Source organism: Bacillus sp. V3B (assembly GCF_024494465.1).
In the GTDB taxonomy this organism is placed as follows: Bacteria; Bacillota; Bacilli; order Bacillales; family Cytobacillaceae; genus Bacillus_BD.
On sequence record NZ_JAETXM010000006.1, the window covers coordinates 115,343 to 166,973 of the forward strand.

Genomic DNA, 51,631 nt, shown 5'->3' on the forward strand with positions numbered 1-51,631 from the left:
ATCAAATGAATTCAATCCAGGAATCTGTCATGGAATCAAATAACACAATCGAATCCTTATATAAGCATTCAAAAGAAGTGAGTTCCATATTGAATGTGATTACCGGAATAGCAGATCAAACCAATCTTCTAGCTTTAAACGCAGCCATTGAAGCAGCAAGGGCTGGTGAGCATGGCAAAGGGTTTGCTGTTGTAGCCGATGAAGTACGAAAGCTTGCTGAGCAATCTCAGCATTCAGTAAAAGAGGTTCATGAGATTGTTTATAAAATTCAACATGGTACAGAAAGTACCGTTGAAACGATGGTTCGTGTAACGGATGTTGTACAAGATGGTGTAAAAGTATCACAAGAAGCGATCGAAAAGTTTAGTAGAATTCTTCAAAGTACGAAAGAGATCACTCCGCAAATGGAGGAAATTTCAGCAACGGCACAACAGATGTCAGCAGCAATTCAAGAAATAACAGGTACTGCAAATGAAATCGTTTCTATTGCACAAGGAACTGCAGCATCTTCAGAAGAAGTAGCAGCATCTGCAGAGGAGCAGTTAGCTTCAATGGAGGAAATTTCGTCGTCTGCACAAACTCTTACCGCAATGGCAGAGGAGCTGAAAGTGTTAATTTCTAAGTTTCGATATTAGACTCAATGAACAGTTAAAGCAACGAAAATAAATAAAAATGGAGCTGTCCCATAAGGTGTCTGACACCTTATGGGACAGCTCCATTTTTATTACCTCTATTAGTTCTTTTTATAAGTGTTCTTGTAGGCTCTCTAATGAAAACGTTTTATAAATGTTAAGAAAATGTTCACAGGAAAAAGGGCGAAAATGAGTTAAAATGGACATATTGAAATAATTTGTGAAAAGGTGCACAAAAAATCCTATTAGGATAATGATAGAAATCGTTCATCTAGATCTATTTTGTGTTTCATTTCATATTCTTATTTTGAAAATATACTAGGATGGGGGAAGGTGATGTAGAGTGGCTGAACTTTCCATTAGTGCACTACTTATAAGATTCGTTTTAGGAGGATCAGCAGTAGTAGCTTCAACACTTGTAGCCAGAAAGTTAGGAGAAAAAGCTGGGGGGATATTTGCTGCTTTTCCTGCTGTTTATTTAGCGGCATTACTAACAGCTAGTCTTGATTTTAGAGGCGATGAACTCATTTCCTATTCAATACTATTATCAAAAGGAGCCATCGTTGGGATGGTAATCAATACTGTAGTTGCTATTATTGCGGGATACCTATTGCTAAGAAAGGGATGGAAACGCGGGTTAACTCAAGCTGTTGGATGTTGGTTTATTATTTCAATGGTTGTAGTTATGTTTACATCTTAATGAAGAAGAAAGGGTGTGTGCGATGAATACTAAAGATTTGATCATTCGTTTTTTATTAGGTGGAGCAGCTGTTATGATCAGCTACCTTGTAACAGTTATTTCTCCTTGGAAAATCCTTGCAGGAATATTTGCAGCCTTTCCAGCCGTCATGATAACAGCTGTGTTAATGATGGGAATTGTAGCAGGTTCAAAAAATGCAGCAAAGGTCGCCAATGGGTCTGTTTTCGGAATGATTGGTGGCGTTTTTTGTGTAGCTACCGTATGGTTTGTCTTAAATGTTAGCGGTAATTGGTTGTTAAGTATAGCTTTAGGAATCGTTTTGTGGTTGGTTAGTTCAATTGTGGTCTCTGTATTAAGGGATCGAATTAAAAGTTTAAGAGTCCAACCTATTAAAAATCTTTGGGGAGCTTTTCATGAGCCTCAGGTTAAGAATAATAAATAAAAAGAGGATACTTCAAAGCAAAGGTGTCGGTCCTCCTATTATAATATCTAGTATCAATATTTGAACAAACGATTGTTACTGGATATTATAGGGGAGGAAAACGGCCTTTTTTTATTGTTTTACTAGAGATAATGCATGGCTATAGTTAATCGCAAACTGACGAAATTCTTCTATAGAAGGAAAGTGAAGGAAGCACGATAAGGTTTAGATCAGGAACTTTATTTTTTTATATTAGAATAATATAAAGGGGTTTAGACAAATATTATAGTTAAATGATAAGTTGGATAGGGCAATGGGAGATTCTTCATGAAAAAAACAAAAGAAAGAATAGGAATATTCACACGTTTTTGTACAGTAGGGGTGGGAAATACGCTCATTGATTTTGCTGTTTTTTTTCTTCTAGTTGGTATAGGTATTTCCTATGTATTTGCACAAATTCTTTCTTATATAGCTGGAATGACGAACAGTTATATATGGAATCGGTTGTGGACCTTTCAAATGAGACAAAGGGGAAGTATTCAAGAAATTACTCGTTTTGTGATCATGAATTTAGCTAGTTTGGCTATCTCTTTTCTTACACTGTCTTACATGCATGAAGAGAGTGGAATGTCCCTCTTTTTGAGTAAAGGGATCGCAACGGCTGTTGGAATGTTGGTTACCTTTATTGGCAGTCAATACTGGGTCTTTAAAGTAATCACTAGAAAGAGAAATTATCAAGAAAGTTGAAAAAACTCCTTACTCATGCTAAAATTATAATACATAATTTGGTATATACATAGAGGGAGTAACTACCTGCCACACTAGGATTCAAAGTCATCAACCGGATCATATCCCGGCTTTGAGAACTTTAATTAGTTAAGTGAGACTCTATAGCTAGGAAGGTTTCTAGCTATAGAGTCTTTTTGTTTTGATCATTAACTTTTTCTAAAGGAGTGATAAGGTTGCTACTTACAAAATCGATTGAATAATAGTAGTAATAGGATAGATGGAAATTTCCTTTATAAAGTTCGTTATAATGCGTGATACTAAGATAAATGAGCAGAGCTATCTATAGTTTTTGTTAGGAAGGAGAAAATATATGAGTGAATTTTACCGGAAATCAGCAGAAGAAGTAATGAAATCATTAGAGGTTACAGATAAAGGTTTAAGTAGCGAGGAAGTACAGAAAAAGCGTGAACAATACGGTTTTAATGAATTAGCAGAAGGGAAAAGAAAGAGCACCATACAAGTATTCTTTGAACAGTTTAAAGATTTTCTCGTTATCATCTTAATTGTAGCTGCCTTAATATCAGCCTTTTTAGGAGAAATTGAAAGTACTTTTGTCATTATAGTTGTCGTCATCTTGAACGCTATTCTGGGAACCGTCCAGCATGTAAAAGCGGAGCAGTCACTCAATAGTTTGAAAGCACTCTCTTCACCCAATGCGAAAGTACTTCGAGATGGAAAGGTCATTGAAGTGCCATCAAGAGAAGTCGTGGTGGGTGATATTCTCAGTCTAGATGCAGGGGATTATGTGCCGGCAGACGGTAGACTCATTAAAAACCACAGTTTGCAAATTAATGAGAGCTCTTTAACAGGTGAGTCGCTGGCCGTAATTAAGTCTACTGAACCAATCAGTGAAAAAGATGTTTCAATTGGTGACCAAAAGAATATGGTCTTTTCCGGAAGCTTTGTTACTTATGGAAGAGGCGTTGTTTTAGTTACTGGCACTGGAATGGAAACTGAGATTGGTAAAATTGCAAATCTATTGGAGTCAGCAAAAGAGAAGAGAACACCTCTACAAGTAAGTTTAGACAACTTTGGGAAAAGGTTAGCGGTTATTATTATCGTTATTGCTATCCTTATTTTCACACTTGATGTATTCAGAGGCCGAGAAATCGTTGATTCTTTTATGTTTGCTGTGTCACTTGCTGTTGCAGCTATTCCTGAGGCTTTAAGCTCCATTGTAACGATCGTATTGGCGTTCGGTACGCAAAAAATGGCGAAGGAAAATGCCATTGTTCGAAAGATTCATGCGGTTGAAAGTCTAGGCGGTATTTCCGTTATTTGTTCGGACAAAACGGGGACGCTAACACAAAATAAAATGACCGTGCAACAAGTATATGTCGATCAAAAGGTCATCCTGCACGATCAGTTAACTCGTGGAAATGCATTAGAAAAAAAATTCGTGTCAATGGCTTTATTGTGTAATGACTCTGTTACAAGAGATAGTAAAGAAATCGGTGATCCGACTGAAATCGCGCTTGTCAATTTAGGAGAAGAGTATCAATTAGACGAGTTAGCAGTGAGAGATGATTATCCTCGTGTTGGCGAAGTCCCGTTTGATTCTGATCGAAAATTAATGAGCACCGTCAATAAAGTGGGCGATAAATTTTTCATGATCACAAAGGGAGCACTTGATGTTCTCCTTTCACGAATGATTAAGGTAGACACAACAGCAGGGATTATTGATTTTACGGAAGAACATAAAAAGGAAATTGAAAAAGTAAACCAGGATTTTTCAGAAAAAGGATTACGTGTTCTTGCTTTTGCTTACAAAGAGGTTTCGAAAGGGCAAGTTATTGATGTTAAGGATGAAAATAATTTAACCTTTGTCGGATTGACCGCTATGATGGATCCGCCGAGACCTGAATCAAAAGCGGCAGTTGAAAATTGTATGAAAGCAGGAATTAAGCCTGTTATGATTACAGGTGATCATAAAATAACAGCTGCAGCCATTGCCAAGCAAATCGGCATATTAAAGGATGAATCTGAAGCCGTTGAAGGGGTTGAAATTGAAAAATTAACAGATGAACAATTAAAAGAAAAGGTCGAGGATTTATCCGTCTATGCACGCGTGTCACCCGAGCACAAAATTCGGATTGTCAAAGCGTGGCAAGAAAAAGGAAATATTGTAGCGATGACAGGTGATGGTGTCAATGACGCTCCTGCATTAAAACAAGCGGATATTGGGATTGCAATGGGGATCACGGGTACAGAGGTGGCAAAGGATGCTTCGTCTATGGTGTTAACCGACGATAATTTCTCAACGATTGTTAAAGCGATTTCGAATGGAAGAAGCATTTACGCTAATATAAAAAATGCCATTAAGTTTTTGTTAGCTGGAAATACAGGTGGAGTTCTAGCCGTTTTATACGCTTCATTGTTGGCATTACCTGTACCTTTTGCTCCTGTTCATCTTTTGTTTATCAACTTGCTAACAGATAGTTTACCAGCAATTGCGATTGGGCTTGAACCACATAACAAAAAGATTATGAATGAACAACCACGGGATATAAACACTCCGTTATTAAATAAAGCTTTTGCAACAAGAGTTATAATTGAAGGTTTCTTAATTGCTGTCGTCACAATAATGGCTTTCCATCTTGGTTTGTCAACAGGAGATACCATGATCGCTAGTACGATGGCGTTTGCCACGTTATGTTTAGCAAGACTATTTCATGGTTTTAATGCAAGATCGAAAGAATCCATTTTTAAAATAGGTGTATTTACAAATAAATATAGTTGGTTTGCTTTCATCCTTGGTGTGGTTTTATTGCATCTTGTGTTGCTAATTCCAGGTTTGATGGGAATATTTGAAGTGGTCCAATTAACAGGAGCACAGTTTGGTTCAATTTATGGATTAGCGGTTATACCATTAATTATGATCCAGCTTTACAAATTGCTTTTTGTAAAAAGTTAAACAGATGTGAGAACAAATATAATACAAAGGTGGGTGTCCCATAAGGTGTCTGACACCTTTGCTTTTGGGACACCCCCCTATTTTAGTTAGTGGATTCTTGAATCTGTGTAGAGAAGTTTGTTAAGACAAAGTTTTTTAATTTTTCAACCGGTGGTAATATATATTTATCGTGGGTTAGATAAATAGACCGTTCATACAACGATCTTTTAAGTTTGATCACTTTGATCGCAAAATGATCAAGTCCAAAGATATGAGGAACAATCGCAAGGCCTAAATAGGAAGAGATTTAGATTATATTACATTTCGCTATTTTTATTTTTTGCTTATTTGCGTTATGATATTCAAAGCAATAAGAAGAACTCGAGGTGTAACGGTGAAGGAAACGACGATTAAAATAAAAGAAAAATACATAAATAAAATGAAGAATGGTAATCCGATTATTTTAAAGGAAGCGATTATGAATGTGAAAGACCTTCAAATAGAAGGAACGGTATTAAGAATTGTTGATGAAAAAAATCATTTTCTTGGAAAAGGGTATTATGGAAAGCAGAATAAAGGATATGGCTGGGTTTTAACAAGAAGTAAAAACGATCAAGTTGATGAGAAATTTTTTCAACAAAAAATCATGACCGCTATAGAGAAGAGAAAGTCTTTTTTTCAGAATGAAGAAACAACAGCTTTTCGCGTCTTCAATGGGGAAGGCGACGGGGTTGGTGGCCTAATTATTGATTATTTTGCAGGCTATTATGTTATCAATTGGTATAGCAAAGGCATCTATCATTTTAAAGATATGATTATTGGTGTGCTAACAGACCATGTATCATTTAAAGGGATCTATCAGAAAAAACGTTTTGCTGAGGATGGGAAATACGTCGAAGAGGATGATTTTGTTACAGGAGAGCGCGGCCAGTTTCCTCTCATTGTAAAAGAAAATGGTGTTAACTTCGCTGTTTATTTAAATGAAGGTGCGATGGTGGGTGTCTTTTTAGATCAGAGAGAAGTAAGGAAGGCAATTCGCGATCGTTATGCAAATGGGAAGACGGTTTTGAATACTTTTTCCTATACGGGTGCTTTTTCGGTTTTTGCTGCATTAGGTGGTGCAACGAAAACAACGAGTGTGGATTTGGCCAATCGTAGCAAAAGCAAAACAATCGAACAGTTTAGTTTGAACGGAATCGATTATGAAGCACAGGATATTATTGTCGAAGATGTGTTCCATTATTTTAAATATGCTGTCAAAAAGAATCTAAAATTTGATTTGGTTATACTAGATCCTCCTAGCTTTGCCCGATCGAAAAAAGTGACGTTTAGTGCTGCAAAGGATTATACAAACTTGTTGAAACAAACGATTGCGATTACGGAGGATAATGGGGTGATTGTTGCCTCGACTAATTGCGCTACCTTTGATATGAAGAAGTTTAAAGGGTTTATTCGTACAGCCTTTGATGAAAGTAATGAAAAATATGAGCTTTTAGAGGAGTACACTCTTCCAGAAGATTTTAAAACGATTAAGGAATTTGCAGAAGGAAATTACCTGAAAGTAGTATTTGTGAAGAAACTGAAATAAAGGATTTCAATATAAGCGAGAGGCCTCCAACATCAAGTAGGAGGTCTTATTTTTCGTGATGCTTCTGTAGAGGATTACATAATAAGTATACTATATACCTTAATTACTAGTTAAAAAAGTATAGAGCTATTTTAAAAATTGAAGATATATCATTGACAGCAGGTAATAGAGATGTTATTTTAAATATGCAAATAAGTTCTTTATATAGAACGAATAGTTCTTTATCAAATGGACGTCGTCTAGTTATTATTTTATTTCAACTTAAAAAGTTTAAACGGAATTTGTGCATATTTAAAATGAGATTCATAGATAAAGATAGAGTCAGTCATAATTTGGGAGGAACCGATGAGCGCCATAGCAGGGATCGTAAACTTTAATAAAGAGCCAATACATATAGAGGAAATTCAGAATGTTATGAAATCATTAGAGAAGTTTCCAGCAAATGATATTCAAGTTTGGCAGAACGAAAATGTCTTCCTTGGATGTCATGCTCAATGGATCACACCTGAGTCCATCGGAGAACCCCTTCCCTTTTATGACTCTGAAAGACAATGCACGATTACAGCTGACGCGATCATTGATAATCGTGAAGAATTGTTTGAACGGTTGCAAGTGGATCGTGGCAAAAGAAAGATAATGCCAGATAGCCAGTTGATCCTTCTTGCCTATTATAAATGGGGTGAAGATACCCCTAAATATTTAGTTGGAGACTTTGCGTTTATGATTTGGGATGAGCGGGAGAAGAAGTTGTTTGGGGCTAGGGATTTTTCCGGGAGCCGGACGCTTTATTATTATCACGATCAGAACCACTTCGCCTTTTGTACTGTCATGATGCCACTGTTTAAGTTGCCTTATATAAAAAAGGAATTAAACGAGGAGTGGTTGGCAGAGTTTTTGGCCATATCCTCAGTCATTGATACAGTGGATACTTCAACAACTGTTTATCAAAGGGTTTTACAGGTACCTCCTTCTCACTCTATTACAATTAAAGAAGGTAGAATCTCACTCTCAAGATATTGCACAATCATTCAAGGAGAAAAACTACAGCTTAAATCCGATCAAGAATATATAGAAGCATTTCAGGATGTATTTCAAGTGGCTGTCACTTCGAGGATACGTACACATCGCAATGTAGGAGCACACTTGAGCGGGGGATTAGATTCAGGCTCAATTGTTGGCTTTGCTGCTAAAGCTTTGAAAAAGGAACATAAACAATTACAAACATATAGTTATGTGCCTCCAAATGATTTTGATGATTTTACACCCAAATCGAGAATTGCCAATGAAAAAGAATATATTCATGCTACAGCCGAATATGTAGGAGATATAAAAGAAAACCTTTTTGATTTTGCAGGAAGTAATCCATATTTGGAGATAAATAATTTTTTAGAAACAATGGAGATGCCATATAAATTCTTTGAAAATTCCGTATGGTTAAAAGGAATCTATGAAACTGCTCATAAGGATGATTTGGGGATTTTGCTTAATGGAGGGAGGGGGAATTTAACGATATCTTGGGGACCAGCACTAGAATATTATGCCACTCTCTTAAAAAAAATTAAAATCCATCGTCTTTTTTATGAGATCGGTCCTTATAGTAAAAATACTGGAATGAAGAAATCACAAATTCTTTCCTATATAGGAAAAATTGCCTTTCCACTTGTAAATCGGATTTCCCCGTTATTTGAACCGATTAATTCAACTATACTCGTTAATCCAGAGTTAGCCAAAAGGACGAATGTATTTGAAAAACTTAAAAATCATGGCATTGATGTAGATCGATCTTCTTTGCCAGATTTATATGAAGAAAGAAAACGGCATTTTGGAGAGTTATTCCATTGGAGTGCTACCAATACATTAGGAACAAAACTATCCTTACAGTATTCATTATGGAAGAGAGATCCCACAAATGATTTACGGGTTGTTCGCTTTTGTTTATCGGTTCCGGAAGAACAATATGTTCAAAATGGAATAGATCGAGCACTTATTCGAAGGTCAACTAAAGATATTTTACCTGATAAGGTTCGATTAAACCAACGGGTTAGAGGAGTACAAGGAGTAGATTGGGTTCATCGTATGACACCAACTTGGGATTTGTTTATAGATGAACTTCAAAAACTAAAAGAGGACAAATCTATTTTTAATTATCTAAATTCACAGGTAGTTAAGAACGCCATATCAAAGGTGGAGGAAGGACCACGTGCAGGGTATGCTATCAATGGGGATTATCGGATAGCGATACGCAGTTTAATCGTTTACCGATTTATTAAGAGTATGACTTGAAGGGAGGTGACAAATATGAAAGAGTGGAAAAAACCACAATTAGAGATACTTAACATTGAAATGACAATGGCTGCAGGTTATGAAGGCTATCATGATGAAGCTTACAATGGCGAACCAGCATATGGTCCGCATCACGAATCGTAATTATTTTAGAATACTGTTTTAATGTTTTGCAGCCCTTATACCGAACATAAAGTATGAGGGCTTTTGCATTAATATTTTTTTGATTAGCCATTTGGAGTGATTAGAATGCTAGAAATTATAAAAAAAAACATTTACAAAGCCTTTGGATTAAATATATTAAGTGAAATTCCTTTACCAGAATTAATGACCATTGGTAATCAAATAGAGGATCCGGATATCCTAATCAAAATTGAAGATTTATCCCATCTATGGTCAAAATTAGCGGATCATCCATATAGTTTTGTAGTAAAAGAAGATTTTGTTATGTTTCAACTCCCTGAGGTTGCTATTTTTTCAATACAAAAGGGAAATAAAATTACTGTTACACCTTTGAAAGAAGCAAATGAGGATCAAATTAGGCTTTATATCCTTGGAACATGTATGGGTGCCTTATTAATGCAAAAGAACATTCTACCATTACATGGAAGTGCTATTGCTATTGATGGAAAGGCATATGCCATTGTTGGAGAATCTGGTGCTGGAAAGTCTACGTTAGCGTCGGCTTTTTTGAGCCAAGGATATCAGCTATTAAGTGATGATGTAATTGCTGTAACGGTTTCAGAAAAAGGTCATACTCCCTATGTTATCCCATCATACCCTCAGCAAAAGCTCTGGCAAGAGAGTTTGAACCAGTTTGGAATAGAAAATAATCATTTCCGTCCCATATTCCAAAGAGAAACAAAATTTGCCGTTCCAGTTGCTGATAAGTTTTCCCATGACTCATTGCCCTTAGGAGGTATATTTGAATTAGTAAAGGGAGAGAGAGAAAAAATTGGGCTTTACCGAATTGAAAAATTACAACGATTAAATACATTATTTCGTCATACATATCGTAATTTTTTAATTCCAGGATTAAATTTAGTTGAGTGGCATTTCAATTACTCTACAAAAATTATTAATAAAATTGATGCTTTTACATTACATCGACCAACTAAAGGTTTTACTGCCTATGATTTGGCATTTCTGATACTAACTTCAGTAAACAAGGAGGAATTAATAAATGCTAAATACTAAGAAAATCACTTTGAATTATACAGTTTCACAAAGGGAAGGAAATATTGTTAGTGATATGGATGGAGAAAAAGTGATGATGAGCATTCAAAATGGTAAATATTATAATCTTGGAGAAATAGGTGGAGTCATTTGGGATTTGATAAAAGCTCCAATCACTGTTAATCAAGTAATCATGGAATTAATATCACAATATGATGTCAAAGAAAATGAATGTGAAGTAGAAGTTGTATCTTTCTTGGAACATTTAAGTAAGGAAGGTTTAATCAATATTGAAAACAAATCATAATTCCTTTGCTATAAATTAACTAGAAATAGATAGAAAGGATTAATGAGTATTGTGAAGAAAATCAGTATGTTTTTATCTCTAAATACAAATAAAAAGCTATTATTCTTAGAGGCTTTTCTTCTTTTAGGATGGGCTCGAATTCTTAAAGGTATTTCATTTTCTAAAGTTGCACCGTCTTTAGGGGAACATATGAATGAAACCTCTATTAAACACTTAGAGTCGAACACAAAGATATTGAAACAAGTATCCGAAGCCATTCATATCATGAGTCGTCATACTTTTTGGGAAAGTGAATGCCTTGTAAAGGCAATTGCAGCAATGAAAATGTTAGAAAGAAGAAAGATAGAAAGTACACTTTATTTAGGGACTGCAAAGGATGAGGCTGGAAAGTTTATCGCCCACGCATGGTTACGCAGTGGATCTTTCTATATTACAGGATCAGAAGGAATGGAGAAATTTACTGTAGTAGGAAAGTTTGCAAAGAAAATAAGTTGAAATATTGAGGGAGAAGCAATGGATAACAATTACAGTCTTAATCTAGAACTCTTGCCTAAGGAATTAAAATTATTACTTGAAATCATAAATATGGAAGAAAATAACAGGGGGATAGAACCAACTTTTTTCAATAAATACAATGATATAAATTGGAATTTTTTTATCCAATTAGCTATGCATCATCGAGTATATCCATTGTTATATTCTAAAGTTAAAAAAATATCGAGCAAATTTATTCCAAAATGGGTTGTCCAAATACTTTATCAAGAATATAAAAGAAATACATTTAAGATGCTGCATCTGTGCTCGGAAATGGAAAAATTAAATAAAAAATGTCAAGAGAATCGGATACCACTTATTAACTTGAAAGGTCCTATCCTTGCCGCTGAACTATATGGAGATATTTCTCTCAGAACATCCAATGATTTAGATATATTAATTCCGTTTAAACACCTTGAAAAAATAGAGGGGATTTTAACAGGTACTGGCTATGTGAAAGATGACTATATTGAAACTATTTTGAACGACTGGAAATGGCGACATCACCATATAACATATATAAATCCTAAAAAAGATGTAAAGATTGAAGTGCATTGGAGGTTAAATCCTGGGCCAGGTAAAGAACCGAATTTTGATGAGTTATGGGAGAGGAGGAGAATAAGTACGCTCACAAATAACCCCATCTATTTTCTGAGTGAAGAGGATTTATTTTTATTTCTTGTCTCTCATGGTGCACGCCATGGATGGTCACGGCTCCGATGGTTGATAGATATCCAGCAAATTGTAAGGCAGGATCTTGATTGGTTAAAGATTCAAAGGAAATTAAAAAAATATAATTTCTTAGATATAGGTGGGCAAGCTCTTATATTATCTTCTTATTTATTAACTACTGAAATTAGCGAGAAAATGAGTCTTTTATTAAAAGGAAATAAACCACAAAGATTAGCTCAAGAGACGACTTTTTATTTGGAGGAAATGGTGAACTTACATACAGATCCTGTTCCTGATCATGTAGCTAAATATCATAAGCATCACTTATTTTCCTTAATGTCAAAGCAACAAAAGTTTTTGTTCATCCTTAGTTTTTTATATCCGTACCCTGATGATGCAAAGACATTGCCACTACCGAAAACACTTCATTTTTTATACTTTCCTTTGCGGCCTTTTCTATGGGCTTGGAGGAAAACAAGGATCCATGCTTTACCTAGGAGGACATAGTAATGAAGCATGTACTGTATTTTGCCAAGCGAATACATTCCTATTCCGGGAAAATTCTTTATTTTAATCTTATAGCCATGATTCTTATTAGTTTGCTTGAGGGATTTGGGATTTTTTTATTAGTGCCTTTAATTAGCCTTGCAGGATTCTTAGATGTTACTTCACAAGACAATACTATTATAAACTGGATATTTGGTTTCTTTCAAGGAATGCCAGAAACGCTAAGTTTAACCATTATCTTATGTATATATGTTTTCATTATGATTAGCCAAAGCTTTTTTCAGAGAAACCAAACTATCTTAAATACAAAAATACAACAAAGTTTTACCCGCCATTTAAGGGAAGAAACATACAAAGCTTTACTACAGGCGAATTGGGGATTTTTTCTAAAAAAAAGAAAGTCTGACATTATAAATTCTATGATTAATGAAATAGCTCGTGTTAGCGGCGGGACCCAATTGTTTCTCCAGTTTGCTGCGTCCTTTATTTTTACCTTTATACAAATTGGCATTGCGTTTTGGCTTTCTGCTAAAATGACGATGTTCGTTATATTTTTTGGTGTAGTTCTTATCTTTTTTTCTCGAAGCTTTATAAAAAAATCAAAAGCTATGGGTGGTAATACAGTAGAGTTAGGCAAAACTTTTCTAGGCGGTGTAACAGATCATTTTAATGGAATTAAAGAAATTAAGAGTAATAATCTAGAGGGATCTCATATTAATTGGTTTCATTCTTTAAATCAAAGAATGGAAGATAATATGATCGAGATATCTAAATTGAAGACAACATCTCAGTTTATTTACAAAATAGTTTCTGCGTTTTTAATTGCCATATTTGTATTTACTTCTATAAAAATGTTTCATTCACAATCAGCACAGTTAATGCTGATTATTGTTATATTTTCGAGACTTTGGCCTAGATTTACCGGTATTCAGTCAAATCTGGAACAGTTGAGTTCCATTGTACCATCCTTTAAAGAACTAATAGATTTGCAAAAAGAATGTTTAGAGTCGAAGGAGTTAACAGATAGAGATTATAAGAACGTAAAATCGATCAACATTAAACAAGGAATGGAATGTAGGAATGTATACTTTCGCTATAATCAAAATCAGCATCCTTACGCCCTACAAAATATTAATTTAAAAATTACATGCAACCAGATGACAGCTATTGTTGGTCCGTCAGGGGCAGGAAAGAGTACACTAATCGATCTACTGATGGGATTGAATCGGCCTGAAAAGGGAGACGTGGTTATTGATGGCCATATTCTTAGAAATGATGAATTACTTTCATTAAGGAAAATCATTAGTTATGTTCCACAAGATCCTTTTCTTTTTAATACAAGTATAAGAGAAAATCTTTTGTTAATTGAACCAAATGCTACTAAAAAGGAAATCTGGGAAGCACTTGAATTCTCCTCTGCAGCTGAATTTGTAAAAAAACTCCCACAAGGACTTGATACACTCATTGGTGACCGAGGTATTAGACTTTCGGGCGGAGAAAGGCAAAGAATTGTACTTGCCCGTGCGATCTTACGTAAACCATCTATTCTTGTATTAGATGAAGCAACAAGTGCACTTGATACGGAGAACGAAAGGAAAATCCAAGAAGCGATTGAACAACTTAAAGGGAAGATGACCATTATTGTCATTGCCCATCGGTTATCGACTATTAGTAATGCAGACCAAGTAATTGTTCTGGATAATGGGAAAATCATTCAAAAGGGTGAATTCAACCAACTTGCTAAAGAGAAAAAAGGGATGTTTAGCCATCTATTACAGAACCAGACGCACGTTTCCCTCTTAAGTAAATAAAACATAAAGGATCTATTAAAATATGAAAATGATATTGACATGTTCTATATAAAGAACTAAACTAATACTATAGATGAATTAGTTCATAAGTAACGCATTTAATCTAGTCCGTTTTATATAAAATAATAGAGGTACTATTATTTTTTACCCTAATCGTTCTTTATGGAGAACCTCAAATTTTAAGAACTTATTAAATCAAAAATATAGGTGGTTTAATGAATAGGTTAACAGAAACTAACCAAACAATGGAGAAATCGATGGCTAAAGAAATTAATTTAAAGGAAATCTTCGCGATTATTAAAAAGAGGCTTTGGATGGTTGCTGCACTAACTATTTTATTTGCTGTCATTGGATATACTTATAATCAATTTTCTACTACCCTACTATATCAATCTTCATCAAGAATTATCATTAAAGCAGGTGCTGAAGAACGAACAACACTTCAAGTTATTATGAGGGATTCAACAATTATGGAAAAAGTAGCAAAGGAACTGCAACTAGAACGATCATCAGGGGCGCTAGCTGGGCAAATTACGGTGCAAAGCATTGACACTTCTCAAGTAGTAAGTATTAGTGTGGTTGATACAGATCCTGAGATGGCAGCCAATATCGCCAATACGACAGCAAAAATTTTTAAAGCAGAAATTCCTAACATTGTTGGTTTTAAAGATGTTCAATTACTATCTGATGCACAAGTCAATCCTTATCCAATAAATGATAATGGCAATCGCACGATGATCATTAGTATTGTGCTTGGCCTAGTCGCTGGAATTGGGTTAGTATTTTTTCTAGATTCTTTAGATGACAGCATTCAATCAGGTCGTGATGTCGAGGATTATTTAGGAATTCCTGTATTAGGGAAAGTTTCTAAGATGAAAAAACGAAATTTTAAAAAAAAGAATCAAGCAAAACAGGAAGTAGAATTTAGAGGTGAAACAATTGGTACTAAGTAAAATGAAGTTATTTTCTCCAGCGAAAAAGCGAAACTTAATTACCTATTCTTTTCCTGAATCGAAAATTGCTGAGGAATTTAGAATCGTAAGGACGAATGTTCGAATCGTAACCAATGAGCAAAAACATAAAACTCTGGTTATTACGTCCCCAAATCCAGGGGAAGGAAAATCAACAGTTGCTGCGAACTTGGCTGTATCAATGGCACAACAAAAGGAAAAAATCTTACTCATTGATGCTAATTTAAGACGTCCTTCCTCTCATTTTATTTTTAAGCTTCCCAATTCAGTCGGCTTAACTGATGTGTTAATTGGGCGATCATCCTTTGAAGAAGCTGTGCTACATACAGAAATAGGAAGGCTTGATGTACTAACAAGCGGAGAGATACCGAATAATCCTGCAGAGTTGCTTTCATCAAGAGTAATGAAAGATTTATTACAAAAAGTAGTGAAACAGTATGAGATGGTTTTAATCGATTCTTCCTCAATCCTAGAAGTAACAGATACAAAGATACTTACAAGTCAATGCGATGAAGTCCTTTTAGTTTGTCATAAAGGGGAAACAACAATAGAGAGAGCAGCAGAAGCGAAAAAGGTATTAGAATTTGCTAAAGCAAATATATCTGGAGTTATTATGAACGAGATGTAATAAAATTTTTTTTACTTTTATCGTTCTTTATAGAGAATTGTTATAAATCAATGGTAATGTCTCCTTCCCATTATCGATGGAGGCACTCGATCATGCTGTGGGTTGAAAGATACCTTAGACGCTAGTCGCCGAGAGTGTGATGTGAGGAGGGGTTAAATGCCCTATTTATTAATAAAGTGTTTAATGATGCGTTCTTTACTAAGATCTTATCATTAAACACTTTATTTACATTATTCACGAAGGAGATGTTGTTGTGAAGAATATTGATGGATATCCAAAATCAATTAAAAAAGCTGTTCGTTATATTAAGCAAGATGCGACAAAGGAACAGCTAGAGCAGATTAGAAAACTGATCGATTATGCCATTAAGAGACGAAGTATGAATTTGGAATAATCGTTCGTTATATAAAGGAGGGAGAGGATGACGTATCCACAGAGATTGTCCTTATTCATTTTTATTGATTCATGTATTATTTTAACCTGCATATTTTTTAGTGGATTTTTAGTCAATGCAACCATAAATGTCATGACTATTCCTATTATAGCTAGTTCTTTAGCACTCATATTAAGTCATCATCTTTTTTCGCTTCGATACAAGCTGTATAAAAAAGCTTGGGAATATGCAAGTATTGGCGAATTATTAATCATTCTGAAAGTGGTCACCTTTTCTATTCTAGTTGCAGCACTTGTCCAACAAATTTTAGTTGGAGAAATTTTCTTCAGACTACTTGCCGTAACCTGGTCATTGCATCTGTTATTAATTGGAGGATCGCGTTTTTGCTGGAGGCTTTTTCGAGATTCTTTTATCATCAAGCCCTCTAATCAGAAACTGACATTGATCGTTGGTGCCGGTTCAGCAGGAACGATGATCGCAAGGCAGCTGTTAAAAAATCAGGAAGTAGATATCATCCCTGTTGGGTTTATTGATGATAATCCTCGAAAGCTCGATCTTGATATACTAGGTATTCCTGTTATTGGACAGGTTCGTGACATCGAGAAAGTAGTAAAAGAATTACGAATTGAAAACATCATTATTGCCATCCCTTCATTAGAGAAAAAAGAATTAAATCAAATCTTTCAGGAGTGTGCAAAAACAACAGCGAAAACACAAATTCTTCCGATGCTGGAGGATATTGTAACAGGTAAATTATCCGTCAATCATTTCCGGGATGTCCAGGTCGAGGATTTGCTTGGTCGAGAGCAGGTAAAGCTTGATATCGAAGGAATATCAGACTATGTCACAGATAAAGTGGTGTTAGTGACGGGTGCCGGTGGATCAATTGGATCAGAGATTTGCCGCCAAATCTCGAACTTTCATCCAAGAAAATTAATTCTTCTTGGACACGGTGAAAATAGCATCTATACGATTGAGATGGAGCTAAAAGAAAAATATAGAGAGTCGAAGATTGAGTTTATTACCGAGATTGCCGACCTGCAGGATGCAGAGAAAATGGCGATGGTAATGAGTATATATCAACCAAATGTTGTGTATCATGCAGCTGCGCATAAGCATGTTCCATTAATGGAGCGAAATCCAGAAGAAGCAGTCAAAAACAATATTATTGGAACGATGAATGTCGCAAAAGCGGCGAGCTGGAGCGAAGTTGGAACCTTTGTGATGATCTCCACAGACAAGGCTGTAAACCCGACAAGTGTCATGGGAGCGACAAAAAGGCTCGCTGAGATGATTATTCAAAACATGGATCGCACAAGCAAAACGAAATTTGTCGCTGTTCGGTTTGGCAATGTTCTTGGAAGCAGAGGTAGCGTGATTCCACTTTTTAAAAAGCAAATTGAAAAAGGTGGACCTGTAACGGTAACACATCCTGATATGGTTCGTTATTTTATGACGATTCCGGAAGCATCAAGATTGGTCATCCAAGCAGGCTCGCTTGCTAGAGGTGGGGAAATTTTTGTCTTAGATATGGGCGAGCCCGTAAAAATTGTCGACTTGGCAAAAAATCTAATCAAACTATCAGGTAATTCAATTGAAGAAATAGGAATTGAATTTTCAGGTATACGACCGGGAGAAAAGTTGTTTGAGGAATTGCTAAAACCAGATGAAATAAATGACAAGCAAGTGTATCCCAAAATTTATATTGGAAAGACATCCGAATTGTATATAGAAGAAATTAATGAAATTATTTCTACTTATATGCTCTTAGATAAAGATGCTTTAAGGGAGAAATTATTAAATCTAGCCAATCATCGGGTCGTTTCACAATCAGAACCGGTGGTGCCCACTACATGATTAGGAAGTGTTTAACAAATGAAAGTTAGAAAAGCAATTATACCAGCTGCAGGACTAGGGACAAGATTTCTGCCAGCTACAAAAGCGATGCCAAAGGAAATGCTGCCAATTGTTGACAAGCCAACCATCCAATACATTGTCGAAGAAGCAATTGAATCCGGGATTGAAGACATCATTATCGTAACAGGAAAAGGCAAGCGTTCGATTGAAGATCACTTTGATCATTCATTTGAGCTAGAACAAAATCTGTTTGAAAAAGGAAAATTTAAATTGCTCGATGAAGTGCAAAAATCTTCCAAGCTTGTTGATATTCATTATATTCGGCAGAAGGAACCAAAAGGCTTAGGTCATGCCATTTGGTGTGCACGAAAGTTTATCGGAAACGAACCTTTTGCTGTTCTGTTAGGTGATGATATCGTCCAAGCAGAAAAGCCATGTTTAAAGCAGATGATGGAGCAATATGAGCGATACAATGCCTCTATTCTTGGAGCGCAAATAGTATCTGATGATGAAGTTTCCAGATATGGAATAATTGGTGGAAAACAAATTGGAGAACGTTTTTACAGTGTAAACAGTCTAGTGGAAAAGCCTCGACAGGAGGAAGCTCCATCTAATTTGGCGATTATGGGCCGTTATATCTTAAATCCAATGATTTTTGACATTTTAAGCACACAACAGCCGGGAACAGGCGGGGAAATTCAGTTGACTGATGCCATTGCCGCTTTAAATGAACATGAAGCGGTCTATGCCTATGATTTTGAGGGTGTTCGCTATGATGTCGGAGAAAAATTTGGCTTTATTCAAACGACGATTGACTTCGCATTACAAAGAGAAGATTTACGGGATAAACTATTAAACTACTTATCCCATGTCGTAGACAAAGAATATATTAAATAAGTGAATGGATGAACCTATATGCAAAAACGAGTCTTGTTTTGTGCAACAGTTGATTACCATTTTAGCAGCTTTCATTTGCCCTATATGAAGTGGTTCAAGGATCAAGGGTGGGAGGTTCATGTTGCCGCAGCCGGCAGTATGGACCTCCCTTTTACGGATCAAAAGTTTGATATTCCGATTGCAAGATCACCGTTTAATAGCAGGAATATAAAAGCCTACGCTGAGTTGAAAAATATTATTGATCATAATCATTATAAAATCATTCATTGTCATACGCCAATGGGCGGGGTGCTTGCACGCCTTGCTGCAAGAAGGGCTAGAAAGAACGGTACAAAGGTGATTTATACAGCACACGGTTTTCATTTCTGCAAAGGTGCACCATTAGCAAATTGGCTTCTCTATTATCCAATTGAAAAAAATCTTGCGAAGTATACGGACTGTTTGATTACGATCAATACAGAGGATTATCAGTTGGCTAAAAAACGGTTTAAAGTAGAAACAATAGAACATGTTCATGGTGTTGGTGTGAATACAGACACTTTTAAGCCAATAGGGGAGGAACAAAAACAACAGCTAAGACAAATGTATGGCTATCAAAAGGATGACTTTATCCTATTTTATGCAGCTGAATTTAATAGGAATAAAAATCAACAATTATTGCTAGAAGCACTAGCGATTGTAAAAGAAGAAGTTCCAAATGCTAGACTTCTGCTGGCAGGGAAAGGTCCTCTACAGATAGAGTGCGAGAAACTTGCCGAGCGTCTTGGGATTAAAGAGATGGTACATTTCCTTGGCTATCGGAATGATATCGAAACCCTATTGAAAATATCTGATGCGGCTGTTGCCTCAAGTCTTCGTGAAGGGCTGCCGGTTAATATGATGGAGGCTATGGCCTGTGGCTTGCCTGTTATTGCTACGGATAATAGAGGTCATCGAGAGCTTATTACAAATAATAAAAATGGCTGGATTATTGATCCGCAAAAAGTAGAAGAGTTTGCTAAGAAAATGAAGTTGTTAACAATGGATACAGAACTCAAAAGTATATTAGGAAATAACGGTCGGAAAATAATGTTATCAACCTATAGTACAGCGAAAATTTTAGATGAGAAGAGTCATATCTACAAAGCTTATATGCGAGAAACGGAGGGTGAAAGGTGGGCAGTCCATTAAGGATTTTACATGTAGTTGTCAATATGAACCGAGGTGGGGCAGAGACATTACTAATGAATTTATATCGTAACATTGACCACGCAAAAATTCAATTTGACTTTTTAACATGTAAGCCAGGTGCGTTTGATGATGAAATTAAAAATTTGGGAGGTAATATATTTCGCATTCCCTATATTTCAGAGGTTGGCCATTTTTCATATGTGAAAGCACTAAATAAGTTTTTTGAAGAGAATAATGAGTATCAAATTGTACATTCACATATGGATAAAATGAGTGGACTTGTTCTAAAGGCAACTAAAAAAGCAAATATTCCATATCGTATATCGCATAGTCATAATACGAGTAGTGAAGGAGGGGTTTCAGCAAGATTTTATAAATGGATGATTGGCAATTTAATTAAACAAAATGCTACTCATTTACTTGCATGCTCTAATGAGGCTTCTAAATGGTTATTTAAAGCAAACTCAGACAAAGCATTTATATTAAAGAATGGAATTGAATTGGATAAGTTTAAGGGTTCTTTAGAATTTAAATTTAAAAAAAGAGAAGAACTTCACTTGAGGAAAGATAGTTTTATTATTGGGCATGTTGGTAGATTCAATCATCAAAAAAACCATTCTTTTTTAGTTGAGATTTTTTCTGAAGTTGTAAAACTAAATTCTAATGCATTTCTTGTATTAGTAGGTGATGGTCCTCTTAAAGGTGACATTCAAAGAAAAGTTAATGAATTAGGGTTGTTTAATAAAGTTAGATTTTTAGGGGTTAGGGATGATGTGCATCAAATCCTTCAAGCTTTTGATGTTATGTTGTTCCCTTCAATTCATGAAGGTTTGCCAGTGACTCTAGTTGAAGCACAAGGAGCAGGTTTACCTTGTGTTATTTCCAATGTGATCACAAACGAAGTTGATATTGGAGCAAGTTTAATACACTATGAAGATTTAAGAAATTCACTGCAAGGTTGGGCAAAGACGATCCTTCAAACCTCAAATAAAAGAATAGATACGTCTAAATACATAAACGAAAGTGGATTTGATATAAAAGCATCTTGCAAGTGGCTTGAAGAATACTATTGGAATTTAGTATTCGACAGCGGCGAAGCAAAAATTAGTGTTTAGATTTTAAAAAGAAGGAGGTAAGTAAATGTCAACTATATCATGTTGTATTCGACTTGGTGAAGTTCCTCTTCATCTCTACCATATTACAGCAGGATTCCTTATGCTCCAAAGACAAAAGGTGATAAGTTTAAAAATTGAAAGATTAAAAAAAAATGATAAAAATAGAGTACCGTACAACATGATGGAAGTAATTGTGAATGAGAAAATAAGAGTTTTATATGATCTTAACGATGGTTACAACAATCTATTAACTGATGATCAGAATTATGTTGAATTTATGGATGATCTGTTAAAAGACTTTGATTTTTGCTTTAAAAGAAGTTTTAGCAGTTTATATAATAAAGAATTACAACATAAAAATAAAATATTTCCATTAGGTTTAAACTATATGGTTACGGTTAACCAAAATATTTCACATATACCAACGAGTAATGATCCCAATAAGGAGAAGTTAAAAAAGCTTTACCGTATGTTGCCATTTAGTGAATATTATAATGGTCTCTATCATGTAGAGTCATTTGAAGATGTTCCTGTTAGAGACAAGGATCCTAACATCCTCTTTATGGCGAGGTTATGGGATACAAAAGGTGATAAAGAGTTACAGATTTCGGAATCAAAGAGTGAAGAGCGTGCATATATAAATGAAGTACGCGCGAAGTGTATTCGGTTATGTAGAAAAGAGTTCGGTAATCAGTTTTTCGGTGGTGTTTCTCCATCACCTTTTTCAAATAAATATTACCCAGATATTGTTATACAGGACAGCACGATTATGAAAAGAAATAACTATTTAAGAAAAGTGAAGAAATCATCTATTTGTATAGCAACTATGGGATTACATGAGTCAATTGGGTGGAAGTTTGGCGAATATGTTGCTGCAAGTAAAGCGATTGTAACAGAAGAACTTCATTATGAAGTACCTGGAAGTTTTGAAAATGGAAAAAACTATTTAACATTTAAAACTGCGGAAGATTGTGTAGAGCAGATATATCAATTACTTGATGATGATTATCGATATGAGATGAAAGTAAATAATTATAAATATTATCATCAATACGTGAGACCTGACCGACTAGTACTAAATAGTTTACTTACCATAATAGAAAATGGAGGGGTAAAGGATGAGACCAACTCTAACCGTCTTTACGCCTACGTTTAATCGTGCTTATACTCTTCATAAATGCTATGAGAGTCTTAAACGGCAGACTTGTAACGATTTTGAATGGCTCATTATTGATGATGGCTCAAGTGACAATACAAAGGAATTAGTTAAAGATTGGATTCTAGAAAACAAAGTACAAATTCGCTATATTTATCAAGAAAATCAAGGAATGCATGGTGCTCATAATACAGCCTACGAAAATATAGATACAGAGCTTAATGTATGTATTGATTCAGATGATTATATGCCAGATGGTGCTGTAGAAAAAATTATTCGATTTTGGAATAAGTATGGTAGTGATAAGTTTGCAGGGATTGTAGGGTTAGATGCTACAGAAGATGGAAAAATAATTGGAACAACTTTACCTGATCATTTAACCTCTTCTACTTTATCAGATTTACATGGTAAATATAAGGTGAAAGGTGACAAGAAATTAGTATATAGAACAGGCTTAACAAAAAAAGTTCCATCGTATCCGTTATATCCTGGAGAAAAGTATTGTCCACTCAGTTATAAGTATATTTTGATTGATCAGGAATGTCCGCTACTTTTAATGAATGAAATTTTATGTCATGTAGAGTATTTAGAAGATGGATCAAGCTTAAATATTATTAAACAATACAAAAAAAATCCTAGAGGCTTTTCCTTTTTTAGAAAAACAGCGATGAAATATGCGCCTACTTATAAGGAGAAATTTAGAGAATCGATTCATTATGTTTCTAGTAATCTCATGATAAAGAATAAGAGATATTTATTAGAATCTCCAAGTAAATGGACGACTTTATTAGCAACTCCATTTGGATTTGCTTTATATTTGTATATTCAAAATACTGGTAAATCAACGATTTTGAAAGTCGACTAATATTAATGGAATAAGAGTGATTTTAGAAGAAAGGATTTCTAAATATGGCAGTCCTTTGGATGAACCTTTTTATGGTTTTCCTGTCATCTTTTATGGCTAGGTACTTCTCTAAGCCATTAGCTGATAGTATTACTTATGTTAAACCAAATAAGTTATTAATATTGATATCCATGTTTTCACTAGTAATGGTATCTGGTCTTCGAAATAATATTGGTGACACTTACTTTTACATGCATAGCTATTTTCTGATGGAAGATTCAAACTTGCAAAATATAAAACTTGAAGGTGAATTTGGTTTTAATATCTTGCAGTCCATTTTGCGTAGTATTTCAGATGATCCACAATTGCTTGTATTCACAACAGCATTGATTACAAATGTTCTTATTGTTATTACATTGTACAAATATTCTCGAATGATTGAGTTAAGCTTGTATGTTTATATTGCATCAGGTTTATATACTGTATCGATGAATGGGATTCGTCAAAGTTTGGCAGCCGCAATGATTTTTTTAGCAACAAAATATATTATAGATGGAAACTTCAAGAAGTTCCTATTTGTTGTTTTATTAGCTTCCACTATTCACCAGTCGGCCTTAATATTTATTCCGGTTTATTTCATTGTTAGAAGAAAGGCATGGACAAGAGATACATATATTCTTCTCGGGTTGGGAGTATTAGTTGTTGCTGCCTTTAACGAGTTTTCTCAAATATTATTCTCTGCTCTTGAGGATACTAAATATGGTGAATATAGTGAAGTTAATGAAGGTGGTTCTAGTTTATTAAGGGTCGCTGTAAATGCAACTCCTCTAGTGATCGCCTTTTTCGGGAAAGAGAAACTACGAGAGTTATGGCCACAAAGTGACTATATTGTAAATTTAGTGACACTAGGTGTCGTTTTTTTAATTATTGCAACCAAAAACTGGATATTTGCTAGGTTTAATATTTATTTTGGTCTTTATAGTCTAATTCTTGTATCTTGGCTAGTGGTTTTAATGGCAAAACAGGATAGGAAATTTGTATATTATAGTATTTTAATTTGTTATTTGATTTTTTATATATATGAACAAGTAATAGCACTTGAAATAGTCTATAGAAGTGATTATTTAATATGGTAGATTCAGTAATTATTGTTTTTTATTACTTTAAGATTTTTCTTTCCTTAGTAAACTGCTACTATAGAAAATTGATTTACAGGAGAATATTAATATGGGTGATAAGGTAAAAGTTATGCAGATTACATCTGGAATATCCACTGAGGGAATTGGAACTTTTGTGTTAAATACTTTTGAGAATATAAATAAAGAAAAAATCGATGTGAGTTTTGCCTTAGCGACAGATTGGACGCAGCACCATGAACAAAGAATTATAAATCAAGGCGGGAAAATCTATCGAACAGCTGAAATAGGCGGTGGGACACTAGGGATCATCAAGCACTTTGTTAATTTGATAAAAATACTTAAAAAGGAGGGTCCATTTGATGTAGTACATAGTCATATGGACTTTTTTAATGGAATAAATGTTTTAGCTGCTTTTATTGCTGGTGTTCCAGTTAGAATATCTCATGCACATTTATCAGTAAATGAAAAGTATATCTCATTGCCTAAAAAGCTTTACATTATAATAATGAAGTTATTAATAAGTATATTTGCTAATTATAAGGTAGGTTGCTCAGAAAAGGCAAATGAGTATATGAATGATCTAAAATGGAAGAAAAGCAAAAGTAAGGTTCTATTTAATGGAATAGATTTAAAGAGATTTTCTCCTAATAAAAATAGTGTAAATAGTGGTTTGAATATTAATAAAGAGAAATTAAATTTTATCACCATAGGGCGTATAGATAACCCCAAAAACCCTTTGTTTATTGTAAAAATAATTAAAGAATTGAAAGAGATAAGAGATGATATACATCTTTACTGGGTTGGCACTGGTTCTTTAGAAAATGAAGTAAAACAATTAGTTAGTAAATATAAGTTAGAAAATAATATATCTTTCTTAGGGATAAGGGACGATGTAGCCGAAATTCTTAAATTAATGGATTTTATGTTATTTCCGTCTAAATGGGAGGGATTAGGGATTGTATTAGTAGAGGCTCAGGCATCTGGTATTCCATGTTTTATTTCCAATACTATACCGAAAGAAGCAGACTTGGGATTATGCACAATTTTATCTTTGAATGAATATGAAAAGAAATGGGCCAGTAAGATAGATCATTATATAAATACTAATAGTTATAAAAATATAATTAATGAAGAAAAACTAAAAAAGTTTGATGTAAGTAGCACGGTAAAGGAAATAGAGGATATTTACATAAGAGTTTAGCAGTAGTACTAAGTTTTTAGATTTACGTACAGGAGGGAAGAATCAATGAAAGTTTTAGTAACAGGAGGAGCGGGATATATCGGTAGTCATACCTGTGTTGAATTGTTAAACAAAGGATATGAAATTATTGTTATTGATAATTTTTTGAATAGTAAACCTGAAGCATTAAAAAGAGTTCAAGAAATCACAGGTAAAAGATTCAGAACGTATAGTATTGATTTAATGGATCGGGAAAAATTGGGAAAGGTTTTTTTGGAAAATAATATTGAAGCAGTGATTCACTTTGCTGGGCTTAAAGCTGTTGGGGAATCAGTCAATCTCCCACTTTGGTATTACCGAAATAATCTTTTTAGTACAGTCATTCTTTGTGAAGTGATGAAAAAGTTCAATGTAAAAACATTCGTCTTTAGCTCATCTGCTACTGTTTATGGCGAGCCGGAGCAGGTTCCTATTTCAGAGGATGCATCTCTTATGGCAATGAATCCATATGGACGAACGAAGTTGATGATTGAAGAAATATTAGGTGATTTGTATGAATCAGATCCAAGCTGGAGCATTGCATTATTACGTTACTTCAATCCGATTGGGGCACATGCTAGTGGACTTATTGGGGAAGACCCACAAGGGATACCGAATAATTTAATGCCATATATTACGCAAGTGGCAGTAGGGAAGTTAAAGGAGCTTAGTGTTTTTGGAAATACCTATCCAACTGAAGATGGTACAGGGGTTAGAGATTATATTCATGTAGTAGATCTTGCCAAAGGACATCTAAAAGCACTTGAAAAAGTTTTAAACAATCATGGGATTGAAGCTTACAATTTAGGAACAGGAAAAGGCTATAGCGTTTTAGAAATGATTTCAGCTTTTGAAAAGGCCTCTGGCAGGTCAGTTCCATATCGAATTGTTGAGCCAAGACCAGGTGATATTCCAGTTTGTTATGCGGATCCAATGAAGGCGAAACAAGAGCTAGGCTGGGTAGCAGAAAAAGGGATTAATGAAATGTGTGAAGATGCATGGCTATGGCAGTCGAACAATCCAAATGGATATGAAAGTAAAGGTATAATCAATCATAATGAAGAACCTCGCATAGTTAATAGCGAGGTTTTTTTATGAGGTAAAGAAATTTACAGTACTTATCAGGAGTTGCCTTAAATGAAAAGATGCTTTGATCTGTTTAGTTCCATCACATTGTTTATCTTAGCTATTCCGATCCTTTTGATTGTTGCAATACTTGTAAAAATAAAATTAGGATCACCCGTTATTTTTAAACAAAAGCGGCCTGGGTTACATGAAAAGCCTTTTTATCTTTATAAATTCCGGACGATGACCGATCAAAGAGATCAACAAGGTAACCCACTTCCAGACCATGTGAGACTTACTTCTTTTGGTAAATTCTTAAGAAAATATAGTTTGGATGAATTGCCACAGCTGATTAATGTCATAAAAGGGGATCTTAGTTTAGTAGGACCAAGGCCATTATTGATGGAATATCTTCCATTATATACAGAAGAACAAGCTAAGCGAAATCAAGTAAGACCAGGAATAACTGGATGGGCACAAATTAATGGAAGAAACGCGATCACATGGGAAGAAAAATTCAAACTGGATGTTTGGTATGTAGAAAACTATTCATTATTACTTGATATCAAGATTTTGTTCTTAACCTTTATGAAGGTGGCCAAATCAGAAGGGATTAGCCAAGCTAATCATGTGACGATGGAAAGCTTTAAAGGGAATAAGCGAATGTAAAAGGGGGGCATCGATGAGACTAGCGATTATTGGTCAAGGTGGTCATAGTAAGGTTATTCAAGACATCATACTAGCAATAAGGGACATTGAAATTATTGGTTATTTTGATGATAAATATAATCACAGTTATGTCCATCAAGGAATTCATTATGGTCCTATTCTTTCATCGAAGAGTTTGCTAGATTATTTTGAGGAAATCAAGTTCATAATTGCAATTGGAAATAACAGAGTACGAAAAATGACTGTCGAAAGATTGAATCTTTTAGATCATGATTATGCTGTATTGATTCATCCATCAGCTATTATAAGTTCAAGTGCCAAGGTTGGTTATGGTTCAGTCATCATGGCAAATGCAGTAGTCAATGCGGATGCTGATATAGGTAAATATACGATTATTAATACAGGATCCATTGTTGAACATGATACGAGAGTAGGTGATTATGCTCATATATCACCGAAAGCGACATTAACAGGCAATGTTATGGTCGAAGAGGGGACGCATATTGGGGCAGGAGCTACACTTATCCCACAAGTATCGGTTGGAAAATGGTCCACGATTGGGGCAGGAGCAACAGTAACTAGAAATATACCGAGCGATTGTACAGCTGTTGGGACTCCCGCTAAGGTAAAAATAAGTAATCATTAGGAGGTGGAGTATTTGCCGCATAAAAGAATCTTTTTGTCTTCCCCACATATGAGTGGAAACGAACAAAAATATATTCGAGAGGCATTTGAGACGAATTGGATTGCCCCGCTCGGACCAAATGTGGATGCGTTTGAAAAAGAAATAGCTGATTATGTAGGAGCCAATGATGCTGTAGCCGTAAGTTCAGGTACTGCAGCGATTCATTTGGCTCTTTCTTTATTAGGTGTAGGTAAGGGAGATAAAGTATTTTGTTCGACCTTAACCTTTATTGCAAGTGCAAATCCTATTCTATATCAAGGAGCTGAACCGGTCTTTATTGATTCAGAGCCTGATACGTGGAATATGTCTCCACAAGCACTTGAAAAAGCATTACAGGATGCTTCAACTGAAGGGAAGCTGCCGAAAGCTATTATTATTGTAAACCTTTATGGTCAAAGTGCAAAAATAGATGAGCTGTTATCACTTTGTGATTATTATAACGTTCCTATTATTGAAGATGCAGCCGAATCATTGGGTGCTCGTTATAAAGGAAAGGCCAGCGGAACATTTGGAGGGTTTGGTGTGTACTCCTTTAATGGCAATAAAATTATTACCACTTCTGGCGGTGGGATGCTTATTTCAAACGATGTAGAAGCTTTAAAGAAAGCTCGTTTTTTAGCGACACAGGCTCGTGATCCTGCTCCACATTATCAGCATAGTGTAACAGGATTTAATTATCGGTTAAGCAATATTTTAGCAGGGATTGGAAGAGCCCAATTAGAGGTATTAGACGAAAGAGTAAAGGCCAGAAGAGAGATTTTTCAACGTTATTACGATCATCTTTCATCCATCCCAGGTATACAGTTTATGCCTGAGTTAGAGGAAACGTACTCAAATCGTTGGTTGACCGCCTTGTTAGTAGCTGAAGAAAAGCTTGGCGTTTCAAAAGACAGTCTTTTAAGAGCTTTAGCTGAAAAAAATATTGAGGCGCGGCCTGTATGGAAGCCACTTCATATGCAGCCTCTTTTTAACGGGGTAACGTATTACCCACATGATGAGAATCAAAGTGTATCCGAAGTATTATTTCAACGTGGAATCTGCCTCCCATCCGGATCTAATATGAACGAAGATGATCAAATGAAAGTCATTAATTGTATCAAAAATTGTTTAAAATCAAATGAGTTCAATAGTAAAACAAAAATGATGGATGAAGTTATCTAAATAGAGGTTGGATGAAGGAATGATTGGAAAAAACATTACCTTGTTGAGAAAAGAAAAAGATTTAACATTATCAGAATTAGCCGAAAGAGCAAATGTGGCTAAATCCTATTTAAGTAATATTGAGAGAAATATTAATCAAAATCCGTCTATTCAAATAGTAGAAAAAATTGCCCGAGTTTTGGATGTTGAAGTCAAAACATTGATAAACGGAGAAATAGCAGAAACAGAAACGCTTCATACAGAATGGATCGATTTAATTGAAGAAATTAAAAAATCAGGGCTTAAAAAGGAAGACATTCAAGAATACAAAACATTAATTGAATTCATTAAATGGAAAAATAATCAAGAGGAAGAAATGAATATGAGTTGTCATGAGGGAAAAAATGAGTAAAACAAATAAGGTTCCTAAAATGATTCATTATTGCTGGTTTGGTGGAAAAGAAAAACCGGATCTCGTAAAGAAATGTATCGAGAGCTGGAAACAAAACTTAAAAGATTATGAAATTGTCGAGTGGAATGAACAAAACTTTGATGTGAACTGTAATGACTATGTAAAAGAGGCCTATGAGGCAGACAAATTTGCTTTTGTCAGTGATTATGCCAGGGTGCATGGACTTTATCATATTGGCGGTATCTACTTGGATACAGATGTTGAGGTCTATAAATCATTTGATGATTTATTACATCATGATTCCTTTTGGGGCTTTGAGCAAGAGAACTATATTGCCACAAGTACAATCGGGGCTGCAAAAGGGAATAAGCTGATTAAACAATTTTTAGATTCCTATTCAGGTAGGAAGTTTATTGAAGAGGATGGAAGTTTTAACGATCTTACAAATGTAGCAGTCCTAACAAAAATGTTAGAGTGTTTGGGTTTGAAAACAAATGGGCTCTATCAAGAACTTGAAGGAATTGGAGCCTTTTATCCACAACCTTATTTTTCGCCATATGACTATATTAATTGCCGGTCGTTCAAATCAGATAAAACATATGCTATGCATTACTTTTATAAAAGCTGGCTACCGCCAAAGGCAAGGTTTAAAAGCAATGTGAAAAAGGTTGCCGCAAAAATAATTGGTGGAGATACTATTGCAAGATTAAGAAAAAAAGTTTCAGGAACATAGGTGATCATGATGAAGGAAGTATTAGTAGCTTCTTTTGATATGGAAGTTGGGGGAGTTGAAAGAAGTCTTATTAATATGTTGGAGAGCTTTGACTACTCTGACTATAAGGTAGATCTAATGCTGTATAGACATCAAGGGGATTTCATGAAAATGTTGCCAAGTAAACCCAACTTATTAAAAGAAATCCCTCAATATACAACTTTTAGAAAGTCGATAAGCGAGACAGTCAAAGAAGGTCATATTGGTATAGGGTTATCAAGAATTTTATCAAAAATGAATACTAAATTTTATCAAAAAAGAAAAAAGATAGCTGAGCCTGGCTATTATCAAATGCAAATCATGTGGAAATATGCTCTTCCTTTCTTACCTCAAATGGAAAAAGAATATGATGTTGCCATTAGCTATTTATGGCCGCATTATTTTGTAGCTGAAAAGGTAAAGGCAAGGAAAAAAATTGCTTGGATTCATACGGACTATTCGACAATTGAAACGGATATAAAGTTGGATTTAAAAATGTGGCATCAATTTGATCATATTATAGCTGTTTCTGAAGCATGTAAAAATGCATTTCTTGCAAAATATAAAGAGTTAGAATCAAAAGTATCAGTTGTAGAAAATATTACTTCTCCTGAATTTATTCAAAAGATGGGAAAAGAAGAATTAGATAATCCAATGGAAAGTGATAACCGATTGAAACTTTTAACAGTAGCGAGATTGTCACATGCAAAAGGAATAGATAAAGCCGTAGAAGCTTTGAAGTTGCTAAAGGATAAAGGTTATGACGACATTGCTTGGTACGTTGTCGGATATGGTGGAGATGAAGCGAAGATTCAAGAATTAGTTCGACAGAATAATTTAGAAAAGGACTTTATTTTATTAGGAAAGAAAACTAATCCATATCCTTTTATGAAAGCATGTGATCTATATGTACAGCCTTCGCGTTATGAAGGAAAAGCAGTGACGGTTACAGAGGCTAAAATCTTAGCTAAACCTATCATTATTACCAATTATTCAACAGCGGGTAGTCAAATAGAAAAAGGTGTAGACGGAGTTATTTGTAAAGATTTAAGTGTGGAGTCAATTGCCTGTGAAATTGAAGTATTGTATAAAAATGAAGATATGAGAGGAAAATTCATTAATCATAATAAGAAATTTGATCATAGTAATGATCATGAACTAGATAAATTATACAGTTTAATTGGCTGATAGGAGCAATTAAGTTATGAATATAAAAGTAAGTATAATTATTCCTGTTTATAATGCAGAAAAGTACATTATTGAATGTATTGAATCACTTATCAATCAGACACTTGAAGAATGTGAATTTATTTTTGTAAATGACGGGTCAAAAGATCGAAGTAGCGCTATTATTGATGAGTTTAAAAAGAAGGATAATCGGATCATTCTTATTAATCAAGAAAATCAAGGTGTCAGTATTGCAAGGAATAACGGACTTAAGGCTGCTTCTGGAGAGTATGTTGGATTTGTTGATGCCGATGATTATATAGAAAAAGATATGTATGAGAAATTATACAACTCAGCGAGAGAAAATAATTGTGATATTGTGATATCAAATTTTGAAAGTGAATTAGAAGGACATAAGGTAATAACAAAATATTTATTTCCTATTAATATAAGCCTACAAAAGGACTTTATAGAACAACAAGTCTTACCGTATTTTATTATGGCAGACAATTTAAATACTGCCTGGAATAAAATTTATAGGAATAAAATGATATATGATAATAAAGTGAAATTCCCAGAAAGGTTTGCCTTAGGTGAAGATGGGATCTTTAATATTAAGGCTTTTAGTTATGCAACAAGAATAAAATATATTGACTATACGGGCTATCATTATCGAGAAGTGAAAGGAAGTGCAACAAGAGATATTCTACAAAAAGACTATTTTAAGCGAGCATTAGAAGTTTATTCATCTGAATTACCGAGAGTTTTTATTGATAAAATAGAGAGAAAAAAGATTGAAAAACTTAAAGCTATTAAATTAGTAAATAGTGTATTAGCTTATATTCATATTTACTTTACACCAACGAAGGCTCTTGCTTTTCGAAAGAGATATCGATATGTACGAAATATGATCTCAAACAACCAAGTAAAAGAAGCATTAATAATTTATTATAGTGAAAAGTACCATTTATTAGGAAGGTACGAGAAAGTCTTGATAAATATGATGTTAAAAAAATCAACCATGGGACTATACTATGTTACCTTGTATAGCAGGTTTAGAAATAAATAAACTGGAGGATTATGTATGAAGATCATGATGTTTGCTCATGGCGGTAGTTTAAATAGAGGGTGTGAGGCCATTGTAAGGTCCACTACTAATTTGATAAAAGAAAAAGTAGATGGAGCTAAAGTTTATTTAGCATCAGGAAAACCTGAAACAGATAAGGGTATCACAAAATTAGATGGTATCTATGATGGATCGAATAATGAGATAAAAAAATACTCACTTTCCTGGTTAATATCCTCGTTAAATGTAAAGCTTTTTAAAGATGAATCTTACGCATTAGGGAAAATTCATCATACTATTATTAATCGGATAAAGGATGTAGATGTTTGTTTGTCAATTGGTGGAGATAATTACTGTTATGGTGAGCAGCCTGGTTGGTATGAAATAGATAGAAGGGTAAAACAGCAAGAGAAAAAATTAGTACTCTGGGGATGTTCAATTGGGGAAGAGGATATGTCCCCAAGAAAATTAGAAGATCTTAAACTATTTGATTTAATTCTTGCTCGCGAAACATTAACTTATAATATGTTAATAAATAAGGGCTTAAATAATGTCAAATTATGTGCAGATCCTGCCTTTACATTAGAAAAAGAAGAATTAGAGTTACCTAAAGGATGGCAAGATGGAAATATAGTAGGTCTTAACTTTAGTCCGTTAGTCGAGGGGAAAAATCCGAAATCAAAGATGGCTATCAATGATCTTATTAATCATATTTTAAAAGAGACTAACTTAACGATCGCATTAACTCCACATGTTATGGAGAGCGGAAATAATGATTATCAACTTTTATCTAATTATTTCGACATGTATAAAGATACTGGAAGGGTCATTATTTTACCCGACCATCTTAATGCTACTCAATATAAGGGATACATTGCTAGAATGAGATTTTTTATAGGGGCTAGAACACATGCGACCATTGCAGCTTATTCCCAATATGTTCCCACAATGGTATTAGGATATAGTGTAAAGTCAAAAGGTATTGCAAAAGATTTATTTGGGGAAGAAAAATTAGTGCTTGGGATAGAACAAATCTCTAATAGTCAAATGCTCATTTCTAACTTTAATAAGATGGTTAGAGAAGAAGATGAGATAAGAACAAAATTACAACAGTCTATACCAAATATAAAGAAAATATCTTATAAGGCAGTAGACTACCTTAATGAGTTAATTTCATAATTAGAGGGAAACGATGAAGAAGAATCTATTATTTGTTATACCTAGCTTAGCGGCAGGTGGTGGAGAAAAGAGTTTAATCAACCTACTATCCCAAGTTGATTATAATTCTTATAACGTGGATTTATTGTTATTTCATAAAAGTGGTGTGTTTCTCAATGTGCTACCGAAACAAGTAAATATTGTTGAACCCCTAGGAGATTATCAAACATTTAAATATTCTCTAAATCGTTCTGTTCGTAAATTTATTAGGAGTAGAAAAATTCAGTTAGCTTATGTAAGACTTACCTTTGCACTGAAAAATAGGATAATTAAGGATACATCAAAGGCAGAGCAATATACTTGGAAATATCAAAGTGAATCTATGGATATTCTTGAAAAAGAATATGATACAGCAATAGGTTACCTTGAAAAATCTTCTATTTATTTTGTTGTCGATAAAGTGAAATCTAAGAGAAAAATTGGCTGGATACATACAAATTACACAAATTCAGGTATGGATCACCATTTTGATCAGCCTTATTTTAACCAACTAGATCAAATTGTCACGGTCTCAGAAGAATGTGCTAAATCTTTAAAAGAAAACTTTAGGGGAATAGGGAACAAGGTGAAGGTAATTTATAATATCGTTTCACCGACTCTTATTCATAAACTATCAGATAGTTCAATTAAAGATTCCTTTTGCACTGAGCAAAATGAGATTATTTTAATGACGATTGCAAGATTAAGTCATGAAAAAGGATTAGATATTGCTATAAGATCATGTGAACAATTAGTTGATAAAGGTTATAACATAAAATGGCATGTAATAGGAGAAGGAAATGAAAGAAATAAATTAGAAGAAATGATTAAGAAGAGAGAATTAGAAGATCATTTTAAACTTTTGGGATTAAGAGAAAATCCCTATCCATATTTAAAAAAGGCAGATATATATATTCAGCCATCGAGATATGAGGGCAAATCAATTGCTATTGATGAGGCTAAAATACTTCATAAACCTATAATCGTGACAAATTATGAAACAGCAAAAGATCAGATAACAAATGAAATAAATGGATTGATTGTAGATATGAATGAACAAGGTTTATCAGAAGGAATTGAAAGGCTCATACAAAATCAAGATTTTAAGCATAGTTTTATAAATAATCTATCTAATGAACAATTAGGTACTGAAAATGAAATAAACAAGCTTTATGAGATTATTTAGTGGGTGGCTCAAAATATGAAAAAAGATTTACTATTTGTCATTAATAATTTAAATTGTGGCGGTGCAGAGAAGGCATTAATTTCCTTATTAGAAACAATTGACTACACTGCATATAATGTGGATTTACTTTTATTTAAGCATGAAGGATTATTTTTTAATAAAATACCTAAACAAGTAACTCTATTGGATGAGCCATTAGAGTTTAAGTACTTTGATATGTCTATAAAAGTAGCGACTATCGACGCTTTAAAAAAAGGTAGGTTAGATATTACAACTTCAAGAATAGGTGCGGGCTTTATTTTTAAAACAGAGGAAAATAGAGCCAGATGCGAACAAAGGGTATGGAAGTATATATCAAAATCATTGAAACAAATGGATAAAGAGTATGATGTAGCGATTGGATATCTGGAAAAGAATCCAATTTATTACTGCCTTGAAAAGGTTAAGGCAAAGAAAAAAATAGGCTTTATTCATAATGATTACAATAAACTAGGGATGGATTCCACCATTGATATGCAATATTTTGATCAATTGGATTATATCGTAACCGTCTCAGAAGAATGCGCAAATGTTCTAAAACAACAGTTTCCTATATATAAAGATAAGATCAGCGTTATGTATAATATTGTTTCACCCGCAATCATTAATAAGTTATCAATGGAGACAATTAATTTAAATCAGAAAGTAACTAATCTTGTATCTGTGGGAAGACTTAATAGTCAAAAAGGTTTTGATCTGGCTATTGAAGCTTGCAAGGATTTGGTTACAAGTGGATATCAAGTAAACTGGTTAGTAATAGGAGAAGGAGAAGAAAGAATAAATTTGGAACAAATGATTAAAGATCTTCAACTTGAGGATCACTTTATTCTTTTAGGAATGAAAGAAAATCCGTATCCCTATATAAGAGAAGCCGATATATATGTCCAGCCATCTCGATTTGAAGGGAAGTCTATTGCAATTGATGAAGCAAAAATACTTAAAAAACCAATAATTGTAACTAACTTTAGTACGGCAAAAGATCAAATCACGGATCAAGAAAATGGTTTGATTGTAGGTATGGATCCTAAATCAATATCAATCGGAATTCAGAATTTAATAGATAATGAAAAATTGAGAAGAGAATTAATCGAACAATTATCCACAGAACAGCTTGGAACGGAGTCTGAGATTAATAAATTATACGAATTAATTGAAGCTGTGTAGAAAGGATAAAAGTATGTTAATAGAGGTTATAGGTTTTATCTTTATAAGTTTGGTATTCTTAGTTATTCTTATTGATATTATTCCTATCTTCAAAGAATGGGTTGGTAGAATTCACATTGGGAGATATGATGACAAAGAAATATGGAATCAATCAATTACTAGTACTGGTGTAAAATGGCTAAACAAAACACCAAAAGTTAAAGTGACGGATAATAACAGATTAGTTGTAATAGATATGTTAAAAGGTAATTATACTAAGAATGCGATACAATACTGGCAAGAAGCAGCTTTATTATTAGGTTTAGGAGAGTATCTGAAATATAATGGGAAAGATGAAAGAGTAAAAAAGGAAATTAAAAGATTTTTAAGAAGAAAATTCAACCAGAATGGTCAATGGATTCAAAAACCAGAACATGTTGATGCTGGAATACTTGCCTATTCTATATTGAAATTGGATTTTATTAATCCAGATGATTATAAGCCCGCGTTGGATTATACATGGAAATTAATTGAAGATCACATAGGTGAAGATGGAACGGTTGGATATAGGAAATCTATGCAAAACTACAGGTATGTAGATACGATAGGTTTCATATGTCCTTTTTTAGTTTCCTATGGGATTAAATATGGTAATGATGAATGCATAGATTTAGCAGTAAAGCAGATTCAGAAATATGAACAATATGGAATGTTAGAAAAACATAACATACCTAGCCATGCTTATAATATTAAAACGAAAGCTCCACTTGGCTTATACGGTTGGGGACGTGGCTTAGGCTGGTATGCAATTGGTCTTATCGATACTTGGAATGAGTTGCCACAAAATAATAAGTATAAGACTGTATTAGAACTAAGTGTTAAGAAATTTGCTACAGCATCTTTAAAGTTTCAACAAGACAATGGAGCATGGAATTGGACTGTAACAAGAAATGAAGCAAGACCAGATTCATCAACTACGGCTACATTAGGATATTTTATGTTGAATGCAGCAAAAATAGCTGGGGTTTCTAAAGAATGCCTAGCAAGTACAGATAAAGCGATAGGTTATTTAATGAAAGTAACAAGGAGAAACGGTGAGGTGGATTTTTCACAAGGAGATACGAAGGATATTGGGGTATATTCGATGTTATTTAATATATTGCCTTTTACTCAAGGCTTTTGTATTAGAATGAAAAATTTACATAACAATTCTAAGGCAGTGTGAACGATTATGGTAAAAAAGGTTCTTGATTTTTTGAGGGCAAGATTTAGAAAAATTATTTTAGAAGAGATATGGTTAGAAGATTATATAAAGATGGGTATGAAAATAGGTGAAAACTGTTCTATTCAACCAGGTGTAATATTTGATTATTCACATTGTTGGTTGATAAAAATAGGTAATAATGTCACGATTGCGCCTCAAGCATATTTATTAGCTCATGATGCAAGTACAAAAAAATTAATTGATTACACTAAAATTGGCAGTATTTCTATTGAAGATAATGTTTTTATAGGTGCCAGAGCTTTAATTATGCCTAGAGTAACCATTGGTGAAAATTCAATAGTTGCAGCTGGAAGTATAGTAACAAAATCGATACCTGAGGGAAGTGTAGTAGCAGGTAATCCTGCAAAGGTTATATTTGCAGTAGAGGAATTTATCGAAAAGAATAAACAATTAAAAGATATTACTAAAATATATGACAGTAATTATACTTTACGGGGAAATATATCATATTTTCTTAAAAATGAGATGCATGAGGAATTAATCAATAAAGTAGGGTTTGTCGATTAAGATTTGTATCAGAGGTGAAAAGTATTGAGTGATTTAATAAGTGTTATTGTTCCAATATATAACGTAGAGAGATGGCTAACTAGTTGTATAGAAAATATTTTAAATCAGCCTTTTAATAATATTGAATTAATTTTAGTTAATGATGGGTCAACAGATAACTGTAGAGCAATATGTGAGCAATACGCTCAAAAAGATAAAAAAATTAAGGTTGTGCATAAAGAAAATGGAGGTTTAAGTAGTGCTAGAAATGCAGGAATAGAAATGGCTACTGGTAAATACATAGTGTTTATTGATCCAGATGATCAGATTACCGAAGATTATTTTATTTCACTATTCGCAATGGCTGAGGAAAATAATTGTGATGCTATTGTTAGTGGATATAAAACTGTACCAAATAATAATAATATTATCCCTGGATACCAGTTAAACAAAGTAATGGAAGGAAAAGCTTTTGTATTAAGTTCTTCTAATATTCATTCAAACAATGATTTATGTTTTGTCTGGAGGTATATTTATAAACTTAGCATTATTAAAGAGAATAATATTAGATTCAATGAAAAAGTGTTTATTGGAGAGGATGTAATCTTTAATTTAGAGTTTTTATTAGAATCTAAAAGAGTGTATGCAATATCGAAAACTCTATATTTTTACACTGTTAATAATCCAGATAGCTTAATGAGGGTCCCGTATAAACCAAAATTAGAGAGTAGTTTAATTTTGCAATATAAAATAAGAAAACAGCTTTCAAAAAAATTCGATTTACTAAGATATAGTCATTATAGTAAAGATTTAGCTAATTATTATATAAATAATATATATAGGATGATTATAAATAATTTAAAAAATAGCCAGAGCAAAAATATAAATGATGAGTTACGTAGATTAGTTAATTACGAAATGTTTTCTGATAGCTTAAAAGAAATTGGTTTTTCATATAAATGTAATAGTATTAAGGAATATATATATTATTTGGCACTAAAATTTAAGGTTTATCCCTTACTGACAGGAGTTTATAAGCGTGAAAGCAGGTGATAATATGTTTAAAAGATTATTGATTAATATTAAAAAGCATATTAGTTTATTATATTTTTTTGGAAAAGATAAGGCGAGTTCAATAATGTATCAATCCCCAAATGTTTTATCCAGTGAGCAAACAATTGAAAAGATAATTAAAGATAAATGTTCTATAAGTAGATATGGAGATGGTGAATTTCATCTTCTTATTCAATCAAAGGATTTAAAATTTCAAAAAAGGTCTAATGAGTTAAGTAGAAGGCTGAAGAATATATTAATTAGTGATGATGAAGGGTTAATGGTATGCATTCCAAATGTTTTTTCAGAATCAGATTTATCAATGAGAACTAATGAGTCAAAAAAGTTTTGGAAGGATCACGTGGCAAACTATCGTTTATTATGGTATAAGCACTTAGACCGCAACAAAACCTACTATAACTCAACTTTTACTAGAAATTATATTGCAATAGAAGATAAGTCCAACTTGGAAAGTTATTTCGATAAGGTAAAAAAAATATGGGGAAATAGAGATTTATTAATAATTGAAGGTGAATTTTCTAGATTAGGAGTAGGAAATAATTTATTTGATAATGCTAATTCCATCCAGAGAATATTGGCACCCAGTGAAAATGCATTTGAAAAATATGATTTAGTTCTTCAAAAGGCAAAAAGGCATGATAAAGAAAAACTTGTTCTTATTGCGCTAGGACCTACAGCAACTATTTTATCTTATGATTTACATAAGTTAGGTTACCAGGCAATTGATATTGGTCATTTAGATGTAGAGTTTGAATGGTTTCTAAAAAAGACAAAAGTAAGAACAAAAATAGAAAATAAATATGTAATTGAAGCAAATAATAGAATTGAAGATGATAATCATTTTTTTGATGCCGAATATGAAAAGCAAATTGTAGATCAAGTAGTTTGAATAGCGCAAAGAGGTGAAAAAATGGATTCGATAAAAAAACTAGTCCCTGTAAAAATAAAGAGATATTTAAAGGTAAAAGGCTATATTGCAGAAATAAAACAGCAAAGAATGGACTCAAAAAAACGTGATGAATTTGCAAAATATCTTGATAAAATAAGTGCAAAAAGAAGGATATTTATATTAGATGCTTGTGACCATAGAAACCTAGGAGATCAAGCTATTTTAATGGCGGAACTACAATTTTTAAAAGATAATTTTAAAGATTATGAGATTATTAGTGTGGGTCTAGGAAAGTTTAATAACTATGTAAATATTGTGAAGAAACATGTACGTTTAGATGACATATTTGTTTTACATGGTGGAGGTAACTTAGGAAATGAATACAAAAAAGCTGAAAATACTCGTAGAACCATTATTCAGTTATTTCCTAATAATCAAATTATATTATTTCCTCAGACCATGTATTTTACTCCGAATGATGAAGGTAGTAGAGAATTAGTTAAATCGAAAGAAATTTATAGTAAACATAAGCAATTAACTTTAATTGCTAGAGAAAGAAAATCATATGATTTAATGAGGAGGAATTTTAATAATAGTCAAATTATCTTAACACCTGATATTGTTTTATCTTTAAATAAGTCCCTAATAAATGAGGTTAGAAAAGGAGCTTTATTCTGTTGTAGAAATGATATTGAGGGATTACTATCAGAAGCTGAGAAAACAGAGATATTAGATATCTTAGAGGGCGAATTTTCTAGTGTATCAATTACAGATACTGTTGGAGAGAGTAATTTTGCAAGTGTGGAAGAAAAATTCAAGGAATTTAGGCAAGCTGAGATCATTCTAACAGATAGATTGCACGGCATGGTATTCGCTGCAATAACTGGAACACCTTGTATCGCGCTAAGTAATTATAATTATAAAGTAAAAGGTACATATGAGTGGATTAAGCATTTAAATTATATTAAATATACAGATTCTATTGACGAAGTGCCAGCATTAGTTGAGGAGCTAAAAAGATTTAAATCTTGTAAATACGATAATCGTTTCGCTATTCCATATTATGAAGAAATTAAGAAAGCAATGAGAAGAAATTAATATACAGAATTAAGTGTGTATATTAACTTACAGTAGTTAGAATTAATCTATTTTGTTTAGTATTTTATCAGAAAAGCAGGAGAAAAAATGCGAGTAAAGAACTCAATTATCAATATATCTACTGGTTTGGGTAGCCAAATTATTATTACTCTACTCAGTTTTATTTCAAGAACAGTATTTATTACCTATTTAGGAGTAGAGTATTTAGGCATAAATGGTCTGTTTACAAATGTGTTAGGAATGCTTTCTTTAGCTGAAGCTGGTATTGGTTCTGCTATTATTTATAACCTATATAAACCAGTGGCAGAAAATGATATCGCAAAAATAAATATGTTAATGAATTTCTATAAAAAAGCATATAGAGTTATTGCTCTTGTTGTTTTTCTATTAGGCCTTTCATTATTACCTTTTTTGGATCATTTTACAAATGGTACCAACGTAGAAAATGTTAATTTAATTTATTTTCTTTTTTTATTTAATACGGCAGCTTCTTATTTATTTTCACACAAAATTTCTTTTCTAAATGTTTGTCAGAAAGGTTATATTGTTACTGGTATTTATACTATTTCAACTATTATTGCTACTTTTATTAAGATTGGGATATTGTATTTTACGAGTAATTATATTTTATATTTAATTATAGATATTGTAATTACTATAACGACTTCTATTATATTATCGATATTAGTAAATAAAATGTATCCTTTTATAAAAAATAAAGTGTCAAGTAAACTTGATAGTGAGACTAAAGGTAATATCGTCAAAAATGTAAAAGCTTTAGTATTGCATAATATTGGTGGGTATGCTGTTTTCGGAACGGATAATTTGATTATAGCTTCATTTGTCAATGTAACTGCTGTAGGATTGTATTCAAATTATTATATGTTAATTAATATTTGTCGAACTTTTATTAATCAAGTTTTTAACAATATGACTCACAGTATTGGAAACTTAGTCGCTGAAGAAAGTGATGATAAAATTTATAGTATTTTTAAAGTAACCATGTTTTTTAACTTTTGGATATACTCGTTTTTTTCCATCCTTTTGTATATCATCATTGAGCCTTTTATTACTTTATGGCTTGGGTCAGAGTTTATTATGAGTAAAGGATTAATCATTATTTTAATAATCAATTTTTATGTTTCTGGAATGAGGCGGTCTATATCTACGATTAAAACAACTTCTGGGATTTTTCATGAGGATAGATATGCTCCTTTTATTGAAGCGGCAGTAAATCTGGTAGTCTCTATTGTACTTGTGCAATATTTCGGTATCGTAGGTGTATTTATTGGGACACTTATAAGTACTCTTGTAGTTCCATTTTGGGTTGCACCTTACTTGGTTTATAAAAAGGTATTTAAGTTACCTGTATTTAGTTATTTCATTAAGTATATATATTATTTAATAATAGGCTTAGGAACATGTGTTATAACAAGTTTTATATGTAATGAATTTCTAGATGAAGGAATTATTTCTTTGTTATTAAGAGGAGTTATCTGTTTGATTGTACCCAACCTAATTTATATCACTATTTTTCATAGGACAGAGGAATTTAAATATCTATTAGGGGTTTCTAACGATTTGATTGCAAAGATAGTAAGTATTAAAAAATATAGAAAAAATAAATTAGAAGTTTAAGAAGGGATATATGTATAAAGGTAAGCGTCAAATAGGTTCTTTCCAGTGTTAGTTGAATTAGTGTTTTACTCTGTTATGCTTAAGCCAACAAAAGATCACTGGAGAGATAGTGCTATGGATGAATTAATGAAACTACTTGACGATAATTTGATTTGTACAGGTACTGACATATCAACAGATTTCATTCATTTCTATGTTAAATCTACTGAAAAGAATGTACGTGTCCTTTTTGTCAAACAGTATCTTCCCGAATCCACTCTCGCTATAAACGGAGCTTTCAAGATTTGCTTATTCAAGAAAGATAAAAAAGTGTTGATTACGTTATCTAATCGAAAAATGTTTTGTGATAACCCAGTATGTGATCGTACGACGTTTGCAGAATCCTTTTCCTTTATAGACAATAAAGCCAAAAAAAACAAAACGATTAAAAGAAGCAATCATCGAAATTTCACTGACACAAAGTTCTATGTCAGCTGTAATTTATCTAACGCAACATGTAGCCGATATTAAAAAGAGTACGATCTGTTATTATCAAAAAAAACGAACCGACAATAAATAAAGAGAAGATAGAAGCTGTCTGTATCGATGATTTCACTCTGAAAAAGAGAACAAGTTATGGTACTGTGATGGTTGACCTAAACGATCGCAGAGTCATTGATATCATAGAATCAAGAGATAAAGATGACGTTGTCGCTTGGCTCTCTCAATTTCCAAATTTAAAATATGTCTCAAGAGATGGATCTCATACATATGCTTCTGCTATTCGAGAAGCTCATCCAAGCGCCCATCACATCAGTGATCGGTTTCATTTAGTGAAAAATTTGACTGATGCGATCACGCAATGTATTTATAAATTTTTATCTGGACGAATTGTCATTCCTTTGACAAAGGAAAAGAAAGTGATGAACGAACTGCTGAGTAGTAAACCTTCACAACGCGATAAAATTCTACTGGTCAAGTCCTTAGCTTCTCAAGGACGAACCATACAAGAAATCAGATCTCTAACGAGATGCAGTCTTCAAACAATTCGAAAATATATTAGAATGTCTGAAGAAGATATCCCCGAAAATTCAGATGATAGGCGTGGCCGTGAACATAAGGAAGCTATCCAGAAGATCATGAGTAGAGTCGAAGAAGTAAGGGCGTTACAGAAAAAGGGATATAGTATAAGAAAAATAGCAGATAAGACAGGCTATACAAAGAAAACAATAAAAAATTATTTATCTCCCGACTTCAACCCTATCCATGGTCAATATGGCGTACAGCGTCCGGGGAAACTGTCTCCCTTTAGAAATGAAGTCATTTCATTGCGCTCGAAAGGAACACCTTATAAAGACATCTATACATCTCTTTGTAAAAAAGGATATACAGGCTCAGAAGCTGCCATTAGACAATTCATAGCGAAAGAAAAAAGGCTACGAAGAGATCTAAAAGACTATGATGCCGTTGGTTCTACTGAGATCATAGAAAGAAAATGACTTTTAAAGTTACTCTATAAGCCGGTAGAGAAAGTTAAAGCACTCCCCATGAACAAGTAAAGAACGTTGTCCAGAAGTATACTTTATTAGGTAAATTGCATCACTTGGTTTGGTATTTTAAAGAGATTCTTCTTTCAGGGAAGAAAGAGTCTTTACATGCATGGATAGCAGAGGCAGAAGGCCTCGAATTAAGTGAATTAACTAGTTTTGTCAACGGAACTCAATGGAATAAAAAAGGATATAGATGCGGTTGAAAATGCATTTACGCTTCCCTATAATAACGGATTAGCTGAAGGAAGTGTGAATAAGTTAAAAACAATCAAACGCATCATGTATGGCAGAAACAGTTTTGAACTTCTACGGAATAAATTATTACTACTTGAATCACGTAAATTCAACTAACACTGGAAAGAACCTATTTGACGCTTACTTTACTAAAGCTTCTATTTGAAAGTTAGTTCAGTGGTATTGTTATAACTCTTAAAATTATTTACTAAACAATAGTATTATAAATATTATGAACTTTATAACTAGCACCGGTATGATGAATTCCTGTTGTGTAAGTTGCACGATCCATGAATATGTTTCTAGCCAATACAGAATCACCTTGTGTTTTAAAGTCATTCGTGAAAGAGCCTTTACCGTTAAACACATTATTAAACACTCTGTAATTTTGTGTTCTGCTCCATACCGTCATAGTAGATTGATTAAACGTATTATTAAATGCAGCTAAGCTACCACCAGCACTGAAAATGACACCTAGTCTAGAGTTAAAGGTATTATTCTTTAAAATATCTCCGACCATATGCTCCCATCCATCTTCCCAGTCAATGTCACACCCTGGCATTCTACCTCTATTATTGGAGAATGTATTCCCTTCTATAAGCCAGCCTTGGCCGCCGCACATAGCAAGACCTGTACTAAAGTTATACTCAAAAGTACAATTTTTAATGTAACAGTTTCTTGGCATACCAAATGTCCTAATAAAAGCAACAGCACCATTAAAGTCAGTATCTCCTGATGATGGAGGAGCTTCCTGGTAAATCACAATTTTTGAGTATTTAGCATTGGGAGGCTTTGGGTAATTATAATACTGCAAATTATACATTTGTGACCCGATATGATTATAGTTCTCATCATAAAAATGAATCGAATATAAACGTGACCGTAAATGTGGATATCCATGATACCCTTGAGTATATCCGAGTAAATAGTATTCGCCTAACCCTGATACATCCATATATTGATTATACCTGTAGTAATTTGTAGTAATACTGTTATCAATCTGTCCATTTTCATCTATATTGCCTGGTTCAAAATGAAATCTACTGACAGAAACGCTGCGAGTTGTCTTCCCCATATTCCTATTTCTTATGGTCCCAGTAATCACATTAAATCCAGGTGATTTACTAAAAGTACAGGATTCAAAGCCTGTATTTAGGCAATCATCAATCAAAACGCTTAAACAGCCTTCTACCGAATTTTGAAGTGTTGTTGAATCTCGTTCACCATATAAATGTGCTCTCATTAATTTTGTGTTTTTTACATTTGTAAAATAGAACATCTTATAACCTGTAGAAGTTAATGCACTAGGTTCAATATTAAGAGTAGAATTGTTAAAATTAATAATCATATCAGATGGTGGATAAATGCTTCTAACAGCGGGACTAATTAAATAGGTGCCATAAGGAAAGACAACTTTTTTATAACCATTAGTGGAGGCATAATTTAGCGCATTTTGAATGCCATTTGTTGTATTTGTTGAATCTGTGTTATCTAGTTTAATCGAATAATTATCTGCATTCACATAATAAATTTCTGCTTCTGTTAATGGAGTTTCAACACGATCAACAACCGTAATATCAAAGCTTGCAGAATATGTTTTTGTTGCGTCGTAAGCAGTAAGGGTCGCTGTTCCTGGTGACACGCCTTCCATAACTCCGTATTGTATTCTAGCTACATTAGGATTGGAGCTTTCCCAGAGAATGATATTATCGTTAAAAATATCATAAGGAAGTTCACTGGATAGTGCGGTAGCCATGACAACGAAGTTTCCCCCTACCTTGATAGTATCGTTTTTTCGATTAATCGACATCCCGTCAATGACTCTTGAAGAGGAGGGAGGAGCAGTAACCTGTCCTCCTACTTTTGCATTTACATATTCTTTAAAGGTTTGATCGCCATAAGTGGCTGTTACAGAAACAATGGTTTCGCCGTCAGTAACTCCGGTTAATATTCCATTTGTATCTACCGTCACGTATCCTTCATTACCACTTTGGTAGGTGATAGCTAACAGTTCTGTATACCGATTGGGCAACCCTTGCACGGAAAGCCGCTGACTCTCTCCAGGTTTTAACTGCACATTGGAGGGGTTTACTGATAATCCTATTAATGGATCTTTGTTTCTATAATAATGATAATTGAATCTCACTTCATTGTCAGATAGAGCCCTGTTATATATGAGGAAGGCAACTACTGTTTCAGGATTAGTGTTTTGTAATACATTACGCCTTAAATAAAGTGGAGAATTTGCCAGTGTATTAATAAACTTCTCGAAGTCTTCGGGTACTGGATTTTGTGTTTCTCCAATTGAATCGTTTATAAATAAATTTAAAGTATTGTTAGCATTGATTCTAAATGTAAATGTGTTTGTTGCTCCTGAGCCAACTGGATGAACGACATCATCATATGATTGTTTGTATCCTGTGCTGTCAATGACCCAATAAGTACCAGCTCCCATTCTTCCTGTATTTCCGTCACTTTTTTGATATAAAACACTTCCGCCAGATCTTGTACTAGTTAATTCATTCCTATCTGTTGTCCAATGTGTACCATTGGTATCATAGCTAATCATTTGAATGGTTAATCCATTGCCATTATTTAAATCAATTAAGTTATCTAAAGGATTGGTATTCGTCGGGATCTGTACATAATCCTGTATTTGTAACAATAATCCTTTATTATTAACATATCCATCAGTAGCACCATCATGAGTAACCCCAACCAACGTAGCTGGTACATTGTTTACGGTATCGGTAATCGTATTAGAGGTCGTTCCTGCTTTATTGGTAAAGTCATAGTGTAAAATAAGTCCATCTGTAATAAGTCCAGGGGTTGGTTCTTCTACAACTTTCGTATAGGTTACAGCTTGAACAGCACTTTCATTACCCGCTGTATCTCTTGAAAAAGCATTTACGGTCGTTGTATCCGTTAGAGTGAGCGGTGTTGAATAAACAAGGCTTGATGTCGTTGGTTCAGATCCATCCAACGTATAATAAGCCGTTGCAGGTTCATTGGTTGTCATCGTGACGGTTTGTGTATCAGAAAAAGTTCCACCTGGTGTGATCGTTAGGATAGGAGGTGTCGTGTCTTCATTTGCTGTCGTAACGGTGATCTCTGTTCCGCTTGATTCGTTTCCGGCACCATCTTTTGCAACAACACGAAACGTATATTCTGTTTGTGGAGTTAATCCTGTCACTTCCATGCTTGTATTCGAAAGAGTTGCAAGAAGTGTCCCATCTTTATAAATATCGTACCCTACAACGTCATCAGAATCTGATGCTGTCCACGATAAAGTTAAAGAGGTTGCCGTCACGTTGCTAGCAGTTAAGTTTGTTACTTCATTTGGTGCTGTGGTGTCAGGTGGAGGAGGAGTAATCGTGCTATCAAAAGGTGCCGAAACGGTAGCGCGATAAGGAACAGTTGTGTTAATAGTAACGGATCTGAAAGGGGAAAACGTACCCTTAAAGGTTTCCATCGGCTTAACTGAAATCGTTATGCCATGTATCGTAAATGTTAGGGATGCTGTGTTATGATCGTTTGTAATTTTAAAGCCCATTAGGTCCTCTTGATAGGTCTTTGTTACATTGAAACTTCCCTGAAAGTAATCTTTAACAACTAAGATCAATTTGCCATCACCTCGATCGTATTACACTTATCAAGTTTTATAAAATAAATCTTCAAGAAAAACACTCCTCTAGTTAATATCTAGATAGCTGTGCTCTATATTTCTCTTAGAAAGTATAAAGCATTTTCCTTTCTTAAAGTTTAAAAATAACCATATTTGTTAGTAGGTAAAAATCATGTATACCTTCTGTCATTGACAAGTATAAGATATATTATGATTTAAGAAATAGAGTGATTGGACATGTTGTCATTTTATAAAAATATCCCAAAAAGATAGGTCATGACACTGAATTGATGAATAAAAGAAATAAAGGTATAATGAGGAAGTTGTTCTCTTTAAAGAACTAGTTGTTCTGTTGAATAAAAGTATGAAAAGTTAAAGGCAGGTGCATAAGTGGATAAATTTTTTGTTCGTTTGTTTTTAGGACTTCTTCCCATTGTATATATGGTATTAATTTGGATGCAATCCAGCCATTTTAATCCAGAATCGATTTATTCTTTATCGACTAATATAAGGATGGAAATTCTTCTCATTGCAGGGATTGGATTTGAATTATTTCATTTTTTTCAGTTTGGCATCCTTTATTTATTCTTTACTTTTGCCTGTCTTAGTTTTGGAAGGTTTACGAAGGGGATGGAGCTCGTACTTGTCGTTATTTCAATGTCCTGCGGATTGATCGATGAAATTCATCAAATGTATGTCCCATTTCGTTCTTTCTCAGTTGATGATCTTTTCAAAAATGGTATAGGGGTGTTAGTGGTTTCACTAATCATCCATAAGAGTTATTTCTCAAGTAAGAAGTCTAAACTTAGAATGTTATTACGAAGGATAGAAAGCTTATCAGGAAATCAAAATCGAAATATTCACTTTTGATTTCTTCTTATACATAGAATAAGCAACAGCCCTTGGGAAGTTCGGAGCTGTTGCTTTACTGTTATGATCATTTAAACTAAAAAACATTTGTATTTACTTCAGTAGTCTACTTTTCCTTCAATACCTCTTTTGCTTTTAATTCTAACTTTAGATTACCTAGTTGATTATCTTTAATTTGATAATCGGGCATATTAAGACCCGCATGAATAGTGGAAATACCTATAGCTTCCTTATCCTTTGAATGCAATGTGTTCCCCCTAATAATCAAATTAGAGACATTAGATTCCTCATCCATTTTCCAATAATTGCCTATTTTAATGACAGCTAGCTGTTTATATGGAAATAAGCCAGTGTTGATTGTATTATCTTCAATGACTACTTTTTTCCCTGCCTGAATAGAAACTCCTGAACTGTTATCACCAAGAACATTGATGGTTGAGTTCTTTAAAGTAACTAAATCAGGCATCCCATGTACTTGGTTAATTTCAAATCCGCCTCGATGGGAAGTAAATCGACTGTTATTGAATTCGTATGTACCTGAATTATTCACAGCAACTCCCGATTTGCCTTCCGCTGCTTCAAACACAGCGTTGTTGTATGTTCCCCTCGCTAATTGGGTTCTTTCATAATCAATGACCTTTAGATTATCAAAAATACTGCCGTCTGTTGCATTGCCACCAAAACTGTCTAGTGCAGCTTGGCCGGTAATCGTTACATTTTTTAAATGAATAGGACTATTGTTTACGCCAAATTGAGTATGCAGTTTTTTTGTATTGTTAACCGTGATATTAGAAGCTTTAATCCCAAATGGTTTAGAACTTGCAAGATTCACTAAAGTATCAGTGAATTCCATATCCTCAATGACAAGGTCGTGTCCTAAAAAAGCTGCTAGAGCATCATTCATTTTATTATCCTTAAAGGTCGCGTAATTGTATGCATAGATTCTCGCTCCATCAAAATGGTTGTTCGTCACTTCGGCATATTTAAATGGTTCAGAAATCGCCAGACCAATGGACTTTGATTCAAAATGATTTCCTTCTACTACGGCATTACGTCCATCAAACAAAATCAAATCATAGGCTTGGTTATTATAAAAATGATTATTTTTAATTGTAATTTGATTGTTTAAATTATAGCCAGCTTCCACATCAACACCAGATTGTGGAGCAGTACCCTTCATATCATGTATTTTGTTATTCTCAATTAGTACATCCTGTGCTCCACCGATTGTTATCCCTTGCCTGCGGTTAAAAGCAAACTCGGAATTTTTAACGGTCACATTTTTAGAAACCCCTTGCATCCAAAATTCTAAATAGACATTGTCACTTACCTTCGGTGCATCAAACACAACATGCATATAGTGGGCCTCTTCGGGAATGGGGGTTAGCCCCCAACCTACAGGCGTATTGGATTTTTTACTATCATGCTTTGAAATAAAGGTTCCATCACTTTGATAAAAATAAGCTATATAACGATGTGAATCCTTCGGCATATTTTGCTGATGAATAAATTGAAAGGTTTTCTGGATATCAAAATAGGGATCAGTGAGTGGGAGATTTTCTAAACGTACTTTTTTAAGATCGTTTATTAGCTTGCCAGAATCATTAACAGATCCTGATTTAAAACTTTCCTTATAAAACTCGTCAATGAGTTTCCCCATTCCACCAACAGCTAAACCGTCTCCAGTAAAATCCGTGGCCTTTATGCCATCAATCGTGATGTCTGTTGCTCCAGATGTGACGATCCCGTAGCCTCCTTCATGTGTGCCACCGCTAGAATAATCATGTGTACCTTTATCCCCTTTGTAGGTTCCGCCTTTTAAGGTTACATCATATACGCCAGGACCAATTTGAAGGAGCGTATATCCACTTTGGTTATTGGTTTCCTTTTGTAATACAGCATCTTCTTCTAATTCGAAGGTAATATTACTGACCATATTGATTTGACTATCTTTAGAAATCTGATAGGTTCCGCTCGGAATAAAAAATGTATCGTATTCTTTTTCTTCTGCCCACTGAAGAGCATTATTGATTCCTTTTGTTGTTTCATTTGGATGGGTTCCATCATTATAAATCCCCCACCGACTTAACTCGAGCGTATATTTCGTTTCTTTTTTAGCTTCAGCACTCAATTTGTCCGTGAAATTGAACATGATGATTGAAATGGAAAAAAATATCGATATTGTGATGAGGGTAGACATTTTTCTTTTCATTACACCAATCCTTTTTTTGTATCATTTCTAATTTGATAAAAATAAACCTCTTTTTCATTTTAACTATTAAAAAGTTTTTTAAACGGGTTAGTTCCTCTAAACTGAAAATAGTGGTATTTGCTGTAGTACTGGCTGAACGTAAATAACTTATTAATTGAGTTCTTATTTTAGTATAAAAGTAGTTGTATACTATTTTTCCCATATTAATTAATGCACATACACGTCAAGCAGGGAACTTAGATATAGCTAAAATGAAGAAACTTGTATTGACTTGTTTACTAATTCATACTTAAGATACATATCTTTTTCCGCATTATCGCATTATGTCGAAGAAAGGCAAATAGTACATTGTTTATAAAAAATATCGAATTTTTAAAAATCAGGATACATGAAATTGTAAAATATAGTATAATTGGATTACTATTTGTAATTATCAGAAAAAATAGCCAATTAAATTTAAGTCAAAAG

47 protein-coding genes (1 of these 47 only partly in view) are annotated in these 51,631 nt (G+C 33.7%); 45 read left to right on the forward strand and 2 right to left on the reverse strand.

The features are described from left to right. The 44 genes from JMM81_RS23040 to JMM81_RS10125 all read left to right on the forward strand — a co-directional run. On the forward strand, positions 1-635 hold the 3' portion of the coding sequence (locus JMM81_RS23040; RefSeq protein ID WP_375162366.1) for a methyl-accepting chemotaxis protein. 313 nt of this gene lie to the left of the window's left edge; 635 of the gene's 948 nt are visible here — the last part of the coding sequence; its start codon lies off the left edge, out of view; its stop codon occupies positions 633-635. Between the two features lie 340 nt (positions 636-975). Continuing rightward, positions 976-1,332 (forward strand): DUF3147 family protein, encoded by a 357-nt coding sequence (locus tag JMM81_RS09915; RefSeq protein ID WP_256241413.1) that lies wholly within the window; start codon positions 976-978, stop codon positions 1,330-1,332. 22 nt (positions 1,333-1,354) lie between these two features. Beyond that, complete coding sequence (locus tag JMM81_RS09920; protein WP_256241414.1) at positions 1,355-1,774, forward strand: DUF3147 family protein; 420 nt, start codon at positions 1,355-1,357, stop codon at positions 1,772-1,774. A gap of 306 nt (positions 1,775-2,080) precedes the next feature. After that, positions 2,081-2,500 (forward strand): GtrA family protein, encoded by a 420-nt coding sequence (locus JMM81_RS09925; RefSeq protein ID WP_256241415.1) that lies wholly within the window; start codon positions 2,081-2,083, stop codon positions 2,498-2,500. 352 nt (positions 2,501-2,852) lie between these two features. Continuing rightward, positions 2,853-5,456, forward strand: a complete 2,604-nt coding sequence (locus tag JMM81_RS09930) for a calcium-translocating P-type ATPase, PMCA-type (protein WP_256241416.1) — start codon at positions 2,853-2,855, stop codon at positions 5,454-5,456. 334 nt (positions 5,457-5,790) lie between these two features. Next, positions 5,791-7,023 (forward strand): class I SAM-dependent rRNA methyltransferase, encoded by a 1,233-nt coding sequence (locus JMM81_RS09935; RefSeq protein ID WP_256241417.1) that lies wholly within the window; start codon positions 5,791-5,793, stop codon positions 7,021-7,023. A gap of 345 nt (positions 7,024-7,368) precedes the next feature. After that, a complete protein-coding gene (locus JMM81_RS09940) occupies positions 7,369-9,306 on the forward strand; it encodes a lasso peptide isopeptide bond-forming cyclase (RefSeq protein ID WP_256241418.1) in 1,938 nt (645 codons plus the stop codon). Positions 9,307-9,321: 15 nt separating this feature from the next. Further along, complete coding sequence (locus JMM81_RS09945; RefSeq protein ID WP_256241419.1) at positions 9,322-9,450, forward strand: paeninodin family lasso peptide; 129 nt, start codon at positions 9,322-9,324, stop codon at positions 9,448-9,450. A gap of 105 nt (positions 9,451-9,555) precedes the next feature. After that, positions 9,556-10,503 (forward strand): aldolase, encoded by a 948-nt coding sequence (locus tag JMM81_RS09950; RefSeq protein ID WP_256241420.1) that lies wholly within the window; start codon positions 9,556-9,558, stop codon positions 10,501-10,503. Beyond that, complete coding sequence (locus JMM81_RS09955) at positions 10,490-10,789, forward strand: lasso peptide biosynthesis PqqD family chaperone (protein WP_256241421.1); 300 nt, start codon at positions 10,490-10,492, stop codon at positions 10,787-10,789. The genes JMM81_RS09950 and JMM81_RS09955 overlap by 14 nt, the downstream gene beginning before the upstream one ends. Positions 10,790-10,831: 42 nt before the next feature. Beyond that, complete coding sequence (locus tag JMM81_RS09960; RefSeq protein ID WP_256241422.1) at positions 10,832-11,284, forward strand: lasso peptide biosynthesis B2 protein; 453 nt, start codon at positions 10,832-10,834, stop codon at positions 11,282-11,284. Positions 11,285-11,302: 18 nt separating this feature from the next. After that, positions 11,303-12,502, forward strand: coding sequence for a nucleotidyltransferase domain-containing protein (locus JMM81_RS09965; RefSeq protein ID WP_256241423.1), 1,200 nt, complete (start codon positions 11,303-11,305; stop codon positions 12,500-12,502). Between the two features lie 2 nt (positions 12,503-12,504). Continuing rightward, positions 12,505-14,313, forward strand: a complete 1,809-nt coding sequence (locus JMM81_RS09970) for an ABC transporter ATP-binding protein (RefSeq protein WP_256241424.1) — start codon at positions 12,505-12,507, stop codon at positions 14,311-14,313. Between the two features lie 215 nt (positions 14,314-14,528). Continuing rightward, positions 14,529-15,266, forward strand: coding sequence for a YveK family protein (locus JMM81_RS09975; protein ID WP_256241425.1), 738 nt, complete (start codon positions 14,529-14,531; stop codon positions 15,264-15,266). A 1-nt stretch (position 15,267) separates the two neighbouring features. Then, positions 15,268-15,912 carry a CpsD/CapB family tyrosine-protein kinase gene (locus JMM81_RS09980; protein WP_256241461.1) on the forward strand — a complete coding sequence of 215 codons (645 nt, stop codon included), beginning with the start codon at positions 15,268-15,270 and terminating at the stop codon, positions 15,910-15,912. 253 nt (positions 15,913-16,165) lie between these two features. Further along, positions 16,166-16,306, forward strand: coding sequence for a hypothetical protein (locus JMM81_RS09985; protein WP_256241426.1), 141 nt, complete (start codon positions 16,166-16,168; stop codon positions 16,304-16,306). Positions 16,307-16,333: 27 nt separating this feature from the next. Continuing rightward, positions 16,334-18,163, forward strand: a complete 1,830-nt coding sequence (locus tag JMM81_RS09990; protein ID WP_256241427.1) for a polysaccharide biosynthesis protein — start codon at positions 16,334-16,336, stop codon at positions 18,161-18,163. Between the two features lie 18 nt (positions 18,164-18,181). Continuing rightward, positions 18,182-19,060: a UTP--glucose-1-phosphate uridylyltransferase GalU gene (galU, locus tag JMM81_RS09995; RefSeq protein ID WP_256241428.1), complete on the forward strand. Its 879-nt coding sequence runs from the start codon at positions 18,182-18,184 to the stop codon at positions 19,058-19,060. 18 nt (positions 19,061-19,078) lie between these two features. Then, a complete protein-coding gene (locus JMM81_RS10000) occupies positions 19,079-20,230 on the forward strand; it encodes a glycosyltransferase family 4 protein (RefSeq protein ID WP_256241429.1) in 1,152 nt (383 codons plus the stop codon). Continuing rightward, positions 20,215-21,345: a glycosyltransferase family 1 protein gene (locus tag JMM81_RS10005; protein ID WP_256241430.1), complete on the forward strand. Its 1,131-nt coding sequence runs from the start codon at positions 20,215-20,217 to the stop codon at positions 21,343-21,345. Before JMM81_RS10000 ends, JMM81_RS10005 begins: the two co-directional genes overlap by 16 nt. A gap of 25 nt (positions 21,346-21,370) precedes the next feature. Beyond that, positions 21,371-22,501, forward strand: coding sequence for a glycosyltransferase family 1 protein (locus JMM81_RS10010; RefSeq protein ID WP_256241431.1), 1,131 nt, complete (start codon positions 21,371-21,373; stop codon positions 22,499-22,501). Then, on the forward strand, positions 22,464-23,366 hold the full coding sequence (locus tag JMM81_RS10015) for a glycosyltransferase family 2 protein (protein WP_256241432.1): 903 nt from the start codon (positions 22,464-22,466) through the stop codon (positions 23,364-23,366). Before JMM81_RS10010 ends, JMM81_RS10015 begins: the two co-directional genes overlap by 38 nt. A 44-nt stretch (positions 23,367-23,410) precedes the next feature. Next, positions 23,411-24,481, forward strand: coding sequence for an EpsG family protein (locus JMM81_RS10020; protein ID WP_256241433.1), 1,071 nt, complete (start codon positions 23,411-23,413; stop codon positions 24,479-24,481). A gap of 91 nt (positions 24,482-24,572) precedes the next feature. Continuing rightward, a complete protein-coding gene (locus tag JMM81_RS10025) occupies positions 24,573-25,685 on the forward strand; it encodes a glycosyltransferase (RefSeq protein WP_256241434.1) in 1,113 nt (370 codons plus the stop codon). Positions 25,686-25,730: 45 nt separating this feature from the next. Beyond that, complete coding sequence (gene galE, locus JMM81_RS10030; protein ID WP_256241435.1) at positions 25,731-26,801, forward strand: UDP-glucose 4-epimerase GalE; 1,071 nt, start codon at positions 25,731-25,733, stop codon at positions 26,799-26,801. A 39-nt stretch (positions 26,802-26,840) separates the two neighbouring features. Beyond that, positions 26,841-27,437, forward strand: a complete 597-nt coding sequence (locus JMM81_RS10035; protein WP_256241436.1) for a sugar transferase — start codon at positions 26,841-26,843, stop codon at positions 27,435-27,437. Positions 27,438-27,450: 13 nt separating this feature from the next. Then, positions 27,451-28,083 (forward strand): acetyltransferase, encoded by a 633-nt coding sequence (locus JMM81_RS10040; RefSeq protein ID WP_256241437.1) that lies wholly within the window; start codon positions 27,451-27,453, stop codon positions 28,081-28,083. A gap of 48 nt (positions 28,084-28,131) precedes the next feature. Further along, on the forward strand, positions 28,132-29,283 hold the full coding sequence (locus JMM81_RS10045; RefSeq protein ID WP_256241462.1) for a DegT/DnrJ/EryC1/StrS family aminotransferase: 1,152 nt from the start codon (positions 28,132-28,134) through the stop codon (positions 29,281-29,283). Positions 29,284-29,302: 19 nt separating this feature from the next. After that, positions 29,303-29,674, forward strand: coding sequence for a helix-turn-helix domain-containing protein (locus JMM81_RS10050; protein WP_256241438.1), 372 nt, complete (start codon positions 29,303-29,305; stop codon positions 29,672-29,674). Beyond that, positions 29,667-30,407 (forward strand): glycosyltransferase family 32 protein, encoded by a 741-nt coding sequence (locus tag JMM81_RS10055; protein ID WP_256241439.1) that lies wholly within the window; start codon positions 29,667-29,669, stop codon positions 30,405-30,407. The genes JMM81_RS10050 and JMM81_RS10055 overlap by 8 nt, the downstream gene beginning before the upstream one ends. Positions 30,408-30,416: 9 nt before the next feature. Continuing rightward, positions 30,417-31,613: a glycosyltransferase gene (locus JMM81_RS10060; RefSeq protein WP_256241463.1), complete on the forward strand. Its 1,197-nt coding sequence runs from the start codon at positions 30,417-30,419 to the stop codon at positions 31,611-31,613. 16 nt (positions 31,614-31,629) lie between these two features. Next, positions 31,630-32,661, forward strand: coding sequence for a glycosyltransferase family 2 protein (locus tag JMM81_RS10065; protein WP_256241440.1), 1,032 nt, complete (start codon positions 31,630-31,632; stop codon positions 32,659-32,661). A 15-nt stretch (positions 32,662-32,676) separates the two neighbouring features. After that, entirely contained in the window at positions 32,677-33,837 is a 1,161-nt protein-coding gene (locus JMM81_RS10070) for a polysaccharide pyruvyl transferase family protein (RefSeq protein WP_256241441.1), read from the forward strand. A gap of 13 nt (positions 33,838-33,850) precedes the next feature. Continuing rightward, a complete protein-coding gene (locus tag JMM81_RS10075; protein WP_256241442.1) occupies positions 33,851-35,041 on the forward strand; it encodes a glycosyltransferase in 1,191 nt (396 codons plus the stop codon). Positions 35,042-35,056: 15 nt separating this feature from the next. Then, positions 35,057-36,244, forward strand: a complete 1,188-nt coding sequence (locus JMM81_RS10080) for a glycosyltransferase (protein ID WP_256241443.1) — start codon at positions 35,057-35,059, stop codon at positions 36,242-36,244. Between the two features lie 13 nt (positions 36,245-36,257). Next, positions 36,258-37,448 (forward strand): glycoside hydrolase family 88 protein, encoded by a 1,191-nt coding sequence (locus tag JMM81_RS10085; protein ID WP_256241444.1) that lies wholly within the window; start codon positions 36,258-36,260, stop codon positions 37,446-37,448. Positions 37,449-37,454: 6 nt separating this feature from the next. Further along, complete coding sequence (locus JMM81_RS10090) at positions 37,455-38,015, forward strand: acyltransferase (RefSeq protein WP_256241445.1); 561 nt, start codon at positions 37,455-37,457, stop codon at positions 38,013-38,015. A gap of 24 nt (positions 38,016-38,039) precedes the next feature. After that, positions 38,040-39,047, forward strand: coding sequence for a glycosyltransferase (locus tag JMM81_RS10095; RefSeq protein WP_256241446.1), 1,008 nt, complete (start codon positions 38,040-38,042; stop codon positions 39,045-39,047). Continuing rightward, complete coding sequence (locus JMM81_RS10100) at positions 39,034-39,957, forward strand: SP_1767 family glycosyltransferase (protein WP_256241447.1); 924 nt, start codon at positions 39,034-39,036, stop codon at positions 39,955-39,957. The genes JMM81_RS10095 and JMM81_RS10100 overlap by 14 nt, the downstream gene beginning before the upstream one ends. Before the next feature lie 21 nt (positions 39,958-39,978). Next, the gene (locus tag JMM81_RS10105) at positions 39,979-41,055 is read left to right on the forward strand and encodes a polysaccharide pyruvyl transferase family protein (protein WP_256241448.1); all 1,077 of its coding nucleotides are present in this window, start codon (positions 39,979-39,981) and stop codon (positions 41,053-41,055) included. Positions 41,056-41,142: 87 nt separating this feature from the next. Beyond that, positions 41,143-42,693, forward strand: a complete 1,551-nt coding sequence (locus JMM81_RS10110) for a lipopolysaccharide biosynthesis protein (RefSeq protein WP_256241449.1) — start codon at positions 41,143-41,145, stop codon at positions 42,691-42,693. Between the two features lie 45 nt (positions 42,694-42,738). Next, positions 42,739-43,203 carry a hypothetical protein gene (locus JMM81_RS23290; protein WP_256241450.1) on the forward strand — a complete coding sequence of 155 codons (465 nt, stop codon included), beginning with the start codon at positions 42,739-42,741 and terminating at the stop codon, positions 43,201-43,203. A 71-nt stretch (positions 43,204-43,274) separates the two neighbouring features. Then, positions 43,275-44,171, forward strand: coding sequence for a transposase (locus JMM81_RS10120; RefSeq protein ID WP_256241464.1), 897 nt, complete (start codon positions 43,275-43,277; stop codon positions 44,169-44,171). Positions 44,172-44,378: 207 nt separating this feature from the next. After that, a complete protein-coding gene (locus JMM81_RS10125) occupies positions 44,379-44,573 on the forward strand; it encodes a transposase (protein WP_256241451.1) in 195 nt (64 codons plus the stop codon). A gap of 91 nt (positions 44,574-44,664) precedes the next feature. On the opposite strand, the gene JMM81_RS10130 is transcribed toward JMM81_RS10125, so the two are convergent. Next, on the reverse strand, positions 44,665-48,078 hold the full coding sequence (locus JMM81_RS10130; protein ID WP_256241452.1) for a chitobiase/beta-hexosaminidase C-terminal domain-containing protein: 3,414 nt from the start codon (positions 48,076-48,078) through the stop codon (positions 44,665-44,667). 393 nt (positions 48,079-48,471) lie between these two features. Between JMM81_RS10130 and JMM81_RS10135 the strand changes: the two genes are divergently transcribed. After that, on the forward strand, positions 48,472-48,951 hold the full coding sequence (locus JMM81_RS10135; protein ID WP_256241453.1) for a VanZ family protein: 480 nt from the start codon (positions 48,472-48,474) through the stop codon (positions 48,949-48,951). A gap of 106 nt (positions 48,952-49,057) precedes the next feature. Here JMM81_RS10135 and JMM81_RS10140 read toward each other — a convergent pair whose 3' ends face one another. Next, complete coding sequence (locus JMM81_RS10140) at positions 49,058-51,163, reverse strand: right-handed parallel beta-helix repeat-containing protein (RefSeq protein ID WP_256241454.1); 2,106 nt, start codon at positions 51,161-51,163, stop codon at positions 49,058-49,060. Positions 51,164-51,631: the final 468 nt, after the last annotated feature.

Coding starts and splice junctions, on each gene's coding strand:
- JMM81_RS09920 (WP_256241414.1), top strand. CDS start 1,355: ATGAATACTAAAGATTTGATCATTCGTTTTTTATTAGGTGGAGCAGCT.
- JMM81_RS09925 (WP_256241415.1), top strand. CDS start 2,081: ATGAAAAAAACAAAAGAAAGAATAGGAATATTCACACGTTTTTGTACA.
- JMM81_RS09930 (WP_256241416.1), top strand. CDS start 2,853: ATGAGTGAATTTTACCGGAAATCAGCAGAAGAAGTAATGAAATCATTA.
- JMM81_RS09935 (WP_256241417.1), top strand. CDS start 5,791: ATGATATTCAAAGCAATAAGAAGAACTCGAGGTGTAACGGTGAAGGAA.
- JMM81_RS09940 (WP_256241418.1), top strand. CDS start 7,369: ATGAGCGCCATAGCAGGGATCGTAAACTTTAATAAAGAGCCAATACAT.
- JMM81_RS09945 (WP_256241419.1), top strand. CDS start 9,322: ATGAAAGAGTGGAAAAAACCACAATTAGAGATACTTAACATTGAAATG.
- JMM81_RS09950 (WP_256241420.1), top strand. CDS start 9,556: ATGCTAGAAATTATAAAAAAAAACATTTACAAAGCCTTTGGATTAAAT.
- JMM81_RS09955 (WP_256241421.1), top strand. CDS start 10,490: ATGCTAAATACTAAGAAAATCACTTTGAATTATACAGTTTCACAAAGG.
- JMM81_RS09960 (WP_256241422.1), top strand. CDS start 10,832: ATGAGTATTGTGAAGAAAATCAGTATGTTTTTATCTCTAAATACAAAT.
- JMM81_RS09965 (WP_256241423.1), top strand. CDS start 11,303: ATGGATAACAATTACAGTCTTAATCTAGAACTCTTGCCTAAGGAATTA.
- JMM81_RS09970 (WP_256241424.1), top strand. CDS start 12,505: ATGAAGCATGTACTGTATTTTGCCAAGCGAATACATTCCTATTCCGGG.
- JMM81_RS09975 (WP_256241425.1), top strand. CDS start 14,529: ATGAATAGGTTAACAGAAACTAACCAAACAATGGAGAAATCGATGGCT.
- JMM81_RS09980 (WP_256241461.1), top strand. CDS start 15,268: ATGAAGTTATTTTCTCCAGCGAAAAAGCGAAACTTAATTACCTATTCT.
- JMM81_RS09990 (WP_256241427.1), top strand. CDS start 16,334: ATGACGTATCCACAGAGATTGTCCTTATTCATTTTTATTGATTCATGT.
- galU (WP_256241428.1), top strand. CDS start 18,182: ATGAAAGTTAGAAAAGCAATTATACCAGCTGCAGGACTAGGGACAAGA.
- JMM81_RS10000 (WP_256241429.1), top strand. CDS start 19,079: ATGCAAAAACGAGTCTTGTTTTGTGCAACAGTTGATTACCATTTTAGC.
- JMM81_RS10010 (WP_256241431.1), top strand. CDS start 21,371: ATGTCAACTATATCATGTTGTATTCGACTTGGTGAAGTTCCTCTTCAT.
- JMM81_RS10015 (WP_256241432.1), top strand. CDS start 22,464: ATGAGACCAACTCTAACCGTCTTTACGCCTACGTTTAATCGTGCTTAT.
- JMM81_RS10020 (WP_256241433.1), top strand. CDS start 23,411: ATGGCAGTCCTTTGGATGAACCTTTTTATGGTTTTCCTGTCATCTTTT.
- JMM81_RS10025 (WP_256241434.1), top strand. CDS start 24,573: ATGGGTGATAAGGTAAAAGTTATGCAGATTACATCTGGAATATCCACT.
- galE (WP_256241435.1), top strand. CDS start 25,731: ATGAAAGTTTTAGTAACAGGAGGAGCGGGATATATCGGTAGTCATACC.
- JMM81_RS10035 (WP_256241436.1), top strand. CDS start 26,841: ATGAAAAGATGCTTTGATCTGTTTAGTTCCATCACATTGTTTATCTTA.
- JMM81_RS10040 (WP_256241437.1), top strand. CDS start 27,451: ATGAGACTAGCGATTATTGGTCAAGGTGGTCATAGTAAGGTTATTCAA.
- JMM81_RS10045 (WP_256241462.1), top strand. CDS start 28,132: ATGAGTGGAAACGAACAAAAATATATTCGAGAGGCATTTGAGACGAAT.
- JMM81_RS10050 (WP_256241438.1), top strand. CDS start 29,303: ATGATTGGAAAAAACATTACCTTGTTGAGAAAAGAAAAAGATTTAACA.
- JMM81_RS10055 (WP_256241439.1), top strand. CDS start 29,667: ATGAGTAAAACAAATAAGGTTCCTAAAATGATTCATTATTGCTGGTTT.
- JMM81_RS10060 (WP_256241463.1), top strand. CDS start 30,417: ATGAAGGAAGTATTAGTAGCTTCTTTTGATATGGAAGTTGGGGGAGTT.
- JMM81_RS10065 (WP_256241440.1), top strand. CDS start 31,630: ATGAATATAAAAGTAAGTATAATTATTCCTGTTTATAATGCAGAAAAG.
- JMM81_RS10070 (WP_256241441.1), top strand. CDS start 32,677: ATGAAGATCATGATGTTTGCTCATGGCGGTAGTTTAAATAGAGGGTGT.
- JMM81_RS10075 (WP_256241442.1), top strand. CDS start 33,851: ATGAAGAAGAATCTATTATTTGTTATACCTAGCTTAGCGGCAGGTGGT.
- JMM81_RS10080 (WP_256241443.1), top strand. CDS start 35,057: ATGAAAAAAGATTTACTATTTGTCATTAATAATTTAAATTGTGGCGGT.
- JMM81_RS10085 (WP_256241444.1), top strand. CDS start 36,258: ATGTTAATAGAGGTTATAGGTTTTATCTTTATAAGTTTGGTATTCTTA.
- JMM81_RS10090 (WP_256241445.1), top strand. CDS start 37,455: ATGGTAAAAAAGGTTCTTGATTTTTTGAGGGCAAGATTTAGAAAAATT.
- JMM81_RS10105 (WP_256241448.1), top strand. CDS start 39,979: ATGGATTCGATAAAAAAACTAGTCCCTGTAAAAATAAAGAGATATTTA.
- JMM81_RS10110 (WP_256241449.1), top strand. CDS start 41,143: ATGCGAGTAAAGAACTCAATTATCAATATATCTACTGGTTTGGGTAGC.
- JMM81_RS10140 (WP_256241454.1), bottom strand. CDS start 51,163: ATGAAAAGAAAAATGTCTACCCTCATCACAATATCGATATTTTTTTCC.